Source organism: Micromonospora sp. WMMD967 (assembly GCF_029626165.1).
Classification (GTDB): domain Bacteria; phylum Actinomycetota; class Actinomycetes; order Mycobacteriales; family Micromonosporaceae; genus Micromonospora; species Micromonospora taraxaci.
This window is the reverse complement of the sequence record NZ_JARUBK010000001.1, coordinates 5,395,786-5,453,456: the sequence shown is the minus strand read 5'-3', so window position 1 is coordinate 5,453,456 and position 57,671 is coordinate 5,395,786. Positions and strand designations below refer to the sequence as shown.

The 57,671-nt window shown below is 71.6% G+C and carries 50 protein-coding genes (2 of these 50 only partly in view); 25 read left to right on the top strand and 25 right to left on the bottom strand.

What is annotated here, in order from left to right:
* Together O7631_RS24700 and O7631_RS24695 are read right to left on the bottom strand one after the other, a co-directional pair.
* Positions 1–294 carry the 5' portion of an alpha/beta hydrolase gene (locus O7631_RS24700; protein WP_278146433.1) on the bottom strand. Its footprint begins 591 nt before the window's first position, so the window shows 294 of its 885 coding nt (coding positions 1–294); it begins with the start codon at positions 292–294; its stop codon lies beyond the left edge, outside the window.
* 113 nt (positions 295–407) lie between these two features.
* Entirely contained in the window at positions 408–1,352 is a 945-nt protein-coding gene (locus O7631_RS24695) for a sigma-70 family RNA polymerase sigma factor (RefSeq protein ID WP_278146431.1), read from the bottom strand.
* A 270-nt stretch (positions 1,353–1,622) separates the two neighbouring features.
* Between O7631_RS24695 and O7631_RS24690 the strand changes: the two genes are divergently transcribed.
* Complete coding sequence (locus O7631_RS24690) at positions 1,623–2,780, top strand: winged helix DNA-binding domain-containing protein (RefSeq protein ID WP_278146429.1); 1,158 nt, start codon at positions 1,623–1,625, stop codon at positions 2,778–2,780.
* Between the two features lie 14 nt (positions 2,781–2,794).
* On the top strand, positions 2,795–3,538 hold the full coding sequence (locus O7631_RS24685; RefSeq protein WP_278146428.1) for a DUF2071 domain-containing protein: 744 nt from the start codon (positions 2,795–2,797) through the stop codon (positions 3,536–3,538).
* Positions 3,539–3,593: 55 nt separating this feature from the next.
* On the opposite strand, the gene O7631_RS24680 is transcribed toward O7631_RS24685, so the two are convergent.
* Positions 3,594–4,565 carry an aldo/keto reductase gene (locus tag O7631_RS24680; RefSeq protein WP_278146427.1) on the bottom strand — a complete coding sequence of 324 codons (972 nt, stop codon included), beginning with the start codon at positions 4,563–4,565 and terminating at the stop codon, positions 3,594–3,596.
* 89 nt (positions 4,566–4,654) lie between these two features.
* Here O7631_RS24680 and O7631_RS24675 point away from each other — a divergent pair, with 89 nt between their 5' ends.
* From O7631_RS24675 to O7631_RS24645, 7 genes are all read left to right on the top strand, one after another.
* The gene (locus O7631_RS24675) at positions 4,655–5,101 is read left to right on the top strand and encodes a GNAT family N-acetyltransferase (RefSeq protein ID WP_278146426.1); all 447 of its coding nucleotides are present in this window, start codon (positions 4,655–4,657) and stop codon (positions 5,099–5,101) included.
* 73 nt (positions 5,102–5,174) lie between these two features.
* Positions 5,175–6,527, top strand: coding sequence for a cellulase family glycosylhydrolase (locus O7631_RS24670; RefSeq protein ID WP_278146425.1), 1,353 nt, complete (start codon positions 5,175–5,177; stop codon positions 6,525–6,527).
* Between the two features lie 226 nt (positions 6,528–6,753).
* Positions 6,754–9,423 (top strand): carboxylate--amine ligase/circularly permuted type 2 ATP-grasp protein, encoded by a 2,670-nt coding sequence (locus tag O7631_RS24665; protein ID WP_278146424.1) that lies wholly within the window; start codon positions 6,754–6,756, stop codon positions 9,421–9,423.
* Between the two features lie 89 nt (positions 9,424–9,512).
* Positions 9,513–11,291, top strand: coding sequence for an N-acetylglutaminylglutamine amidotransferase (locus O7631_RS24660; protein ID WP_278146423.1), 1,779 nt, complete (start codon positions 9,513–9,515; stop codon positions 11,289–11,291).
* Entirely contained in the window at positions 11,292–13,133 is a 1,842-nt protein-coding gene (locus tag O7631_RS24655; protein ID WP_278146422.1) for a prolyl oligopeptidase family serine peptidase, read from the top strand.
* Between the two features lie 17 nt (positions 13,134–13,150).
* Positions 13,151–13,705, top strand: coding sequence for a hypothetical protein (locus tag O7631_RS24650; protein WP_278146421.1), 555 nt, complete (start codon positions 13,151–13,153; stop codon positions 13,703–13,705).
* 73 nt (positions 13,706–13,778) lie between these two features.
* Entirely contained in the window at positions 13,779–14,333 is a 555-nt protein-coding gene (locus O7631_RS24645; protein WP_278146420.1) for a dihydrofolate reductase family protein, read from the top strand.
* Positions 14,334–14,348: 15 nt separating this feature from the next.
* On the opposite strand, the gene O7631_RS24640 is transcribed toward O7631_RS24645, so the two are convergent.
* Complete coding sequence (locus O7631_RS24640; RefSeq protein WP_278146419.1) at positions 14,349–17,393, bottom strand: BTAD domain-containing putative transcriptional regulator; 3,045 nt, start codon at positions 17,391–17,393, stop codon at positions 14,349–14,351.
* A 54-nt stretch (positions 17,394–17,447) separates the two neighbouring features.
* Complete coding sequence (locus O7631_RS24635) at positions 17,448–17,906, bottom strand: hypothetical protein (protein WP_278146418.1); 459 nt, start codon at positions 17,904–17,906, stop codon at positions 17,448–17,450.
* A 165-nt stretch (positions 17,907–18,071) separates the two neighbouring features.
* Here O7631_RS24635 and O7631_RS24630 point away from each other — a divergent pair, with 165 nt between their 5' ends.
* Positions 18,072–19,925 (top strand): adenylyl cyclase, encoded by a 1,854-nt coding sequence (locus tag O7631_RS24630; RefSeq protein WP_278146417.1) that lies wholly within the window; start codon positions 18,072–18,074, stop codon positions 19,923–19,925.
* A gap of 55 nt (positions 19,926–19,980) precedes the next feature.
* Here O7631_RS24630 and O7631_RS24625 read toward each other — a convergent pair whose 3' ends face one another.
* The 6 genes from O7631_RS24625 to O7631_RS24600 all read right to left on the bottom strand — a co-directional run bounded on the left by O7631_RS24625 (position 19,981) and on the right by O7631_RS24600 (position 25,834).
* Positions 19,981–21,462, bottom strand: coding sequence for an acyltransferase (locus O7631_RS24625; protein ID WP_278146416.1), 1,482 nt, complete (start codon positions 21,460–21,462; stop codon positions 19,981–19,983).
* A gap of 127 nt (positions 21,463–21,589) precedes the next feature.
* Positions 21,590–22,732, bottom strand: a complete 1,143-nt coding sequence (wecB, locus tag O7631_RS24620) for a UDP-N-acetylglucosamine 2-epimerase (non-hydrolyzing) (protein WP_278146415.1) — start codon at positions 22,730–22,732, stop codon at positions 21,590–21,592.
* Between the two features lie 24 nt (positions 22,733–22,756).
* On the bottom strand, positions 22,757–23,620 hold the full coding sequence (locus O7631_RS24615) for a choice-of-anchor P family protein (protein ID WP_278146413.1): 864 nt from the start codon (positions 23,618–23,620) through the stop codon (positions 22,757–22,759).
* 6 nt (positions 23,621–23,626) lie between these two features.
* Positions 23,627–25,156 (bottom strand): glycosyltransferase family 2 protein, encoded by a 1,530-nt coding sequence (locus O7631_RS24610; RefSeq protein ID WP_278146412.1) that lies wholly within the window; start codon positions 25,154–25,156, stop codon positions 23,627–23,629.
* Positions 25,146–25,688, bottom strand: coding sequence for a hypothetical protein (locus O7631_RS24605; protein ID WP_278146411.1), 543 nt, complete (start codon positions 25,686–25,688; stop codon positions 25,146–25,148). The genes O7631_RS24610 and O7631_RS24605 overlap by 11 nt, the downstream gene beginning before the upstream one ends.
* The gene (locus O7631_RS24600; protein WP_278146409.1) at positions 25,685–25,834 is read right to left on the bottom strand and encodes a hypothetical protein; all 150 of its coding nucleotides are present in this window, start codon (positions 25,832–25,834) and stop codon (positions 25,685–25,687) included. Before O7631_RS24600 ends, O7631_RS24605 begins: the two co-directional genes overlap by 4 nt.
* Positions 25,835–26,002: 168 nt before the next feature.
* Between O7631_RS24600 and O7631_RS24595 the strand changes: the two genes are divergently transcribed.
* Positions 26,003–27,055, top strand: coding sequence for an LCP family protein (locus O7631_RS24595; protein ID WP_278146408.1), 1,053 nt, complete (start codon positions 26,003–26,005; stop codon positions 27,053–27,055).
* A 91-nt stretch (positions 27,056–27,146) separates the two neighbouring features.
* Here the strand turns inward: O7631_RS24595 and O7631_RS24590 are convergent, their stop codons facing one another.
* The 11 genes from O7631_RS24590 to O7631_RS24540 form a co-directional block, all read right to left on the bottom strand.
* Positions 27,147–28,010 (bottom strand): TylF/MycF/NovP-related O-methyltransferase, encoded by an 864-nt coding sequence (locus O7631_RS24590; RefSeq protein ID WP_278146407.1) that lies wholly within the window; start codon positions 28,008–28,010, stop codon positions 27,147–27,149.
* Between the two features lie 95 nt (positions 28,011–28,105).
* Positions 28,106–30,142, bottom strand: a complete 2,037-nt coding sequence (locus tag O7631_RS24585) for a hypothetical protein (protein WP_278146406.1) — start codon at positions 30,140–30,142, stop codon at positions 28,106–28,108.
* Positions 30,139–31,341 carry a glycosyltransferase gene (locus tag O7631_RS24580; RefSeq protein WP_278146405.1) on the bottom strand — a complete coding sequence of 401 codons (1,203 nt, stop codon included), beginning with the start codon at positions 31,339–31,341 and terminating at the stop codon, positions 30,139–30,141. Before O7631_RS24580 ends, O7631_RS24585 begins: the two co-directional genes overlap by 4 nt.
* Complete coding sequence (locus O7631_RS24575; RefSeq protein ID WP_278146404.1) at positions 31,341–32,288, bottom strand: glycosyltransferase family 2 protein; 948 nt, start codon at positions 32,286–32,288, stop codon at positions 31,341–31,343. Before O7631_RS24575 ends, O7631_RS24580 begins: the two co-directional genes overlap by 1 nt.
* Positions 32,285–33,601 (bottom strand): O-antigen ligase family protein, encoded by a 1,317-nt coding sequence (locus tag O7631_RS24570; RefSeq protein ID WP_278146403.1) that lies wholly within the window; start codon positions 33,599–33,601, stop codon positions 32,285–32,287. The genes O7631_RS24575 and O7631_RS24570 overlap by 4 nt, the downstream gene beginning before the upstream one ends.
* Positions 33,598–34,758: a glycosyltransferase gene (locus O7631_RS24565; protein ID WP_278146402.1), complete on the bottom strand. Its 1,161-nt coding sequence runs from the start codon at positions 34,756–34,758 to the stop codon at positions 33,598–33,600. The genes O7631_RS24570 and O7631_RS24565 overlap by 4 nt, the downstream gene beginning before the upstream one ends.
* Positions 34,751–36,058 carry a glycosyltransferase family 2 protein gene (locus O7631_RS24560; protein WP_278146401.1) on the bottom strand — a complete coding sequence of 436 codons (1,308 nt, stop codon included), beginning with the start codon at positions 36,056–36,058 and terminating at the stop codon, positions 34,751–34,753. The genes O7631_RS24565 and O7631_RS24560 overlap by 8 nt, the downstream gene beginning before the upstream one ends.
* Positions 36,058–36,909: a class I SAM-dependent methyltransferase gene (locus O7631_RS24555; RefSeq protein ID WP_278146400.1), complete on the bottom strand. Its 852-nt coding sequence runs from the start codon at positions 36,907–36,909 to the stop codon at positions 36,058–36,060. Before O7631_RS24555 ends, O7631_RS24560 begins: the two co-directional genes overlap by 1 nt.
* Positions 36,909–37,757 carry a class I SAM-dependent methyltransferase gene (locus O7631_RS24550; protein ID WP_278146399.1) on the bottom strand — a complete coding sequence of 283 codons (849 nt, stop codon included), beginning with the start codon at positions 37,755–37,757 and terminating at the stop codon, positions 36,909–36,911. The genes O7631_RS24555 and O7631_RS24550 overlap by 1 nt, the downstream gene beginning before the upstream one ends.
* On the bottom strand, positions 37,754–39,319 hold the full coding sequence (locus tag O7631_RS24545) for an oligosaccharide flippase family protein (RefSeq protein WP_278146398.1): 1,566 nt from the start codon (positions 39,317–39,319) through the stop codon (positions 37,754–37,756). The genes O7631_RS24550 and O7631_RS24545 overlap by 4 nt, the downstream gene beginning before the upstream one ends.
* Positions 39,312–40,193: a sugar transferase gene (locus tag O7631_RS24540; RefSeq protein ID WP_278146397.1), complete on the bottom strand. Its 882-nt coding sequence runs from the start codon at positions 40,191–40,193 to the stop codon at positions 39,312–39,314. The genes O7631_RS24545 and O7631_RS24540 overlap by 8 nt, the downstream gene beginning before the upstream one ends.
* A gap of 387 nt (positions 40,194–40,580) precedes the next feature.
* Between O7631_RS24540 and O7631_RS24535 the strand changes: the two genes are divergently transcribed.
* The 3 genes from O7631_RS24535 (at position 40,581) to O7631_RS24525 (ending at position 45,506) form a co-directional block, all read left to right on the top strand.
* Positions 40,581–41,648, top strand: a complete 1,068-nt coding sequence (locus tag O7631_RS24535; protein ID WP_278146395.1) for a GDP-mannose 4,6-dehydratase — start codon at positions 40,581–40,583, stop codon at positions 41,646–41,648.
* 109 nt (positions 41,649–41,757) lie between these two features.
* On the top strand, positions 41,758–44,145 hold the full coding sequence (locus tag O7631_RS24530) for a discoidin domain-containing protein (protein ID WP_278146394.1): 2,388 nt from the start codon (positions 41,758–41,760) through the stop codon (positions 44,143–44,145).
* A gap of 509 nt (positions 44,146–44,654) precedes the next feature.
* A complete protein-coding gene (locus O7631_RS24525) occupies positions 44,655–45,506 on the top strand; it encodes an alpha/beta hydrolase (RefSeq protein ID WP_278146393.1) in 852 nt (283 codons plus the stop codon).
* Between the two features lie 90 nt (positions 45,507–45,596).
* On the opposite strand, the gene O7631_RS24520 is transcribed toward O7631_RS24525, so the two are convergent.
* Both O7631_RS24520 and O7631_RS24515 read right to left on the bottom strand, forming a co-directional pair.
* Entirely contained in the window at positions 45,597–46,613 is a 1,017-nt protein-coding gene (locus tag O7631_RS24520) for a methyltransferase (RefSeq protein ID WP_278146392.1), read from the bottom strand.
* 80 nt (positions 46,614–46,693) lie between these two features.
* On the bottom strand, positions 46,694–47,098 hold the full coding sequence (locus tag O7631_RS24515) for a hypothetical protein (protein WP_278146391.1): 405 nt from the start codon (positions 47,096–47,098) through the stop codon (positions 46,694–46,696).
* Positions 47,099–47,418: 320 nt separating this feature from the next.
* On the opposite strand from O7631_RS24515, the gene O7631_RS24510 reads away from it, so the two are divergent.
* The 7 genes from O7631_RS24510 to O7631_RS24480 all read left to right on the top strand — a co-directional run bounded on the left by O7631_RS24510 (position 47,419) and on the right by O7631_RS24480 (position 52,448).
* Positions 47,419–47,721 carry an urease subunit gamma gene (locus tag O7631_RS24510; protein WP_278146389.1) on the top strand — a complete coding sequence of 101 codons (303 nt, stop codon included), beginning with the start codon at positions 47,419–47,421 and terminating at the stop codon, positions 47,719–47,721.
* Entirely contained in the window at positions 47,718–48,053 is a 336-nt protein-coding gene (locus tag O7631_RS24505) for an urease subunit beta (RefSeq protein ID WP_347403520.1), read from the top strand. The genes O7631_RS24510 and O7631_RS24505 overlap by 4 nt, the downstream gene beginning before the upstream one ends.
* Positions 48,050–49,753: an urease subunit alpha gene (locus tag O7631_RS24500; RefSeq protein WP_278146388.1), complete on the top strand. Its 1,704-nt coding sequence runs from the start codon at positions 48,050–48,052 to the stop codon at positions 49,751–49,753. Before O7631_RS24505 ends, O7631_RS24500 begins: the two co-directional genes overlap by 4 nt.
* A complete protein-coding gene (locus tag O7631_RS24495) occupies positions 49,753–50,475 on the top strand; it encodes an urease accessory UreF family protein (protein ID WP_278146387.1) in 723 nt (240 codons plus the stop codon). Before O7631_RS24500 ends, O7631_RS24495 begins: the two co-directional genes overlap by 1 nt.
* Before the next feature lie 91 nt (positions 50,476–50,566).
* Entirely contained in the window at positions 50,567–51,238 is a 672-nt protein-coding gene (gene ureG / locus O7631_RS24490) for an urease accessory protein UreG (protein WP_347403544.1), read from the top strand.
* A complete protein-coding gene (locus O7631_RS24485; protein WP_278146386.1) occupies positions 51,238–51,954 on the top strand; it encodes an urease accessory protein UreD in 717 nt (238 codons plus the stop codon). Before ureG ends, O7631_RS24485 begins: the two co-directional genes overlap by 1 nt.
* Positions 51,955–52,073: 119 nt before the next feature.
* Positions 52,074–52,448 (top strand): cupin domain-containing protein, encoded by a 375-nt coding sequence (locus O7631_RS24480; protein ID WP_269679261.1) that lies wholly within the window; start codon positions 52,074–52,076, stop codon positions 52,446–52,448.
* A gap of 21 nt (positions 52,449–52,469) precedes the next feature.
* Here the strand turns inward: O7631_RS24480 and O7631_RS24475 are convergent, their stop codons facing one another.
* Complete coding sequence (locus O7631_RS24475; protein WP_278146385.1) at positions 52,470–52,934, bottom strand: MarR family transcriptional regulator; 465 nt, start codon at positions 52,932–52,934, stop codon at positions 52,470–52,472.
* A 96-nt stretch (positions 52,935–53,030) separates the two neighbouring features.
* On the opposite strand from O7631_RS24475, the gene O7631_RS24470 reads away from it, so the two are divergent.
* From O7631_RS24470 to urtC, 4 genes are all read left to right on the top strand, one after another.
* The gene (locus O7631_RS24470; protein ID WP_278146384.1) at positions 53,031–54,113 is read left to right on the top strand and encodes a substrate-binding domain-containing protein; all 1,083 of its coding nucleotides are present in this window, start codon (positions 53,031–53,033) and stop codon (positions 54,111–54,113) included.
* Positions 54,114–54,546: 433 nt separating this feature from the next.
* On the top strand, positions 54,547–55,791 hold the full coding sequence (gene urtA / locus O7631_RS24465; RefSeq protein WP_278146383.1) for an urea ABC transporter substrate-binding protein: 1,245 nt from the start codon (positions 54,547–54,549) through the stop codon (positions 55,789–55,791).
* A gap of 74 nt (positions 55,792–55,865) precedes the next feature.
* On the top strand, positions 55,866–56,753 hold the full coding sequence (gene urtB / locus O7631_RS24460; RefSeq protein ID WP_278146382.1) for an urea ABC transporter permease subunit UrtB: 888 nt from the start codon (positions 55,866–55,868) through the stop codon (positions 56,751–56,753).
* Positions 56,750–57,671: the 5' portion of an urea ABC transporter permease subunit UrtC gene (urtC, locus tag O7631_RS24455; RefSeq protein ID WP_278146380.1), read on the top strand. 263 nt of this gene lie beyond the right edge of the window; 922 of the gene's 1,185 nt are visible here — the first part of the coding sequence; its start codon is at positions 56,750–56,752; its stop codon lies off the right edge, out of view. The genes urtB and urtC overlap by 4 nt, the downstream gene beginning before the upstream one ends.

Below are 57,671 nucleotides of genomic sequence, written 5' to 3'. Positions count from 1 at the left end.
GCCGAGGTGCTCGACGACCGCGTCAAGGAACCGGACATACGTGGCGAGACGGTAGTCGGCGGGGTTGTCGAGTCGTCCCGACGAGCCGGTGCCCACCGGTTCGACGTACACCATCGTGAAGTGCTCTTCGAGGCTGGGCGTCCGCAGGTAGGCCCAGTCGATGCCGGGGCCGCCGGAGTGCGCCACGCAGACCGGGCCGGTGCCGGCGACGTGGTAGACCTGCCGGACGCCGTCGACGGTGAACGAGTGGGCACCTGGTGCGAGGTTGCCGACGTCGTGGCTGGTGGAACCCATGAGCTATCTCCCGATTCGAGACCCGTGCGGCGTCCGCCGGCACGGCACTGATGTAGGACGCACCACCAGATGCGTGGTGCGACGGGAAAGTTCGCTCGATCGGGAAAGTTTTCTCAGAGCAGCGTCGGCTGACGGATCCCCCGCGCCGGGACGGGGTGGAAGAGGGTGAGCTGGCGCACCCGCCCCTCGCGCAGCACCTGCAGCCACAGCGCCGACGGAGGGCAGTGCTCCGGGTCGTCCGGTGGGCTGATCAGGTCGGTCTCCCAGAGCAGCACGTCGCCGCTGGACACCACGTTGCGCAGCCGTTGGCGTACCCCGGCAGTCAGGTCGCAGTTCATGCCCTCGACGGCCAGGTCACGACCGACGCGCAGGCTGCCCGGAACGACCAGCTCGGCATCCGGCCACCAACTGTCACGGACCACCCGGTCGAAGTCGCCGTCCATCGCGGTGGCGATCACGTCGCGCCCCTCCCGCCACCGTGACTCGCTGGCCGCGGTGACGTCGGCGTGTGCCGCGCTCGCCGCCGTCCGGAGGCCGTTCGACAGTGCCCGGCGGGCGTGGCTGAGGCGGCTGCGGACGGTGCCGACCGGAATACCGCAGACGGCGGCGATCTGGTCGTACGACGACGCGTCGCTGAAGTACCGCAGCAGGGTGACCAACCGGTCCGGCTCGGACAACTGCCCTATGGCGTGCCACACCCAGTCGCGCATCGCGCCCCGGTCCAGAGCCTCCTCCGGGGTGGGTGTGTCGGCGGGGCGAGCGAACCACTCCGGTTCGGCCACCGGCACGGCTCTGGCCCCGCGCACCGTCGTCCGGCTGTTGTTGCGGACGATGGCACGCAGCCACGGGCCGACGGCGGACGGGTCGCGCAGCTCACCGATGCGACGCAACGCCATCAGCATGGCGTCCTGCACCGCGTCCTCCGCGTCCGGGCCGTAACCGAGGATGCTCACCGCGACGGCCCGCATCCCGGCCTCGTGACGGGCCAGCAGCGCGCCGAGCGCCGCCGCGTCTCCCGCCTGCGCCAGCGCCACCAGCTCTACGTCACCGTGAGTCACGCGACTGTCCTCCCGTAACCCCTGGAACGTCCTGTTCAAGGCGTTTCGGGGTGAAACTCGATGCCACCTTCGACACCAAGCCTACGGCGGGTGACCGGCGCAGCCGCCGGGCGGTGGGCGCGCGTGCACCCTGGTCGATCAGCCGGCCGGCCCACCGAACCGGCCAGGGGCGCGGAAAGTGACAGACGTCGGTCGTAGCGTGAGCCGCATGAGGACCTGTGCTGCCGGCGTCAGGCGAACGTGCCCGAGCGACCTCAGCGGAGCCCCGCGATGACCGGGCTGAGTTGGGCGCAGGTGTCCGCCCGGCGTCTCCGCCGGCACCGGCTCGACACGCCGGTGGCGGGCGCGGCACCGGACGCCGGACGCGTGGCCGACGTCGTGTCGGCGATGTGCGGCGCGCACGCCCAGATCGCGTCGGCCGCCGAGCTGTCCATCGGGTTGCGGGTGCCGGGCGCGACCCGCGCCCTGGTGCGCCGGGCACTGTGGAGCGACCGCACGCTGGTCAAGACCCGTGGACCGCGCGGCACCGTGCACCTGCTCGCCGCCGCCGACCTGCCGATGTGGATCGGCGCGCTGAGCGCGTTGCCGGCTCCGTCGCCGGAGCGGAGCGTGGCCCTGCTGACGCCCCGGCAGACCGAGCAGGTTCTCGCGGCCATCGCCGAAGCGGTTGCCGACGCCGACCTGACCACCGCCGAGTTGACCGAGGAGATCGTCGCCCGTACCGGCCCGTGGGCGGGTGACCTGGTCATGGAGGCGTTCCAGGACAGGTGGCCCCGGTGGTTCGCCGCGATGGCCGCCGCCACCCGGGCCGGGGTGGTCTGCTTCGGCGCGAATCGTGGCCGGGCCTCCACGTACACCAGCCCGACCCGGTGGCTGCCCGACTTCGCGCCGATGGCCGGGCGCGCCGCCCTGGCCGCCCTCGTCCGCAGCTACCTGTACGCGTACGGTCCGGCCACTCCGGCGCAGTTCGCCCGGTGGATGGGGGTGCCCCCGGCATGGGCGACGTGGCTGTTCGACTCGCTCGACCTGACCGAGGTGTCGGTGGAGGGGGCCCGGGCATGGGTGGCCGCCGACGACAGCGAGTTCCCCGACGACCGCCCGTCCGGGTTGCGGCTGCTGCCCTACTTCGACGCGTACGCGGTCGGCTGCCACCCCCGCGAGCGGCTCTTCCCCGGCGCGGCCGCCGAGCGGGCGCTCGCCCGTGGGCAGGCCGGTAACTATCCGGTGCTGCTGGTGGACGGGGTGGTCGCCGGGGTGTGGCACCAACGCCGCTCGGGCCGCGCGATCCACGTCACCGTGGAGCCGCTGCGGCCCCTCGACGCCGGGCGGCGGCAGGAGCTGGACGGGGAGGTCGAACGGCTCGGCGACATTTTGGAGGGCAGCCCCACGTTGACCATCGGCACGGTGCGTGTCGGCCCGCACGCCTGAGCCAGGATGGGAGCGTGGACATCGAACCCGTCGACCACGAACCCCGACAGTCGTTTCCCTGGGCCGTCCTGCGCCAGCGCTGGGAGGATCTCACCTTCCTGCACTGGGCCGTCGACCCGGAGGTCGTCGCGCCGCTGCTGCCCGTCGGCACTCGCCCGGACACCTTCGACGGCGCCAGTTACGTGGGCCTGATCGGCTTCCGGATGGTCGGGCTGGGCTTCGGCCGCGGTCCCGGTGTGCCGTACTTCGGCACGTTCTGGGAGACCAACGTCCGGCTCTACTCGGTCGACGACGCCGGCCGGCGAGCGGTGGTGTTCCGGTCGCTCGACGCGTCCCGCCTGGTGCCGGTGCTGGTGGCGCGGGCGACGTTGCGACTGCCGTACCTCTGGTCGTCGATGCGGTTGGCTCGCGACGGCGACCGACTGACCTACCGCTGCCGACGGCGCTGGCCCGGGCCGGCGGGCGCGACGAGCCGGATGGTGGTGCGGGTGGGGGAGCGGATCGTCGACCCGACCCCGCTCGACCACTTCGTCACCGCTCGCTGGGGGTTGCACACCCGGGCGCACGGGCGCACGCTGTACCTCCCGAACTGGCATCCGCGCTGGCCACTGCACCGGGCCGAGGTGCTGCACCTCGACGACGAGTTGGTCGCCGCCGCCGGGCTGCCGGCGCCGGTAGGGCCGCCGGTCAGCGTGCTCTACTCGCCCGGTGTCGAGGTCGTGTTCGGCCCGCCGGTGGCGTTACGGCGGCCCGGCTGAGTGCGGCCGGCCCGCCGGTGGCGGCCCGGCCGCGTGGTGGCGGGCCGCCGGAGCCTCAGTAGCGGCCACCCTCGGGTGCGGGTAGCGCGTCCAGGTCGGCCAGGTCCTCGCTGCCGAGCCGTACGTCGCCGGCGGCGCAGTTGTCCGCCAGGTACGCCGGGGTCTTGGTGCCGGGGATCGGGATCACCTGGTCACCCTGGGCGACGACCCACGCGAGCGCGACCTGCGCGGGGGTGACGCCGACCCGGTCGGCGATCTCCCGGACCCGGGCGACGATGGCGAGGTTCGCGCGTAGCGCGTCCTGCTGGAAACGCGGCAGGCCACGGCGGAAGTCGTCGGCGGGCAGGTCGTCGAAGGACGTGAACCGCCCGGCGAGGAAGCCGCGACCGAGTGGGGAGAACGGCAGGAAGGCGATGCCCTGCTCGGCGCAGTACGGCAGCACCTCGGCCAGCGGGTCGCGGGTCCACAGCGACAGCTCGGACTGCACCGACGCCACCGGGTGCACCGCCTGGGCCCGCGCGATCTGGTCGACGGTCACCTCGGACAGCCCGATCTGCCGGGCCTTGCCCGCCGCCACCACCTCCGCCATCGCACCCCAGGACTCCTCGACGGGCACGTCCGGGTCGACTCGGTGCAGTTGGTAGAGGTCGACGTGGTCGGTGCCGAGCCGGCGCAGGCTCGCGTCGATGGCCGCGCGGATGTGCTCCGGGCGGCCGTTCCTGCCGATCGTCGGCAGGTTGCCGTCGGTGGGGGAGGTCGCGACCAGACCGACCTTCGTCGCCAGGACGGCCCGATCCCGGTGGCCGCCGGCCAGCGCCCGCCCGACCAGCTCCTCGTTGGTGTACGGCCCGTACACGTCCGACGTGTCGATCAGCGTCGCGCCCAGGTCGAGGGCCTGGCGGATGACCGAGATCGAGGTGTCGTCGTCGCGGGGCCCGGTGACGTCGTAGGCGTGGCTCATGCCCATGCACCCGAGGCCGATGACGCCGACCTCGGGACCTGCGCTGCCCAGCGTGGTGGTTCGCATGCGCCCCACGCTACGCCGGGCGGCACGCGTGATGGGACGGCACGTAGCGTCACGACCCGCAGACCGTTGACCGACGTGGGAGAGCCGCCATGACTCACATTCGCGAGTTCGCCTGGCCGGACTACGACAGTGTCGTGGCACTGTGGACCGCTACCGGACGGGACGTGCTGTCCCGCGCCGAGTTGACCGCCAAGCTGACGCGGGATCCGCAGTTGTTCCTGGTCGCCGAGGTCGACCAGACGCTCGCCGGGGTCGTGCTCGGCACGTACGACGGCCGGCGCGGGACGATCCTGCGGCTGGCCGTGGCCCCGGAGCACCGGCGACGTGGTCTCGCCAGCCTGCTGGTCGCCGAGTTGGAGAAGCGGTTCGCGGCGCTGGACTGCCCACGGGTGAACCTGCTGGTCCTGCCGGAGGACACGAGCGCGCTGCGGTTCTGGCAGGCGCTGGGCTACCTGCCCCAGCCGGACGTGCTCTGCACTAAGCCGATGGGCGTCACCCGACCGTCGGGCGCAGCGCTCGGCATCTTGCCTGCATAGGCACTGGTCGATATTGTGCGCGAAGGCGCCGCCCCGCCTCAGACCACCACCGTCGATCCGAAGCGGGTTCCGCATGCGCACACTGAGACTTGTCACGACCCTGGCCGTCGCCGGCCTGCTGGCCGGCGGGGCGGCCCTGGTCGCCGCCACTCCGGCCAGCGCGGCGACCGCCGTGTTCTCCGTGACGAACAGCTGGGGCAATGGTTACCAGGGTCAGGTCACCGTCACGAACGACACGTCCACGCAGATCACCGGTTGGCGGGTCGAGTTCGACCTGCCGTCGTCATCGAGCGTCAGCCAGTCGTGGAACGCGCAGCAGACGACCTCCGGCAGCCGCTACACCTTCACCAACGTGTCCTGGAACGGCACCCTCGCCGCCGGCGCGTCGACGTCGTTCGGGTTCCTCGTCAACGGCACCGGCACGCCGCTGAACTGCACGGTCAACGGTGCCTCCTGCGCCGGCGGCACACCCCCGACCACCCCGCCTCCCACCACGCCGCCGCCGACCACGCCGCCGCCGGCCACTGGCACACCTGTGGAGCGGCACGGGCAACTGCGGGTCTGCGGCACCACCATGTGCGACAGGTCCGGCACGCGGGTGCAACTGCGCGGCGTCAGCAGCATGTGGCTCAACTGGGAGACCGCCCCGTACGCCGAGAACCTCTCCGCGCTGCGCTGGATGCGGGACAACTGGAACCTCCAGGTGATCCGCGCGGCCATGGGTGTCGAGCCGGCGGGCGCGTACCTCAGTGACCCGAACAAGGCCCGTACGCAGGTGGAGACCATCATCAACAACGCGGTGACCGCCGGGGTGTACGTGATCGTCGACTGGCACGCCCACGAGGCGCAGAACAACCAGTCCCAGGCGGTGGCGTTCTTCGGCGACCTGGCCCGCCGCTACGGTCACCTGGCCAACGTGATCTGGGAGCCCTACAACGAACCGTTGCAGGTGAGCTGGACCAACGTCATCAAGCCGTACCACCAGGCGGTGGTCTCCGCGATCCGCGCCGCCGACCCGGACAACATCGTGGTGCTCGGCACCCCCACGTGGTCGCAGGACGTGGACGTGGCGGCGGCCAGCCCGGTCTCCGGCACCAACCTCATGTACACGCTGCACTTCTACTCGTGCACGCACGGCTCGGCGCTGCGCGCCAAGGGTGACGCGGCGATCCGCGCCGGGCTGGCTCTCTTCGTCACCGAGTGGGGCGCCAGCAACGCCGACGGCGGCCTCGACGGTCGGTCCTGCCTACCCGAGGCGCAGTCCTGGATCGACTGGATGAAGGCGAACGGCATCTCCTGGACCGCCTGGAAGCTCGACGTCGGCACCGACACCACCAACCTGCTCAGCCCGGGCGCGCCGGTGACCGGCGGGTGGAACAACTACCTGCACGGCCACGCGCCGTTCGTGGTGGCCAACATGAAGTAACGCTGGCCGTTCCTCGGTTTGCCGATGTCGGGGTATCCGCGCTAACGGGATACCCCGACATCGGCGACGCCGTGTCGATCAGCGGTGCCTCGGCCGTTCGGTGCCCGTCCGATGCCCGGCTGGGCAGAACGGCGCGTCACCTTAACGCGCCGGAAACGCACCCGGTACCAACCCTGGGAACGCTCGTCGGACAGCCACGACCACCGACATGTGAACCGGGGTGACCATGGCCGACAACACCACGAACGCGCCCACGTTCGACGAGCCGCTGGGCCGATCCGGCAACGGCCGGGCCCTGCCCACGCCCCGCCCCAGACCGGTCCCACCGCTGGACGACAGTGACCCGGCGGACCTGGCCACCATCGGGGTGGAGGAGGAGTTCCACGTCGTCGACCTGCACACCCGGGAGCTGGTGCCCCGGGCCGGCGAGCTGCTCGATCGGCTTCCGGCCACGTCGTTCACCGCCGAGCTGCACCAGAGCGTGGTGGAGACCAACACCGCGGTCTGCCGCACCCTGGACGAGATCCGCGCCGAGCTGACCCGGCTGCGCCAGGCGGCGGTGCAGGTCGCCGACCGGCTCGACCTGGGCATCGTGGCTGCCGGCACGGTGCCGCTGCGCGCCGACGGCGACCCGAGCGTCACCCCCACCTCCCGTTACCGGCGGATGCTCGACGAATACCAGATGCTCGCCCGGGAGCAGCTGATCTGCGGTGCGCAGGTGCACGTCGGGGTGTCCGACCGGGACCTGGCCGTCGCGGTCACCCGCCGCGTCCAACCGTGGCTGCCGGTGCTCCTCGCCCTCTCCACCAGCTCGCCGTACTGGATGGGTCAGGACAGCGGGTACGCCAGCGTCCGGTCGCTGGTCTGGCAGCGCTGGCCCACCGCCGGTGACCCGGGCGAGGTGAGCAGCGCCGCGGACCACGAGGCTCTGGTCGCCGAGCTGATCTCCTCCGAGACCATCACCGATCCCGCCATGATCTACTTCGATGTCCGGCCCTCCGCGCACGTGCCCACAGTGGAGCTGCGGATCACCGACGCCAACGCCGACGTGGAGACCATCGTCCTGCTCACCGGCCTGTTCCGGGCGCTGGTACGGCGGGAGGTCGCCGCGCTCCGCGCCGGGGTGGACCGCACCGCGGTGCGGCCACCGGTGCTGCGCGCCGCCGTGTGGCGGGCCGCCCGGTCCGGCCTCGAAGGCGACCTGCTCGACCTGCCCCGGTCGGCCCGACCGGTGCCGGCGGCCGAGGCGGTCCGCCGACTGGTGACCGACCTGCGCCCGCAGTTGACGGCGACCGGGGACTGGGACCAGGTCAGTGAGTTGACCCGGTACGCGCTGGAACGCGGCAGCTCGGCGGCGCGGCAGCGGCGGGCGTACGAGCGCCGCGGCCGGTTGGCGGACGTTGTCGACCTGCTGCTCGACGAGACCCGGGGGCGGGTACGGGGGCCACTGCCCGGAGCGCCGACCGCACCGGCCCTGCCCACGTACGCCCACACCGACGACGAGGTCTTCGGCCCGGCGGGACCGGAGCCCGCGTACCGGCCGTTGCTGGCCGCCCTCCGGGGCCTCGGCGCCGACGGGCTGCGTCACCGCGAGCACGACCGGGACGAGGAGCAGCGCGCCCGTGGCGTGACCTTCAGCGTGGCCGGCGAGGCGAGCACCCGACTCTTCCCGGTCGACCTGGTGCCCCGGGTGGTTCCCGCCGCCGACTGGCGGACCCTGCGCACCGGCCTGGTGCAGCGCGCCCGCGCGCTCGACGCCTTCCTGTGCGACGTCTACGGAGACCGGGCCGTGGTGGCCGACGGCGTGGTCCCGGCGTGGGTGGTGGAATCCTCACCCGGACTGCGCCCGACCGGAGCACTCATGGGTCGGCGGGGCACCCGCGCCCAGGTGTCCGGCACCGATCTCGTCCGTGACCCCGACGGCGGCTGGTACGTGCTGGAGGACAACCTGCGGGTGCCCTCGGGCATCGGCTACGCCGTGCAGAACCGTCGACTGACCCGGGCGGTGCTGCCCGAACTGCCGGTCCCCGACGATCTGCTGCCCGCCGACGAGACGCCGGCGATGCTGCACCGGGCGCTGGTGGCCGCCGGGCCTGCCGCCGCCGACGACCCCGCCGTGGTGGTGCTCAGCAGCGGTCCGGGTGACCCCGCCTGGTTCGAGCACCGGCTGCTCGCCGACGAGATGGGCGTGCCGCTGGCCGGGAGCGGCGACCTACTCGTGGAGGAGGGCCGTGTCCAGCTCATCCGGGAGGGTCGCCGCAGCCAGGTGGACGTGATCTACCTGCGGATGGACGAGGAGGCGTTGCTGCACGCGCCGGGGGCCGACGGCGTGCCGCTGGGCTGGCCGCTGCTCGCGGCGGTGCACGCCGGCCGGCTGACGTTGGCCAACGCGCTGGGCAACGGCGTCGGTGACGACAAGGCGTTGTACGCGTACGTGCCCCGGCTGATCGAGTACTACCTCGGGGAGAAGGCGCTGCTCGCGGACGTGCCGACGTACCTGTGCGGCCTCCCCGAGCAGCGCGCCGACGTACTGGGCCGGCTCGATCAGCTGGTGCTCAAACCGGTCGACGGGTACGGCGGCGACCGGGTGGTGATCGGTCCACGGGCGGAGGCGGAGGAGTTGGACGCCGTCCGCGAGCAGATCCTCGCCGCCCCGCACCGGTGGATCGCCCAGGAGATGATCGCGCTCACCACCCATCCGGTCTTCGACGGGACGGCACTCGCACCCCGCCACGTCGACCTGCGGGCCTTCGTGTTCATGGGGGAGACCGCCGAGGTGGCGCCGGTGGCCCTGACCCGCGTCGCGCCGGCCGGCAGCATGATCGTCAACTCGTCCCGGGGCGGCGGGTCGAAGGACACGTGGCTGCTCGGTGGAGCCGACGAGCCGTCGGCGTAACCCACGCTTGACCCCCGCGTCATCGGGGCGCAACCCGGTCCGCCAAGCCTGGACCGGTCAGCGGCCCGCGCCGATGAGAGGTGGATGCCATGTGTGGTATCGGAGGTGAGTTTCGCCTCGACGGGGCGCCACCCGACATGGCGGCCGTCGAGCGGATGCTGCCCGCCCTGGCCTCCCGAGGCCCGGACGGTGAGGGCCGGTGGCAGCACGGCCCGGCGGCGCTGGTGCACCGGCGACTGCGCATCATCGACCTGTCCGACGCGGGTGCCCAACCCATGGTCGACAGTGAACTCGGGCTGGCCCTGGTCTTCAACGGATGCATCTACAACTACCGGGAGCTGCGCGACGAGCTGACCGCGGCCGGTTACTCCTTCCGGTCCACCTCGGACACCGAGGTGATCCTCAAGGCGTACCACCGATGGGGGACGGCCTGCGTCGAGCGGTTCTACGGCATGTTCGCGTTCGCGCTCGTCGAACTGGCCACGCGCACCCTGGTGCTGGGTCGCGACCGGCTCGGCATCAAACCGCTCTACCTCGCCGAGGGGCCCGACCGGATCCGCTTCGCGTCGACGCTGCCGGCGCTGCTCGCCGCCGGTGACGTCGACACCGACCTCGATCCGGTGGCGCTGCACCACTACATGACGTTCCACTCGGTGGTGCCACCGCCGCGCACCATCCTCGCCGGCATCCGCAAACTGCCACCCGCGACCATCCGGGTGATCAGCGCGGACGGGCGGAGCACCGACACGGTGTACTGGCGGCCGGAGTTCACCCGCGCCGCCGCCGCGCCGATGTCCGCCGGGGAGTGGCAGGAACGGATCATGACGGCGTTACGCACCGCCGTACGCCGCCGCATGGTCTCCGACGTGCCGGTCGGTGTGCTGCTCTCCGGCGGCCTCGACTCCAGCCTGATCGTCGCCCTGCTCGCCGAGCAGGGCCAGACCGGACTGGCGACGTTCAGCATCGGCTTCGAGGCGGCAGCCGGGGAAACCGGAGACGAGTTCCACTACTCCGACCTGGTGGCCCGGGAGTTCGACACCGACCACCAGCAGATCCGCGTCGGCGCGGCCCGGTTCGTGCCCGCCGTGCACGAGGCCGTCGCGGCGATGAGCGAGCCCATGGTCAGCCACGACTGCGTCGCCTTCCACCTGCTCTCCGAGGAGGTCTCCCAGCGGATCACCGTGGTCCAGTCCGGGCAGGGCGCCGACGAGATCTTCGCCGGCTACGACTGGTACCCGCCGATGGCCAACGTCGCCCGCGCGGACGCCGTCGAGGCGTACGCCCGGGTGTTCTTCGACCGTCGGCACGACGCGCTCGCCGGGCACCTGGCACCGGAGTGGATGCTCGACCACGACGCCAGCCTGGAGTTCGTGGCCGCGCACTTCGGCGCACCCGGCGCGGACACCGCCCTGGACGCGGCGCTGCGTCAGGACAGCCTGGTGATGCTCGTCGACGACCCGGTCAAACGTGTCGACAACATGACCATGGCGTGGGGGTTGGAGGCCCGGGTGCCGTTCCTCGACCACGAGGTCGTCGAGCTGGCCGCCGCCTGCCCACCCGCGTTGAAGTTGGCGCACGGTGGCAAGGGCGTGCTGAAGGCGGCGAGTCGGGGCATCGTGCCCGACGAGGTGATCGACAGGCCGAAGGGCTACTTCCCGGTGCCCGCCATCCGGCACCTCTCCGGGCCGCTGCTCGACGACGTCCGCGACGCGTTGACCGCCCAGTCGGCCCGCGAACGGGGTCTGTTCCGCAAGGATTACCTGGAGGAGTTGCTGGACGCGCCGAACGCCCGGCGGACCACGCTGGGCTCCAACGCGCTCTGGCAGCTCGGGCTGCTGGAGCTCTGGTTGCAGCGGATCGGGGTTTAGATGAGCGTACGGATCGAGGCGCCGCGGACCACCCGTCGGACTCGCCTCGCCGGTCGTCCGCCGGCGCCGCTGCCCGTCGTCGAGGATTTCGCGCCCGCGCCGTCCCCGGACGGCACCCGGGTGGCGTACCTCTCGGACCGGGCCGGGACGCCCGGCATCTGGATTCGCCAGGTCGGCGCGGACGACGCCGTCGCGCTGCCCACCGGTGACGATCCGGTGCTGGCGGTGAGCTGGTCCCCGGACGGGCGGTGGCTGGCCTGCGTCGTCGCTCCCGGCGGCGCCCCCCGCACCGAGGTGTGGTTGCTCCGACCGGACGGCAGCGCACGTCACCAGGTCGCCGGCTTCGAACGCCACAGCGCGACGCCGGCCGGTTGGCTGGCGGCCGGCGCGGTCCTGATGGTCACCGAGACCGCCGAGCGTGGTGCCGCCCTCCTGGTCGACGCGGACACCGGCCACCGACGGCTGCTCGCCGACGGTGACCTGCTCACATTGCTGGACGTCAGCCCGGACGCCCGCAGCGCCCTGCTGCGCCGTGGCCCCCGCAACGCCCGCTGGCTGGAACTGCTCGACGTGGCGACCGGGGAGCGGCGGCGGTTGTCGCCGGACACCGGGCGGGGCAGCACCGACCAGGGCTGGTTCGGCCCCGGCGGGACGAGCGTGCTGGCCCGCACCGACGCGTACTCGGAGCTCGCCGCGCTGGTGCGGATCGACCCGGCTCGCCCGGACGTGACGCCGACCCGGCTCGCCTGGCGGCCCGACGCCGAGCTGGAGCAGGCCGCGCCGAGCGCCGACGGACGTCGGGTCGCCCTGCTCTGGAACACCTACGGGGGCCGCAGCGAGGTCAGCCTGCTCGACCTCGCCAGCGGAGTGCAGCGGGCCGTCGCCGCCCCCGGTGAGGTGCTCGACGATGCCGTCTTCGCCGCCGGTGGTGACCTGCTCTGCCTCACCGCGCAGGGGCCGGTGCAACCCCGGGAGGTCTGGCTGGTCGATCCGGCGACCGGGGCGCCGCGTCCGCTGCGGCCGGACAGCGGCGTCGCGCGTACGAGCGGCGGCGGGGTCGCCCCGCAACTGGTCGACCTGCGTGCCCGCGACGGTCTGCCGCTCTCCGGTTGGCTCTACCGCCCGGCCGGGCCGGGGCCCTGGCCCACCGCCATCAGCCTGCACGGTGGCCCGGAGGCGCAGGAGCGTCCCCGCTACAACCCGCTGTTCCAGGCTCTCGTGGCGCAGGGCGTCGCGGTGTTCGCGCCGAACGTGCGGGGCTCCTCGGGCTTCGGTCGGTCCTTCGTGACCGCCGACAACCTGGCCGGCCGGTACGGGGCCATCGCCGACGTCGCGGCGTGCGCCGACCACCTGATCGACAGCGGCGTGGCACGCCCCGGGCAGGTCGGCTGCCTCGGCCGCTCCTACGGCGGTTACCTGGTGCTCGCGGTGCTGGTGAACTTCCCCGGACTGTTCGCCGCCGGGGTGGCCGAGTGCGGGATCTCCGACTTCCACACCTTCTTCGCCGGCACCGAGCCGTGGATCGCCGCCGCCGCCGTCAGCAAGTACGGCCACCCGGTACGCGACGCCGACCTGCTGCGGGACCTGTCGCCGATGACCCACCTCGACCGGCTCGACGTGCCGGTTCTGCTCATCCACGGCGCCAACGACACGAACGTGCCGGCGGGCGAGTCGGCGCAGGTCGCGCAGGCCCTGGCGGCCCGCGACGCCCCGTACGCCCACCTCGTCCTGACCGGTGAGGGGCACGACTTCCTGGCCCGCGACAACGCCGAGGCGGCGCGTACGGCCACCACCGCCTGGCTCACCCGGCACCTCGCCGCGACCACGGCCACCGTCGGCTGAGGCGCTATCCTGCGCCGGTGGACGTGACGGCGCAGGGCGAGCGGTTGGCCGCCGACCTGGGCCGCTGGCTGACCGACCTGACCTTCGTCGACCTGAGCACCGACGAGGTCACCGCACAGGTGATCGACGCCGTGGTGCGGTGGGCCGAGGCACAGGGTTGGCGGGTCTACCGGCGCGCGCCCAGCGTGCTGCCGTTGCCGCCGCCACTTCAGCAACGACACTCGGTCCTCGACGTGGCGTGCGCCCGCCCGGACGGCCCACCGGTCGTCGTCGAGGTCGACCACACCGACCGGGCCCGTACGGTGCAGAAGCTGGGCGCGGAGGCGGACGCCGGCCGCATTCCGATCTGGGTGCGCTGGGGTGTCGGGCGCTTCACCGCGCCGCCACCACCGGTGCGGATGGTGACCGTCGAGGTGACCAGGCGTGCCGGGCCGGCCGGGCAGGGCCGGTTGCACAGCCGCACCGGCGACCGCCCCGCCCCGGCGCACTCGGCCGGAGGGGGTGCGGTGGCCGCGCAGGCACTGCCCATCCCGCTGACCGACCCGCTTTCGGCGCCGGGCAGGAGCACCTGAAGCGAATCGTAAGCGGCAGCCGGCAGAGTTCTGGGTGTCACCGAAGCACCTGACACACACCCAGGAGAAACCGATGCGCAAGCTCATCAACTCGACCTACGTCACCCTCGACGGCGTCATCGAGAACCCGATGTGGACCGCCCCGTACTTCGACGAGGAGGCCGCGGCCTTCGCCGGCTCGCAGACCGAGGGCGCCGACGCGCTGCTGATGGGCCGGGCCACCTACGACGGCTTTTCCCAGGCCTGGCCGGCGATGGACGAGAGCGACCCGAGCACCGGTGCCGCGTTCTTCAACAACGTCAAGAAGTACGTCGCCTCGACCACCCTCACCAACCCCACCTGGAACAACACGGAGGTGCTCCAGGGGGACCTGATCGAGGCGGTCGCGAAGCTCAAGGCCCAGGACGGCAAGGACATCGTCCAGTACGGCTACGGCTCGGTCACCGCTCAGCTGGTCAAGGCGGGTCTGTTGGACGAGGTCCGGTTCTGGATCCACCCGGTGCTGGAGGGCGGCGCCAACCTGAGCAACCCGCTCACCGACGTGAAGGCGACGTTCGAGCTGATCGACACCCGGGTGCACAAGAGCGGTGTGATCATCGCCTCGTACCGGCCGAAGTCGGCGAGCTGAGCGGTTGAGCGGCGATCAGAGCTGGGCTCGGGCCTCGCCCGGGCTCAGCTTCGCGCCCTCGGCGAGCAGCGCGTCGAACCGCTCCGGCCCGAGTTCGGTCCGCAGCCGATCGGTCACCCGGTCGACGTCGTCGCGTTCGGCCGGCGCGGCGGGGGACTGCGTGGCGAGCCGGGCGGCGGCAGCGGCGCCCAGCAGCCGGGCGGCGACCTCGGGGGAGCGCACCGCCGCCGCCATCCCCTCCAGGGGGCCGACCGCGTCGCGCATCGTGGCCATCGCGTCGGCGGCCTCGTACGCCTCGATGTGCAGGGCCAGCGCGCCGTCCGGGTCTCCGCCCTGCTCGAGTGCGTAGCCCAGCTCGACCAGAACCATCGGCAGGTACAGCGCCGGCTGGCTCTCGCCCCGGCCCAGCTCGACGAGGTGGCTGAGGTGGGTGACGGCCAGGTCGAGCTTCCCGTCGCGGCGGGCGGCCAGCCCGAGACACATCTCGGCGAAGATCAGCGCACCGGGCGAGCCCTGCTCCACCGCCAGCCCGTACGCTCGTTCGGCCAGCTCCCGGCCCTGGGTGTAGTCGCGGGTCTGCACGGCGAGCCAGGCCAGCCAGGACAGCTCGGCGCAGACCTGCGGCCAGAGCGCCAACTCCTCGGCCCAGCGCAGCGCCTCCCGGTGCAGCGCGGCGGCGCGCTCGTGCTCGCCGCGCATGTCGGCCAACCCACCTACCCACTCGGTCGCCCGGAGCCGGCCCCACCGGTCGCCGATCTCGGCGAACAGTGCGCCAGCGCGCGTCGCGGTGCGTTCCAGGGTGGCCTGGTCACCGCCTGCGTGCGCGATGTGGGCCAGGGAGGTGAGCACCGCGGCCTCGGTCCACCTGTCGACGGTGGCGGTGGGCAGCAGCTCCGATGCCAGGGCCAGGTCACCGTGCTCGATCACCGCGTTGGCCGCGAACCAGGCGGCGTGGCCGTCCGGGTCGACGGCCACCGCCGCGCGTACGTCGTCCGGCGCGACCGCCTCGCCCAGCGACAGGGCGAAACCGACCCGCCAGGGAGCCGCTGTCGATTCCTGCTCCGGGTCGCCGGTCACGGCCAGGGCCCGCCGTGCCTCGGTGAGCCGGCCGCGTAGGTGCCAGTACCAGCTCAGCGCGACCGCCAGGCGCAGCCCACCACCGTGATCGAGCGCTGATCGCAGGTTCGCCATCTCGGCGTCCAGCAGCGCCAGCCACCGCTGCTGGTCGGCCCCGCGCAGCCCGGGGTCGGCACGCTCGGCCAGGTCGGTGTAGTAGGCCGCGTGCCGTGCGCGGACCTCGTCGGCGTCGGTCAGGCGGTCCAGGCAGAAGGCGGCCACCGATTCGAGTAGCCGGTAGCGGGGCTCGTGGCCGGAGTCGTCGAGCACCACCAGCGATCGGTCCACCAGCCGGGCGAGGGTGTCCAGGTCGGTGCCGCAGACGTGTTCGGCGGCTTCCGGGCTGCAGCCGTCCCGGAACACCGCCAGCCGGGCCAGCACCGCCCGGTCGGTCTCGTCGAGGAGGTCCCAGCTCCAGCCGATGACCGCGGTGAGGGTCCGCTGGCGGGGCGGCACGTCGCGCTGCTGGGTGGTGAGCAGCCGGAAACGGTCGTCGAGCCGGTCGACCACCCCGCGTACGCCCAGCGCCCGGACCCGGGTCGCGGCCAGCTCCAGTGCCAGCGGCAGGCCGTCGAGGCGACGGCAGAGCTGGGCGATCGCCGCGGCGGTGTGCCCGTCGAGGCGGAAACCGCGCTGCTGGGCGGCGGCGCGGACGGCGAACAACCGGGCCGCCGCCGAGCGCCGGACCGCGTCCAGGTCGCCGTCGTCCGGCACCGACAGCGGGGGTACCTCCCAGAGCAGCTCACCGGTCAGCCCGAGTGGCTCCCTACTGGTGGCCAGCACCCGCAGCCCGGGTACGTCGCGCAGCAGCCGGGCGACCAGCGTGGCCACCGGCTCGATGACGTGTTCGCAGTTGTCCAGCACCAGCAGGAGCTGACGGTGTCGCAGGGCCGCCACCAGCCGGTCGGTGGGGGACAGGCTCGTGCCGGCGGTCTCGTAGGTGCCCAGAGCGGCGAGCACCGACTCGGCGACGAGCGTGTCTCCGGCCGGTAGCGGGGCCAGTTCGACCAGCTGGACGCCGCCCGGAACGGACTGTGCGCGGGCGGTCTCGACGGCCAGCCGGGTCTTTCCGACGCCACCCGGCCCGACCAGCGTGACCAGCCGCTGCCGCGGCAGCAGCGCGCCCAACTCGGCCACCGCCTCGCCCCGCCCGACCAACTCGTCGAGCGGTGCCGGCAGGCCGTTGTCGCGCATGCTCGCGCTCCTCGGCGGCGGGGTCAGGCTGGCGTCCTGTTCGAGGATCCGGCGGTGCAGCGCGACCAACTCCGGCCCGGGGTCGAGGCCCAATTCGTCGGCGAGCCGGTCGCGCAGATCCGCGTAGCTGTCCAGCGCCTCGGACTGGCGACCCGCCGCGTACAGCGCGCGCAACTGCACGGCCCGCAGCCCTTCTCGCAGCGGGTGCCGGGCGACCAGTTCGGCCAGGTCGGCGGCGGCCAGGTCGTGCTCTCCCCGGGCGACCCGCGCCTCGGCCAACCGCTCGTGCACGGCGAGGCGCTGCTCGGTCAGGCGGGTCGCCTCGGCGCGGACGAACTCGGCGTCGGCCACGTCGGCGTACGCCTCGCCGCGCCACAACGCCAGGGCCTCGCGCAGCCGGTCGACGTCGGTGCTGAGCGCCAGCTCGCCGAACCGGTCCGCATCGACGGCGTCGGCCCGCAGCAGGTAACCGGGCGGGCGGGACTCCACCAGGTCCCGGGCGCCCGGCTCGGCGTCGTTGAGCGCCTTGCGTAGCTGCGACACCCGCACCTGGAGGGCCCCGGCGGGATTGGCGGGGGAGTCCTCGCCCCACAGGTCGTCGATGAGGCGGTCCGCGGAGACCACCTGGTTGCGGTTGGTCAGCAGGTCGGCCAGCAACACGCGGACCTTCGTGCCGGGCACGACCACCGGCTCGCCGGCGTCCGTGGTCACGGCGAGCGGCCCGAGCACCCCGAACTGCACGGCGGTCATCCTATCGCCGCTACGGCGGCCGGCAGCGGACGGCGAGCGCGGCGGCGGGGACCGTCAGGGCTGTCGTTCGGCGCCACGGCGGACCGCCGTGAGCATCCGCCGTACGCCGAGCACGTGACCGCCCGACCTGAGGAGCAGCTGTCGGTAGAGGCCGCCGGCCAGGCCGGGGAAGACGGCCCGGGTCTCCGCCCGGAGCTGCGTTCGGCCCGGCCCGGCCCGTTCGAGCCGGAAGATCAGCGCGTACGTCGAGAACCGGTGGCTGCCCCGCAGCGTCAGTTCCCGTCCGGGGATCGCGGTGGCCACCCGGAACCCGGGGATCGTCGAGCCTTCGACGAGCGGCCGGGGCCCGGACGCGACGGGGTCCGCGGTGCCGACCAGGCGGGCGTACGCGCCCGTGCCGGGGCCGCCGAACGTGGTCTCGACGACGCGCACGAGGTGCGGCCAGGCTTTCTCGGGTTCGGCTTCGATGAGGGTGACGTGTTCGTCCACGTGCGGCAGTGCGTCGATTCGCATGGGTGCCTCCCCGTTCTGCGCTCCATTCTCACCCCCGGACCGAAGTTCGCCGATCCCGGCAATGGCGTGGGGCCGGTTCGCCAGGTAGAAACAGGGGCGAGAGAGCGCTCTCACCGCCCTAGACTGCGTCGGAGTCCTCTCCGGCCAGCGGAGAGGACGAACCGCATGTCAACCCCGTCCCGTCGTACCCTCATCCTCGCTCTGGTGGTGGCCGCGACCGTCACCGTGAGCGGCACGGCGGCAAGCGCCGGCCGCTCCACGTACGGCGCACCCGACTTCGGCCCCAACGTGACGATCTTCGACCCGTCCATGCCGGTCGGTGCGATCCAGCAGACCCTCGACGCGGCACACGCCCGACAGGTCGACAACGAGATGGGCACCGAGCGGCACGCCTACCTGTTCAAGCCGGGCACGTACGGCACCGCCGAGCAGCCGTTGCAGGCCAAGGTCGGCTACTACACCGAGGTGTCCGGCCTGGGCGCCTCGCCCACCGACGTCACCGTCAACGGCAAGCTGGAGGTCTACAACCGCTGCCTCGCCGACGGCGGCACCGGCAACTGCCTGGCCCTGGTGAACTTCTGGCGCACCCTGTCCAACCTGTCGCTCACCATCAACGCCGCCGGCCAGGACGACTGCCGCTCGTCGGCGAACTTCTGGGCGGTGTCGCAGGCGGTGTCGATGCGCCGCCTGAACATCGGCGGCGGCGGTCTGTCGCTGATGGACTACTGCACCGCCGGCCCGCAGTACGCCAGCGGTGGGTTCATCGCCGACTCCCGGCTGCCCGCCACCACCAACGGCTCCCAGCAGCAGTGGCTGACCCGCAACAGCGAGGTCGGCGGCTGGTCCAACGCGGTGTGGAACCAGGTCTTCGCGGGTGTCGAGGGCGCACCGGACGACGCCACGTTCCCCGACCCGCCGTACACCACACTGGAGACCACTTCGCTCAGCCGGGAGAAGCCGTACCTCTTCGTCGACGGCAAGGGCCGCTACCAGGTGCGGGTGCCCGCCGCGCAGCGGGACAGCCGCGGCGTCTCCTGGGCGGACGGCATCACGCCGGGCCGGACCATCCCGATCGGCGACTTCTTCGTCGCCAAGCCCTCCGACCCGGTACGCGTCATCAACGCCCAACTCGCCCGTGGCAAGCACCTGCTGCTCACCCCCGGGGTGTACGACGTCGCGCGCAGCATCGAGATCAAGCGTGCCAACACCGTCGTGCTCGGCATCGGGCACGCCACCCTCACCGCGGTCAACGGCGCCGTCCCGCTGGACGTCGCCGGCGTTCCCGGCGTGATCGTCGCCGGTGTCACCATCGACGCCGGCACCGTCGAGTCGCCCGTCCTGCTGCGCGTCGGTCGAGAGCACGGCCACAACGACAGCAGCCGGCACAACCCGACCACCCTGTCCGACGTGTACTTCCGCGTCGGTGGCCCGCACATCGGCCTGACGGACACGGCGCTGGAGGTCAACAGCGACAACGTGCTCATCGACCACACCTGGGTCTGGCGTGGTGACCACGGCGTCGAGGGCTTCACCGAGGGCGTCAACGGTGACACCGACCGCTGGCGGACCAACACCGGTCGCTACGGCGCCGTCATCAACGGCGACCACGTGACCGCGACCGGCCTCTTCGTCGAGCACTTCCAGCGCTACAACACGGTCTGGAACGGCGAGCACGGCACCACGATCCTCTACCAGAACGAGCTGCCGTACGACCCGCCGACGCAGGCCGACTGGATGAACGGCCCGGTCGAGGGCTGGGCCGGGTACAAGGTGGGTGACCGGGTGCGTCACCACACCCTGCACGGCGGCGGGGTGTACGTCTTCAACCAGAACAACCCGTCGATCCACACCGAGAACGGCTTCGAGGTGCCGAACCGACCGGGTGTGAAGCTGCACCACATCATGACTGTGAACCTCAGCGCCGGGACGATCGATCACGTGGTCAACGGCGTCGGCGACGCGGCCGACATGACCAAGGTCGGCGCACCGGTCTACCTGAAGCAGTACCCGACCCCGTAGGGATCCCGGGCGTACCGACGGGGCCGGAGCCGGCGCGGCTCCGGCCTCGTCGGTCTCACCGAGGCGTGGTGGAGGTGCGTCGCGCGTGCCGGGAGCGTCCCGACCGGGCGTGCGATGTCGGCTTTCTCGTCGGGACCGGCGGCGTCTGCGCCGTGGCTCGCTCCGGCGTGGCCAGGAACGGCATGGCCTCCTCCAGGGTCCGGGGGGCACCCTGTGACAGGGCTGCAGTGGTCGGGCCGATCTTCGTCGAGCGGCTGTGCCGAGCACCCGCCCTGCGCCGTCCGGTGCCTCCCCGGTCCGTCCGCGAGCCGGTGTGCGGAACCGTCACCGGGCCGGGGATCGGCAGGGCGCGCGCGGTGGTGGCACGCTTGGCGAGCCGGTGCCGGGCACGCACGCTGCCGGCCTTGAAGCCGAGGGCCGGGCGCTCCACCAGGTGCCAGGAGAGCATGGCGAAGACCAGGGCGCCGAGCAGGCTCAACAGGATGTAGCCGACCATCCCGAACCGGGCGCCCCCGAACAGGGCGATCATCTGCTGCACCGGGAAGCCGTAGATGTAGAGGCCGTACGTGTAGTCGTTCGTGCGGCTGATCGCGGACCAGCGCTTCGGCAGCGCGACCGCCGCGAACAGCACGAGGTAGGCGAATGCCGGCAGGCCGACAGCGAAGAAGCCGCCCAGCCACAGCGAGCCGACCAGCACGACCGAGGCCAGCACGGCCAGTTCCCTGTTCATGGGGACGCGGTGCGCGTAGAGCCGTGCGGCGGCACCGAGCAGGAACAGGAAACCGAGCATCAACGTCCAGTCGGCGGCGAACGCGCCGATCAGCGGGAACGGTCCGATCGCGCCGTGCTGCGGCGGCCGCGAGCTCCAGGTCGGCGCCGCGAGGAAGTCCGCCAGGATCAGCGCGTACGAGATGCCGGTCAGGACCAGCACCGCACGCGGTGCCCTGTGCAGCACCGAGGTCACCACGAGGATGCCGACGATCCCGTAGAACGCCAGGTCGTACCGGAGCGTCCACAGTGATCCGTCGAAGGCGCTCGGTCCGCCGACGACCTGCCCGTACGGAGTGTCGGCCAGCAGACCGGAGATCGGGAACTGTTCCATCGAGGCCGCGATGTTCGTCAGGACGTAGTCGAACGGGCCTTCCGGGTGCCCCCAGAAGCCGTCCAGGTTGCCGTTTTCGTACAGCGCCGCCAGCGGGGCGAAGACGAACGCGGTGACCAGCAGGCACGCCCACAGGCCGGGGAAGACCCGCAGGACGCGGGCGCGGACGTACTGGCGCAGTGTGGAGCGCAGGGCGCTGTCGGTGATGAGGTAGCCGGAGATCAGGAAGAATCCGTAGAGGCACATGGTGCCGAGGTCGCTCTGCTGGCCGAACGACGTCGCCCCGACGTTGCCCTCGGCGAAGCCCAGTGGCCCTGCGTGCGCGACGATCACGCCGCAGGCCATCGCCAGGCGAAGCATGCCGAAGGCGTTGTGCTGGGCTGAGTATCTGCCCTGCAGCGTCGGGGAACGCTGTCCGTTGAACCACGCCTGCACCTGACGACTCCTCTGGTCACTGGGTTGATGGCATCGACAGGGGAAACGCCGCCGATCGATGTGCCAATTATCAGTGGGTCAGAGAACTTTGTCCCGGTAATTGGGTGATTGTCCTGATTGTCCGAACTCAGCTCGTCGTGGAGACGACCCGCCGGCGTTGGACGGGACGGTGGGTCGGCAGGTTCAGCAGCCCCGCCATGGCGACCACGGACCGCTCACTGGCCCGCCCGTCGCCGAACGGCGAGGCGGCCACAGTGACGCGCGCCGCGTCGAGGTGCCGAATCCCGGCCGACACGATCCGCTCGGGATCGGTGCCGACGAGTTCACCCCCACCTGCCGTCAATGCCTCCGGCCGTTCGGTCGTGTCCCTGGTGACCAGCAACGGGACCCCGAGGGTGGCGGCCTCCTCCTGAAGCCCACCCGAGTCGGTGACGACCAGGTCGGCGGCCCGCAGCAGCCCGACCATCTGCGGATAGGGCAACGGTGGGACGACCCGGGCGTTGGCGACGCCCGCCAGGCCGGTGGTGACCGCCTCGCGTACCTGCGGGTTGGGATGGGCGACCAGCACGATCTCGACATCCGGGCGGCGGCGGGCCAGGTGGCGCAGCCCCTCCACCGTGGCGACGACTCCGTGACCCCAGTTCTCCCGCCGATGCACTGTGGACACCACCAGCCTGCGACCCGTGTCGACCCACGTCGGTGGCGTCGCGGCACCCCGCGCGATGAGGTCGTGGAGAGCGTCCACGACGGTATTGCCCGTCACCACGATGGCATCGGGGGAGATGCCCTCGCCGACGAGGTTCGCCCGGGCCGCCCGGGTCGGCGCCAGGTGCAGCGCCGCGATCCGCGCGAGCATGGCCCGGTTGGCCTCCTCCGGGAACGGCCGGTCCAGGTCGTTGGTCCGCAGCCCGGCCTCCAGGTGTACGACGGGAACGCGCCGCCAGAACGCGGCAGTCCCGCCGGCCAGGGCGGTCGTGGTGTCCCCCTGCACCACGACCGCCGCTGGACGGTGGTGTGTGAGCAGATCGTCGATCCCCGTGATCAGTGCCGCGGCCAACTCCGCGAGCGAGCCGGTACGCCGTTGCAGGCGCAGACTCAGCTCCGGGTGGAGACCGAACGGGGCGAGTGCCTCAGCGACGCGTCCCGGCTGTTGACCGGTATCCGCCACCCGCACCGTGAACCTCGGATCATCGAGGAGACGGCGGATCAGAGGCGCGGTCTTGACCCCTTCCGGCCTGGTGCCGGCCAGGATCAGGACCTCTCGTGACATCGACCTGCTCGCACACATGTCGGGTCAGCTCCGGGCAGCCGCGCGGCGACGCCGGTAGAGCGAGAACCCGCCGGTGGTGCCGGCCACGAGCGCGCCGATGCCCAGGGCGATCGGTGCCCCGGCGAGCGGGATCACCGGGATGGGCGGCGCGACCGCGTTGGCGCCACAGCTCGACGTGCCGATGGTCACGCCGGCCAGCGCCCCGCCGAGCGCCGTCAGGTTCAGCGCGGTGACGGTGAGCTGACCCACGCCCGAGCTGGTCTGGTTGTTGAGCGTCAGGTCGAGCAGGCCCGGCACGCTCAGCCCTGTGTTCGGGGGCGGGTTGGCCGGCAGGTTGAGCAGCGTGGTCTCGATGCCGAGCAACGTCGAGGTGATCCGGGCGTTGACCAGGCTGGTCGTGCCGGTCGCCGACGGGCTGCTGGTCGCGGTGCACGACGAGGTGATGGCGTCGGCGACCAGGGCGATCGTGGCGAGGCCGTTGGTGCCCAGCACCAGCGACACCCCGGCACCGGGCGTGACGAGGCAGGAGCCGCCGGGGCCGATGGTCACCGCGCCGCCCACGCCGAGCACGCCGGCGCAGGCCGCCGAGGTGCCGTCGTTGAAGGCCCGGACGTTCTGGACCAGCACCCCTGCGGTGATGACGGTCTGCGCGCCCAGGACGGCCAGTGGGGGATTCTGGTTTCCGGAGATCGACTCGGTGGTGCCGTCGTTCGTGGCCGACGCGGTACCGGAGCTGGCGAGGCCACCGCCGAGCAGGCTGATCTGTAGCGCGGAGGCCGAGGACTGGGAGGTGTCGGCCATGGCCGGAGAGGCCGCCAGGACGGCCATGGCGAGGCCGCCGGCCAGCACCGCAGCGGTACGGGCGAGGCCGGATCTAACTCGTGGCATAGATGTCTACTTTCTGACGTGGGCGATTGTGGGGCGGTCTGTGGTGGTGGGGGTGGCGAGGTGCGCCAGGTGGGCGAGGTGCCGGGGTGGCCGGATCGAGCGGGGCCCGTCGGAGCGGCCCGACCTGCGCGGTGGTTGCGCTCTGCGCGGCTGGGCCGGCACGGCCACCCGTCCCACGGCCCGGGTCGGGGCCGGTTGGGGCGGCGGATCGGCGGCGCGGGCAGTCTTCTGCCAGTCGGTGCGGGCGGTCACCATGCGGGCGAAGGCCAGCCAGACCGCCAGCGACTGGGCGTAGCTGTACAGCCAGTGGCAGACGCCCAGCAGCAACGCCCTGGTCACCGACAACTGCGGCTCACACCGGGCCCGGTAGACGATGCCCCACAGGGCGAAGGGCCCGATGCCGAAGACGAGCACCAGCGGGGGTACGCCCCAGCCGCCACTGCTCCACCAGCCCGACAGGCCACCAGTGGTGTTGTCGATGTACCAGGTCATCACGATCAGGCAGGCGAGATAGACCGGTGTGCCGAGTAGTTGGGTCCACGGGGCGGCCAGGAAGTGCGCGATCTCCAGGGTTGCCGAGTTGCGGATGCGCGGCGAGCGCAGCACCCGACCCAGGTAGCGGCCACACTGCATCGACCCCTGCGCCCAGCGGGTGCGCTGCCGCACCAGCGGACCGATCCGGGTCAGTGCCTCCTGGGCCACCCAACTCTCCGAGCAGTACTCCGTACGCCCGCCGGCCAGCAGGATGTGCAGACCCAGCTCGAAGTCCTCCAGCAGGGCGCCGTGCCACGGTGTGCCGTGCTGGTCGGCGATCTCGTTGAGCAGGGACAGTCGGGTGAACTGCCCGTTGCCGCCCATCGCGACGCTGCCGGTCCGCCGACGCAGTGACTGCATAGCGGCGATCGGTGCGCGGAACTCCATGTCCTGCAGCCGGATCAGCAGTCGTCCCCAACCGCTGACCTCGGTCGTCGGGGCGTACCGTCGCGGTGCGCACTGGAGCATCCGCACCTCGACCTGCACCGCGCCAACATTCTCCGAGCCGAAGTACTGCCGGCCGGAGAGGGCGACGGGGCCCTGCGGGTCGAGTCGGCTGTCCGCGTCCAGGACGCCGACGATGACCCGGCTGCGGTCCGCGTTCGCCGGCAGCCACTGCTCGATACGCCGCCAAGCGGCGTTGAGCGCGGCGCCCTTGCCCTGCCGCGCGTCCGGCAGGTGACGCTGAACCACGTGCACACGAGGTTGATCGGCGAAGGCGGCCAGTTCGGCGAGCGTGCCGTCTTCGGAGGCGTCGTCGACGCACCAGACGGTCGCATTGGGAAAGTCGCTGAGCAGCCGTCGGACCGTGTCGCCGATGACGGAGGCCTCGTTGCGGCAGGGCACGATAATGTGCCAGTCGAAGCCGTTCGGACTTCCGCCCCGACTACGTCGGGTCTTCAGGTGGAACACCAGGATGCTCAGCACGTACGCGCAGAAGCTGACGCACAGCAGGAATGCCGCGGTGTTGAGCAGCGCGAGGGACTGCGTCTCAGTGGACACCGGCGACTGCCCCCCGAATCCGCTTGGTGCGGCTGACCAGGACCACGAACAGGATCGTGACGGCGATCAGGCCGGCGGTGGTGATCACCGAGCCGATCAGCACGTGACTGCGTTCGTAGCCGAGCCGGAAGCCCCAGGTCTGCATGGAGACGACCACCGCGGCGAGTCGCAGTTGGTTCACAGTGACCAGCAGCACCACGGCCATCGCCAGGGCGTTCAGTCCACGTGACACGGTGATGCGGCGGAAGCCGATCAACGTCGAGGCCAGCACGATCGGCGGGATCAGCAACATGGCGACCGAACAGCCACTGGACACCATGAAGCCGACCCAGCGCTGGTCGAGCGGGAAGATGACGGCCGCGCCGATGGACTTGGCGTCCGCCAACCCGACGGCGTTGACCAGGTGGGCGTTCAGCCATGCCTCCGCGCTGGCGATCTCGTGCCACCGCCAGAGCGTGGCGGCGGCGATGGCGACGCCGACCAGGGCGCCCACTGTGGCGCTCAGCCACGGCCCCCGTCGGGAACCGGTCATCGCTCGCGGCCCAACATGGCCACCAGCCACAGAGCCAGACCGAGCACGACCAGTCCGACGCCGACCAGCAACCAGGACTGGATGGCGACTCCGGTGGCGGCGAGACCGCCGCCGATGTGCGGCCCCTTGGTGGGTACTCCGTACATGCCTAAACCCCCTCGTTAACCCGGAGGCCAGAATGGCACCGCGAAATCGGGCAAAGGGGATAAAAGGTCATAGAGACCCTAAAGAGTGATTAACTACGCATGAGTGAGTGCATCCCTTGCCCCGCAACGGGTGCAGGTGTCCCGACAGGTCGTGCAGAGGTGGTCTAGATGGTGACCGAAAACCCCCGCCGGGCGGTCGCGCCGGCGACGTCGAGGTGGCGGGCCATGGCCGGCTGGAAGAAGGCCATGATCGCCCTGGTGCTGATGGTCGGCGTGCTCTGCGCGGGCCTCGGCACTGTCGGCTTCGGCCTGAAGCAGCGGTACGAGGGCAGGGTGCAGCGGGAGGACATCCTCGGCAAGGGCACCGCCCCCCACGACGAGCGTCGGTGGGAGTCGGGACCGCTCAACCTCCTGCTGCTCGGATCAGACTCCCGCGACGGCGAGCCGGACCAGGCCCTCTACCCGGGGCAGCGTTCGGACACCATCATGCTGGTGCACGTGAACGCCAGCCGGGACGCGGCCACCGTCGTCTCCATCCCCCGGGACAGCTACGTCGACGTACCCGCCGCGGGGGAGATCTGGTCCGGTGGACCCAACAAGATCAACGCGGCGTTCGCGTTCGGCGGGGCCGCGCTTGCCGCCGAGACGGTCGCCAAGCTCACCGGCCTGCCACTGGACGGCGTGCTGGTGGCCAACTTCGCCGCCGTCCGCAAACTCGTGGACGCGGTGGAGGGCGTCAACGTCTGCCTGCCGTACGCGGTCACGTCCTCGGACACGGGCGTCACCTGGCCCGCCGGCTGCCACGACCTGGACGGCAAGGCGGCCGACGACCTGATGCGGCAGCGCCACGGCGTGCCCGGTGGCGACTTCGGTCGCATCCACGACCAGCAGCTGGTGGTGCGGGCCCTGGCCGAGCGGGTCACCGCGACCAGCCTGCTCACCAGTCCGACCCGACTCGACCGGGTGCTCACCACGGCCGCGGAGTCGCTGGTCGTCGACCGGGACCTCGACCTGACCGACCTCGCCCTCGCGCTGCGCCGGGTGAAGCCCGAATCCGTCCAGTTCGTCACCGTCCCCTTCAGCGACCCCAACCTCCAGACTCCGGCCGGCTCCGCGGTGCGGTTGGACGAGGTCCGCGCTCCGGCGCTCTTCACCGCCCTGCGCGAGGACCGCGTCGCACAGTGGCTCGCGGCCAACCCGCAGACCCCACCGGCCAACTGAACCGACGTCGATCACGCGGCGGCGACCACGGGCACGACGATCGGCGGGTGGGAGGTCGGCAGACCCCACCCGCCGATCGTGTCGAGCAGGCCTACCGCGACCGCCGCCAGTATCGGCACGTCCAGTCGACCTGGTGCAGCTCGTCCACGATGCCGTGCTCGGCGCGGAAGTCGTCGACGGCCTGCTTGCAGCCGCGTACGGCGTGGTAGTCGTCGATGATCACGTAGCCGCCGACCGACAACTTCGGGTAGAGCGAGCGCAGTGCCACCATCGTCGAGTCGTAGAGGTCGCCGTCGAGGCGCATCACCGAGATCTGCTCCACCGGCGCGTCCGGCAGGGTGTCGGAGAACCAGCCCTTGAGGAAGCGGACCTGGTCGTCGAGCAGCCCGTACCGCTGGAAGTTCGCCTTGACCTGCTCCAGGGACACGGCGAGGAAGGGCACCTGCCACAGCGCGTCCTCGACGTCCTCGACGCGACGCGGGTCCGGCTTCGGCAGGCCACGGAACGAGTCGGCGACCCACACGGTCCGCTCCCGGTCACCGTAGGCGCGCAGCATCCCCCGCATGAAGATGACCGCACCGCCCCGCCACACGCCGGTCTCGATCAGGTCACCGGGCACTCCCCGCGCCAGCACGTCCTTGACGCACCGCTCCAGGTTGTCCAACCGGCGCAGCCCGATCATGGTTTCGGCCTCCGGTGGCCAGTCCCGACCGGTGGCCCGTGCCTCCTCGTCGAACGGGAACCGCAGCACCAACTCCAGGCCCTTGCGTTGCAACAGGTGTCGGCCCCGCTGGTAGAGCCGACCGTGCAGGGACCCCTGGCGGGGCTGGTAGGGCATCCACGTCTCGCGGAAGACGTACCGCGTCAGCGCCTTCTTGAGCAGGTCACAGTAGAGATCGCGGGGGTCGTCCAGCACCGGCGCGGACGCCTGGGTCGGCACCAACATCTCACTCATCGGCAAATCTCCTTTTTCGGTGTCTCGGATAGTTATGGGGCGGTCGGGCCGCCGTTCGCGGTCGACGTCAGCTCCACCGGTCGGCTCGACCGACGTCAGCTCCACCGCTCGGCGTCGCCCACCGCCACCGCTCGGCGCAGCACGATGGATCCGGAGGAGGGGCGCTCCGCGCTCGCCGGCCCGGGGGTCAGGCGCTCCAGCCCGGGGGTCAGGCGCTCCGGCCCGAAGACCGGCCAGCGGTCCGTGAGATCGGGCGCGGGAACGTCCGGGGACGGGTTCGGCATGGCTTCGGCCACCGGCGGCTGGCGGGGCGCTTCGGGCTGGGCCAGCGGTCGTCCGAGGACGCCGACAGTGGTGGGCACACCCCAGGCGGACGCCGCCCCGGCGGAGTCAGGTTGGACGGTCGGCATCGGCGCGGGATCGGGTTGCTCCGGCACGTCCGTCACCACCGGGTTGGGCTGGGTGACGGCATCCTCGATACGCGTCGACACCGCCGGGGCCTCGACGGGCACGGGTACCTGCTCGACCGGCCCAGCAGGTTCGACCGGCGCGGCACGTTCGACCGGCGCGGCACGTTCGACCCGCGCAGCACGTTCGACCGGCGCTGGACGTTCGACCGCGGTGCTGTCGACGGTCCTGCCGCTACCCGACCCGCGTCGCGTCGACTCACCGGGTTCCCGGCTCTGGCGGCGGTGCCGACCGGGGGTACCGGAGGAGTCCTCGGCGAGAGCGCTGACCAGCTCACGGATGACGGCGCCCTGCGCGCTCGCTCTCGCCGACGTTAGCGCCAGGACGCTCTGGACCGGGTCGGGCGTCAGAGTTGGTTGCCTACCGCCCGGACGCTGGTCGGTACGGGCCACCGCGCCGATCACAACGACCCCCGCCAGCGGTAGCCCGAGCTGTTGCACGAGCCGGGCCGCCCGCGTGCTGTCGTCGAGGTCCGTCCGACCAGCCCGTACGACCAGCAGCACACCGTCCGCGTGCTGGGCGAACGCCGAGATCTCCCGTCCGGCCAGGATGGGTGGCGCGTGCACGATCACGCAGTCCTCGTCCTCGCCCAGCGCGTTCAGCAACCCGCCCAACTCGTGCAACGCCTGGGTGTCGGCGCCCTCGCGGGGTTCGGCAGGCAGCACGCTCAGGGTGGGGAAGTCGGCCAGGCGCACCGGTGCGCACTTCTGCGTCAGCACCTGCTGCCAGGTGTGTGGCGCCTCCGGGAAGTGCCCCGACAGCACCGGATCGCGTACCGCCCCGTCCACCAGCGTGGCCCGGCAGTGCTCGTCGGCCATGCCGAGACCGAGCAGCGCGGTCACCAACGCCTTGCCGTCGTCGTCGTGGGCGCTGGTCACCAGCAGCCTCCGACGCGGCAGCGGAGCGGTGAGCACACTGAGAGTCGAGATCACGCTGCGGACGGCGTCGGCGACGTCGGTGCGCGCGTACAGCGCGGCGGCGTGGTGGCGGGCGAATCGGCGGGGCAGCTTCGGCAGCACCCCGAGGACCGGCAGACCCAGGCGGGCCTCGATCTGACCGACGTCGCGGAGCCGGCTGTCGAACCTGTCGCGCAGGAGGGTCGCACCCCAACCGGCCAACAGTCCGGCCAGTGCCCCGAGTACGCCGTTCAACATCGGCTTCGGGAAGGCGGGCGTGGTCGGCGGGCTGGCGGTGTCGAGCACCCGGGCGTTGATGCTCGTCGAGCCGCCCATGTCCAATCGGCTCAGTTGTTGGCTGACCGCGCGGGACGCCGCGTTCGCGATCGCTGCGGCCTGCGTGCCGGTGCCGGCGCTGGCGTGCACGGTGATGATCTGAAGGCCGAGTTCGTACTCACCGCTGACATGGCCGAGCACCGCCTTCTCGGGCAGCTGCAGTGCGCGCGCCGCCTCGAGCGCGACCTCCCGCGACCCGACCAAGCGGGCGATCGTGGGTGTGAGGTTCTGTGCGAGAGCCAGGTCCGCAGGCCGGTCGTCCTCGGTCCGCTCGGCGCTGACCAGCACCGACGCCTCGGCCTCGTAGCGTGCCGGCAGGAGTTGGGTGACCCCCTGGGCGGCGGCGAGGCCCGCACACAGGCCGATCAGGGGTACGCCAACCCGGCGCCAGGAGACACCGAGCAGACCTTTGACATCTATCGACGCGCTCATCTCGCGTTCGCCTCTCTTGTCGGTTGCCCGGTCTCGGCGGGCGTTGTGCGGAGGGACCCGGTCGGGGACCGCAGCCCGCGCCAGGTCGTGCAGAGGGTGTCGGCGATGCGGTCCCAACCGAAGTCCAGCCCGGCTCGGCGCAGCCCTCGGTTCGCCAACTGGCCGGCGAGGGCGGGATCGTCGCGCAGCCGCGCGAGGCGGTCCGCCAGCGCGGGGACGTCGCCGGCGGGAAAGACGAGGCCGGCGTCGCCTACCACGTGCGGGATCTCGCCGACGTCGCTGCCCACCACCGGTACGCCGCAGGCCATGGCCTCGACCAGGACCCGGCCGAACTGTTCGCGAAGCGGGATGCCGATCCACGGCAGGGTGTTGCGCTGCACCACCTCGACCGACGGCATCGCCAACGCGTCCATCTGGTTCAGCAGCGCGGGCAGGTCGGCGTGCCCGGCCCAGCCGTGCCGGTGCACCCGGCCGGGGCGGCGTGCGGCCGCACGGTCGATCTCGCCGCTGAGGCTGCCGTCCCCGACCAGCGACACGTCGCAGTCGATCAGCTCGGCGGCGCGCAGCAGGTCGGCCACGCCCTTGTGCGGCTCGAACCGTCCGACGTACCCGACGGTGAACGGGTGCGTGGCCGGATCGGCGGGCAGAGGGCGGAAGATCCGGGTGTCCACACCGAGCGGCACGATGGTGGCCGGACCCCGGTAACCCTTGACCCTCAGCACCCGCAGCGCCGCGGGGGTGATCGGGAAGGCGTGGTTCACCGACAGGTAGGACTGTCGCTCGATCCGGGGGAACGGGACCGGGAACCGGGTGACCACGTTCTGCGCCGCGTACAACGTGGTGGGCACCCCGGCCCAGCAACGCTGACGTAGCCGCAGCGCCTGCCAGGTGGTGAGGTACGCCGCCTCGCCGATCACGTGCAGGATGTCGGGGCGGGTGGTGGTCACGTCGTGCTGGCCGGGGAGCCGGAACAACACCGAGGCCATGTGTCCGGTCAGCGACTCACCGAGCAGGTGCGGGACGACGTGGTATCGCAGCCGGTGGTGTCGGCGGGCCAGCCGGGCCAGCTCGCGTCGCGTCGTCGGTGACACGTCCGCGGCGAGCACGGTCAGGGTGATGTCCGGCTGCTCGCAGAGGATGTCGAACAGGTCTGTCCAGTGTTCGGTGCGTTTGCCGACGACGGTTGTCAGGACGTGCATTACGCGCCTCCTCTCGTCTCGAAGCGGGTGGCCGCGATCCGGCCGACGCGGGTCCACGCCCGCAGACGGGCCGTCCCGGCCCGGGGTTGAAGCGGCATCCGTACTCCGGCCAGACCGATTCCGATCAGCGCGCGCAGCAGCACGACGCCGCGCACGGCGTGCAGGGTGCCGGCGCGGTGGCGGGCGAAGAACCGCAGCATGCTGCGGTACAGGTGGGGCCAGATCCAGGCCGGGTCGGAACTGCTCGCACCGCCGGTGTGCACGGCGCTCACCGAGGGCACGTACAGCACCTCGCTGCCGCGCCGGGCAGCCTGCAGGCACAACTCCTCGTCCTCGTAGTACAGGAAGTAGCCCTCGTCGAGTCCGCCGATCGCCGTGAACAGGTCGGTACGCACCGCCAGGCAGGCGCCGGACAACCAGTCCACCGCCTCCGGCTGTGCCCCCCGCGTGCAGGCGTCGTAGGCGGCCCTGCGCTGCCGACCGCTGAGCAGTCGTCGCAGCGCGACCGGCGCCAGCGCCCCACCGAACCGGCTGGCCAGCACCGTGACCAGGGACTCGAACCGGTGGGCGCTGATCGCGACCCGGCCGTGCGCGTCGGTGATCCGGGGTCCCGCGATGCCGACCGACGGTCGACTGCGAATCACCGTGACCAGCTCGGCCACTGTGCCCGGTGCGACCACGCAGTCCGGATTGACCAGGAGGACGACGTCGGTGTCGACTCCGGCCGCGGCCCGGTTCACGGCGCTGGCGAATCCCGTGTTCGTCGGGCTGACCAGGACCGTCACCTCCGGAAAGCGGCGCCGGACGAGGTCGACGGTGCCGTCGGAGGAGGCGTTGTCCACCAGCCGTACCGGCAGGTCCTCCTGCCGCAACGCGGTGAGGGCGGCGACGATCTGTCGCTCCGAGTTGTGGGTGACCACGATGGCGGTGGCGGCGGCGTGGCTCATGCCGTGACTCCCGTCCGGCTCAGCGACCGGCTCAGCAGCGCAGGCTCGGCGAGCCGCCGGAGCCGTTCACCGTTCTGCCGCGCGCTGAGGAGGGTCAGCGCGGGCAGCAGACCCAGCTCCCAGTGCCCGTCGGTGGGTGCCGCGAAGACGGCGGCAGCCAGGAAACCGCAGGACAGCGCGGCGAACGGCAGCGCGATCCCGTCCCTGTCGCGCAGGCCGAAGCGGACGCCACGCAGGATCGGCCACAGCACCAGCAGCAGGCCGACCAGACCGAGGTTGGCCAACACTGTCACGTAGAAGGCGTGGTAGACCGGGCCGACGTCGGTGAAGGTGAAGCCGGACAGGTAGATGTCCGGCGTCGTCTGTCCGAGGCCGGCCCCCACCAGCGGCTGGTCGGCGAACACGTTCAGGCCGACTGACGACTCCACCCCTCGGTACCCGGCGGACTGCGTCAACCCCTTGCTGATCTCGCCGGCCCGCTCCCGTACCCCTGGTTGCAGGGCGAGGACCGCTGCCACCGCGACGGCGGCGACGGCGGTGGCGGCCAGCCCGGCGCGGACGGTCCGGCCACCGCGAGCCAGCATGATCAGCACGGTCAGCGCGGCGGCGAGCCAGATTCCCCGGTACGACGCGAGGAGCACGTCGACGGCGAAGAACCCGCCGAGCAGGAGGACGCCGGTCCGTCGCCAACCCCGGAGTCGCCCGGCGATCCAGATCAGCGCGGGGATCGCCATGAGCGTGATGAGCCCGCCGTGCCGCCCCGGCGCCGATACGGAGATGGCGGTGAAGACCGCCGCCAGGGCCACGTACAGGATGCCGGCGGCCAGGATCCGACGACCCGAGGTGAGGGTGTACGTGGCGACGAAGAAGTACACCGGGATGGTGGCCACCTGGTACGCGGCGACCAGCACCTCCTCCGGTTGGTTGCCGACGGCCAGACCGTAGGTGGCCGCGACGACCGTCAAGCCGATCAGGCTCAGCATGCCCACGTCGGCGACAGTGCGTCGGGGCCGCTTCTCCACCCGCAGCCAGTGGCGTACGGCGAGCGCGGCACCGCCGGCGGCCAGCAGCAGCACCTTCACCGCGATGTACCCGCGTACGTCGCCACCGCTGAGCACGGCGCCGACCACGGCACCGCCGATGATGCCGACGGGCAGCACGGTCCAGGGCCAGAGCAGGAACACGCCCCAACTCAGCACCCCGATGGCGGCGGCCAGGCCGATCGGCCCGGGCAGCACTGTGACCACTGTGACCACGGCGCCCAGCCCGGCGCCGCCGAACAGCACCGTGGGCGTGACGATGGGTATCCTCATCGGGGCAACCCCGCGAGTAGTGAGCGCAACTGCACACCTCGGGTCGACCAGCTGTTGCGGGCGGCGACCGCGCGGCGTCGGGTGGCCTGCTGCGCGCATTCCGCGCTGTCCAGCGCCACGCTGAGCGCCGCGGCGAAGCTTCGCGGGTCGCCGGCGAGCGTGATGGTGTCGGCCAGTGAGCGCAGCGCCGGCAACGGCGTCGCGACGACGGGCTTGCCAAGAGCGAGATACTCGTAGCACTTCTTCGGATGCACGTAGTCCACCAACCCGCCCACCCGGTACGGGATGATGGTGGCGTCGCAGGCCCGCAGGATGGCCGGCACGTCCGCGAAGCCGACAGCGTCAACCAGTTCCACATTGGACAGGCGCGCCAGCGGGGCGCGACCGGCCCGGGTGGACGGACCGATCAGCAGGAAGGTCCACTCCGGGTGGGCCCGGGCGACCTCGGCGACCAGATCGGCGTCGAAGGCACGGGTGTCGACAGCTCCGCTGTAACCGATCAGTGGTCGGCGCAGCCCGGCCAACCACGGTGCGACCGGGCCGTCGGGCGAGAAGTGCTCCGGGTCGCATCCGTTGGCCAGCACCACCGGGGCGGGCTTGAAGGCGGGCATCCGTTCCGGCAGCGCGCTGGACGAGGCGAGCACGAGGTCGGCGGCGCCGACGGCGGACCGCAGCGCGTGGCGGAGGTGCCGGCGGTTCCAGCGTCGGGTGAACGTCCAGTCCAGGTCGGTGGCGTCGTACACCACGGCGGCCGCATCCAGCCGGCCGGCGACCGGTGCGGCCAGGTCCTCGTCCAGCCACAGCAGTCGTGGCGACTCGGCCCGCCGCCGGAACCAGCGGCGAAGCAGGAGCGCGGCGAACCAGCGGTTGGCCCGGTTGACCGGCGGCAGGTGGCGACCGAGCGGGAGCAGCGCCGGTCCGGCGCACTGCCACAGACCGTCGGCCACCTGTCGGACGTGGGTACGCCATCGGGGCAGGTGCCCGGCCGGGTCGACGAAGAGCACCCGGTGGTCGACGGTCAGTTCCCGAGCGAGCGCGTGCTGACGGTGGGCGCCGTTCGCCCACGGGGTGCCGCTGAAGACGACCACCCAGTCCCTGGTGTCGGTTGCCGCCGCACCGACCGACGCCTCCGCCCGGCGGACCGAGCGCTCAGCCACGACCCGACCGTTCCAACGGCCGTGGCGCTCCGGCCGGCAGCACCTCGTCCTCACCGAGCCGGCCGAGCACCGGGCGGGCGCGCTCGTCGTCGAGCCGCAGCAGGCGCGCGCCGGCCTGGCGGTCCAGCCAGGCACGCAGCACACCGGCCGCGACCCGACGATTGATCCAGTTGACCGGCGGCAACCAGTCACCCAGCGGCAGCGCGGTCGGCGCGACAGCACGCCAGGCGGTCGACCCGATCGGGGTCATCTCGCACCCCCAGCGGGGGCGGCGTCCCGGCGGGTCGACGAAGAGCAACCGCTCCCCGGCCTCCAGCTGCCCCAGCACCGCCTGGTGGTGCTCCACCGACCAGCGGGTGCGGCTGAAGAGCACCACCCAGTCGCGGGTGTCGCCGTCGGGCAGCGGGCCGACGTCGCCGCGCAACGCGGCGAGCAGGTCGGGCAGATCGAGCTGTACGGGTCGCCCGAGGAGTCGCTTGACCAGGTGGTCGGCGAGCACTGTGGCCCGGAACGCCACCATCCGGTGCCGGGGCTGGGTCAACCGCAGGTACTCGACCATGCTGCCCAGCAGGTGTCGGAAGCGGATGGCCGGCCCGAGCAGCCGGCACGATGCGCCACGGCTGTGCGTGACGACCGCGTCCGGGATCATCCACAGTTCGTGCCCGGCCAGGGCGAGCTGCCTTGCGAGGACCGCGTCGTTCCAGTAGACGGGGAACGCTTCGTCGAAGATGGTCTGCTGCCCGAGCACCGTACGGCGCAGCAGCATGCAACTGCCGGAGGCCAGTTGCCGGGGACGGCTGAAATCCTCGCCACGCATCTGGAACCGGTGCAGCGCCTGACGGAAGCCGGGCAGTCGGCGCAGCGCGGTGACCAGCGCGATGGTGGCGGCGAAGCTGGGCTGTTGGACGTAGTGCTGCTGGAAGGTGCCGTCCGGGTTGAGATACAGCGGGCTGACCCCGGCGACGTCCGGCCGCTCCCGTAGGTAGTCGATCATCCGCGACAGCGCGCCCGGGTGGAACCTGACGTCGCTGTTGAGCAGCAGGACCAACTGCCCGGTCGACCGGCGGTACGCCTGGTTCACCGCCGCGGCGAAACCGGTGTTGTGGTTGTTGCGGATCAGCCGGACGCGGGCCCGGTCGGCGAGCAGGTCGGCGGAACCGTCGGTCGAGCCGTTGTCGACGGCCACCACCTCGTAGTCCAGGTCCGGGTCGACGGTCGCGGCCAGCGACTCCAGACACTGCCTGGTCTGTTCGCGGGTGTTCCAGCTGACCAGCAGCACCGACAACTGCGGCGTACCCATCAGGACACCGCCCGGTCGTCACGTCGGGCGAAGATGCGTAGCAGGTCGCCGAGCTGCGGGTGTGTCACCCGGGGTGAGCGGCTCGCGGCCAGGTCGGCGACCAGGAGGTCCCGGGCGTTGCGCAGCCGCCCCGCCGGACGCCAGTAGAACCGCGAGAAGACGGTGTCGTGCGAGATCACCCGGAAGCCGGACTCGACGAGCATCCGGCTCAGCGTGTCCGGGGTGAAGTGCCAGCGGTGGTACGCGGGGGCGATCGCCGGCCAGGCGGTGCCGAGGCGTTGGGCGGCGGCGCAGGCGATGTTGGGTACTTCGAGGGCGAGCCAGCCGCCGGGGGTGAGGGTGGTGTGGGCGGCGTGGAGGAAGGCGCGGGGGTCTTCGACGTGTTCGAGGACGTGGAAGGCGCAGACGGCGTCGGCGGTGAGGGTGGGTGCGATGGTTTCGAAGTAGCCCTGTTGTACGGGCATGTGGAGGTGGTCGCGGGCGAAGCGGGCGGCGGCGTGGCTGACTTCGATGCCGCTGGCGGTGATGCCGGCGTGGTGGGCGGCTTCGAGGAAGTAGCCGCCGGCGCATCCGGCTTCGAGCAGGACTGTGGGTCGGACGGTGGACAGCAGCCACCGCAGTCGCCGCTTCGCCTCGAACCGGCGTTGACCCGCGGAGGCGAAGTAGTCCTGGTAGCCGTCGGTCGTGTAGTACGCCTCGTCGTACAACTCCTCCGGCGCCGGGGCGCTGCCGGCGGTCCAGACGAAGCCGCAGTCGGGGCAGCTCCACAGCAGTTCGCCGAGCGTCGGCGTGTGCCCGCCGGCGCGGCCGCAGAGCTGGCAACGGACCAGCTGCATCCCATCCAGTTTCATCAGGTACTCCGTCTGGTGTGTGGCGTCCGGGCGAGCACCCGGAGCAGGTCGCCGAGGCGTGGATGGGTCAACCGCGGTGAGCGGAGCCCGATCAGGTCGGCGGGCAGGAGGTGTCGTGCGTGCCGCAGCCGGTAGCGCTGCGGCATGTAGTAACGGAAGACAGTGGTGTCCTGCCGGACGACCTCGAAGCCGGCGTCGGTCACCAGCCGGACCAGGCTGTCCGGGGTGAAGTGCCAGCGGTGGTAGCGCGGTTGCAGGCCGGACCAGGCGGTGCCGAGGCGTTGGGCGGCGGCGGAGGCGATGTTGGGTACTTCGAGGGCGAGCCAGCCGCCGGGGGTGAGGGTGGTGTGGGCGGCGTGGAGGAAGGCGCGGGGGTCTTCGACGTGTTCGAGGACGTGGAAGGCGCAGACGGCGTCGGCGGTGAGGGTGGGTGCGATGGTTTCGAAGTAGCCCTGTTGTACGGGCATGTGGAGGTGGTCGCGGGCGAAGCGGGCGGCGGCGTGGCTGACTTCGATGCCGCTGGCGGTGATGCCGGCGTGGTGGGCGGCTTCGAGGAAGTAGCCGCCGGCGCATCCGGCTTCGAGCAGGACTGTGGGTCGGACGGTGGACAGCAGCCACCGCAGTCGCCGCTTCGCCTCGAACCGGCGCGGCTCGGCCCGGAAGTAGTCGTCGTAGCCGCCCGACGCGAAGTAGTCCTCGTCGTAGCTGTGGTCCACAGCGGTCTGGTCCGGCGCGGTCCAGCTGAACCCGCACCCCTCGCAGCGGCGCAGCAGCCCGCCGAGTCGGGGCCGGTGAGCCCGCGTGGGCCCGCACACCAGGCATTGTGTGGTGCGGTGGTCGACACTCATCGCGGGCCTCCGACGGTCGGCGTCGGCAGGGAGGCCGGGGCGCGCAGCAGCCGGTGCAGCCGCGTCCGGTCGTTCGCGCCAAGGTGTCCGCCGGCGGCCAGCAGCGCGCCGGCGACGAGCAGAGCCAGACCGGTCCGGGTGGACACGGCCAGCGCGGCGTCGAGCCGTCCCGGCCCGTCGGGCAGGAACCGGCCGGCCGCGGCGGTGACCATCCCGGCCGCGACCGCGGCGGCGACCGGTGGCCAGACCGCCCGCACCAACGGGGCCAGCGGCCGGGCGGTGGCCGAATGGAAGTACGCCAGGAAGTAGCCGGTGCTGAGCACGACCGCCAGCGCTGTCGACAGGGGTACGCCGAGCGGTCCGCACAGCAGCAGCGTCGGCACCGTCAGGGCGAGGTTGAGCACGACGGAGAGCAGCACGTACCGCGTTTCCAGACCGGGTCGGCCCTCGGCGCGGGCGACGATCGTCGCGGCACCGGTGATCAGGTTGAGGGCGTAGGCGGGCGCGAGGATCACGATGTTCGCCGCCGCCCAGGGGACCTGGTGCCCCAGCCATAGTCGGACCAGCGGATCGGCGCTCACCATCAGGGCGGCGGTGGCCGGGGCGAGGAACAGCGCGAGGTGCCGGGTGGTGGTCAGGTAGAACTGGTCCAACCAACCGGCGCCCCGGGCGGCGGTGCGGGCGACGGCGGCCGGGAACAGCACGATCAGGGCGAAACCTGGAGGCAGGCGGAGCAGGTTGAGCAGGCGGCTGCCCAGGTCGAAGCCGCCGGCGACGGCGGGACCGAAGGCGCCGCCGAGGACGAGGCGGTCGAGTTCGACGTTGACCATGCCGGCGCCGCTGGAAACCTGCACCCGAAGGCCGTAGCCGCCGACCCGGCGGACGTCGCCCAGACCGAGCCGCCCCCATCGAGGGCTGAGGTCGGGGCACTGGCGTCGGGTGGCCGAGGCCAGCAGCAGGGTGCGGATCGTCGCGGTCGTGGCGGCGGAGGCGGCCAACGCCACCAGGCCGCCGCCGAGGCGTACCACCAGGATGGACAGCGCGGCCGTGAGGATCGCGGTGCCGGCGGTGATCGCAGCCAGTGATCCGTACCGCTGGGTGCCTTCGAGTACGGCCCGCCACGGCAGTTCGACGGCGCCCGCCACCAGGCCGACGATCAGCCACAGGGCGGCCTGCCAGGCTTCGTCGGCCAGCTCACCGAGGCGCAGCAGCCCGGCGAGCCAGGGCCAGCAGACACCGATCGCGCCCACTGTGAGCAGGCCCAGCAGCACGGCCCACCCCAGCCCCAGCCCGAGCACTCGTCGGACCAGGTCCCGGTCCGCGGCGCTCTCGGCCCGTGCCACCTCGCGGACGAGGGCGGAGCCGAGCCCGAGGTCGATCAGGGCGGCCATCGCCAGCAGGCCGGCCAGCACGACCCAGATCCCGAACTCCTGCGGCCCGAGGTGCTGGTAGATGACCGGCACCGAGACCAGCCCGGACACTGCCATGATCACCCGCGCGGCCAGCATGCTGGCCGTGTTGCGGGTGACGCGGGTCCCGACCGCGTTGACAGCACTAGCCACGGGGGAACCCACGGAACAGTTCGACGACGGTGAGCAGGAGCAGGGTCAGGTCGACCCGCATCGAGCGGCAGTTGAGGTAGAGCAGGTCACAGCGGAGCTTGTCCTCGACGGTGGCCGCGTATCCGCCGGTGAGCTGCGCGATGCCGGTCAGTCCTGGTCGGATCAGGTGCCGCAGGTCGTAGTGCGGCAGCTGGTGGAAGCCGACGATGAACTCCGGCCGTTCCGGGCGCGGCCCGACCAGGCTCATGTCGCCGCGTACCACGTTCCACAGCTGGGGGAGCTCGTCCAGGCGTGAGCGTCGGAGCCAGCGGCCGACGCGGGTGATCCGGACGTCGTTCGGCTGGGCCAGGACCGGACCGGTCGCCTGCTCGGCGCCGACCCGCATGGTCCGGAACTTGACGACCCGGAACAGTCGGCCACCCGCTCCGACGCGCTGCTGGAGGTAGAACGGCGGGCCGGTGAACGACACCACGGCGGCGATCATCGCGATCAGCGGGATCACCAGGACGGCGCTGAGCAGGACCATGCTGAGGTCGAAGAAGCGCTTCAGCCGTTCGCCGCGGGGGCGCCCGACGCCGGATCGCAGCCGGATCCACGGCAGCCCACCGAAGCGGGCCATGGCCGGCGCACGCAGCAGGCCGTAGACCGGTCGGGCCAGCACCATGATCTCGACGTCGGCGCTCATGCATCTGGTGATGATGCGGTCGTCGACGCTCTCCAGTGAGTGCTTGAGCAACAGCAGCCGAGGCCGTACGCGGTTCAGCAGCCGGGCGAGCTCGTCGGGGCAGGCCGGCACCGGGAGTCGGGCGGCCACGTCGAACTCCTCGTCGATGCGGTCGGGTGTGGTGGCCGTGTCGTTCGGTTCGAGCACCACGACGCGTTCCCGGCGTCTGTTCTGGTCTGCCCGGCTCGTCCGCACCGGGCGGCCGACGGGTTCGTGGAATCGCACCGGGATGGTCGGGCTGTCGGTGCTCAGCGCCGCAGATGTGCCTGCTGTCACGGGGCGCGAGGGCTCTCGCACGCGTCGACCCTCCCTTCTCCGTCAGGTGACTTGAGGGCATGCCGACGAGCACCCCGGAGTTAAATTAAGGCCCAAAGCTGCCTTACAGGCACGAATCGGACTTTTAAGACCTAACACCCCATATCCCACCAAACGTTGAGCCAAACGTCCCTTTCGTGGTGTTTGCCTGAGTTAGGGTCGGCCCGGCCGTCTTGGTTGCCGAAACGGGCCGACAGACCCGTCGTTCCAAGGAGTTCCGACATGGACCAGCCAGTTACCGCCGTCGGCATCGCGCCGTCGGCCGACCTGACGCCCCGGCGCGTCCTGGTCACGGGAGGCGCCGGCTTCATCGGCGGTCACGTGGTCGCCCGCCTGATGTTGATGGGCAGTCAGGTGCGGGTGCTCGACAACTTCTCCACGGGCCGGTTGGAGAACCTGGCCGACGCTGCGTACGGCGGACTGACCGAGGCGGACGTCATCTCGGGCGACATCCGTACGCCCGAGGGGGTCGAGGTCATCCACCAGTGGCAGCCGGACGTCGTGGTCCACCTCGCCGCCCAGCCGAGCCTGCCCGCCGCCCGTCGCTCACCGCTGTACGACGCCGACGTGAACGTCTTCGGCACCGTCAACGTGCTGGACGCCTGCGTCCGCAGCGGCGTACGGCTGGTGGTCAACGCCGCCAGCAGCGCCATCTTCGGCAGCGTTCCCGCCCACGACCTGCCGGTCCGCGAGGATCACCCGATCGCGCCGGCGAGCCCGTACGGCGTCAGCAAGGCCGCCGGCGTGCACTACCTCGAGTGGTACGGACGCCAGCATGGTCTGGCGTACACCTCAATGGTCTTCGGCAACGTCTACGGCCCGCGGCAGGAGGGTGGCGACTGCGGCGTCGTGTCCCTGATGGCCGATGCCCTGCTCGGGGGTCGGCAGGTGGTGATCTACGACGACGGCACCCAGACCCGGGACTTCATCCACGTCAGCGACGTCGCCGAGGCGGTGGCCGTGGCCTGCCACCACCCCGGGGTGGGGTTGGTCAACATCGCCTCCGGGCGGCAGACGAGCATCAACGAGGTGTACGACACCGTCCGGGAGGCGTCCGGCGTCGGCAACGCGGCCCGGTACGAGCCGTTGCCCTGGCCGGGCGAGGTCCGCAACATGGCGCTGGACACCAGGAAGGCGCGGGAGCTGCTCGGGTGGCACCCGAAGCTGGGCTTCACCGAGGGCGTGCGGATGACAGTGCGCGACGCCCGGCGTCGCCAGGCGGGCGGCCAGATCCTGTCTCCGGTGCGAGCCCTGGGCCGGGCTACCGAGGCGCTGGCGGTTAACGCATAATTCCCGTCACCTGACCCGGAATTTCATCGATCAGTCTAACTCTTGCGGGTTGGTATCCATTGCTGCCACGATGGCCGTCAATGCCTTCCGTCCCGAAGGAGTGGTCGTCATGGCGGTCTCCCGCCGCAGGTTCGTCACGTCCGTGATGGCGGGGTCCGCCCTCGCCGCCGCCTCCAGCACCGAACTGCTCGCCAGCATGTCCAGCCCCGCACACGCCGCCAGTCCCCCCGGGGACGTGGTCGGCAAGGTGACGGTCGGCTACCAGGGCTGGTTCAGCGCCCCCGGCGACTCCGCGCCGATCGGCGGCTGGTGGCACTGGAGCCGCGACAGGTTCCAGCCGCCGTCGCCCGCCAACACCACCATCGTGTCCTGGCCGGACATGCGGGAGTACACCCGCACCTATCCCACCGCGTACCCCAACCTCGGCAACGGCCAACCGGCCACCCTGTTCTCCTCCTACGACCAGCAGACGGTCGACACCCACTTCCGGTGGATGCAGGAGTACGGCTGCGACACCGCGGCGCTGCAACGGTTCAACCCGACCGGCGACGAGGGGCCGACCCGTGACGCCATGACGCTCAAGGTCCGTTCGGCGGCCGAGCGCTACAACCGCAAGTTCTACATCATGTACGACGTCACCGACTGGTTGACGTTCCAGTCGGACATCAAGACCGACTGGACGACGAAGATGGCCGCACACACCGCGTCCAGCGCATACGCCCGACAGAACGGCAAGCCGGTCGTCTGCATCTGGGGCTTCGGCTTCAGCGAGCCCAGCCGCCCCTTCACCCCGGGCCCCTGTCTGGAGGTCATCAACTGGTTCAAGGCGCAGGGCTGCTACGTCATCGGTGGTGTCCCCACCTGGTGGCGGCAGGGCATCGAGGACTCCCGCCCCGGCTTCCTCGACGTCTACCACGCGTTCAACGCGATCTCACCGTGGATGGTCTACCGGACCAGCACCCTCGAAGGGCTCGACTCGTACTACAACAACGTCAACATCGGCGACATGGCCGACTGCGTGGCCCACGGCATCGACTACCTGCCCTGCGTCATGCCCGGCGACCTGGCCGGGGGGCACCGTCGGCACGGCGACTTCTACTGGCGGCACATCTACAACATGGTCCGGCTCGGCTCCCAGGGCCTGTACGTGTCCATGTACGACGAGTACAACGAGGGCAACCAGATCGCCAAGACGTCCGAGACCCAGGCCACCACCCCGGCCGGCGCGAACATCCGGGCACTGGACGAGGACGGCGTCGCCTGTTCCTCCGACTACTACCTGCGGATCACCGCCGACGGCGGTCGGATGCTCAAGGGCCAGCTCGCGCTCACATCGGTTCGTCCCACCCCGCCGATGGTCGGCACCCCACCCCCGACCGGCGGCGACCTCGCGGCCGGCCGGTCCACCTCGGCCAGCAGCCAGAACGGCCCCTTCGTCGCGTCCAACGCGGTGGACTCCGACGCCGGCAGCTACTGGGAGAGCGGCGGCGGCGCGTTCCCGCACTGGTGGCAGGTCGACCTCGGCGCCAGCCAGCAGGTCAGCCGGATCGTGGTGCGGCTACCCGCCGGCTGGGGCGCGCGTACCCAGACCATCACCGTGCAGGGCAGCGCCGACGGCAGTTCCTTCTCGACCATCGCCGCGGCCTCCGCGTTCACCTTCGACCCGGCCACCGGCAACACCGTCAGCCGCACGCTCACGACCACCACCGCCCGCCACATCCGGCTCAGCATCGCCGGCAACACCGCCTGGCCTGCCGGCCAGCTCGCCAAGGTCGAGGTGTACGGCGCCAGCGGCACCACTGACACCCCGCCGACCGCCCCGGGCGCTCTCACTGTCACCGGCAAGACGTCGAGCAGCGTGTCCCTGGCCTGGACCGCGTCGACCGACGACAGGGGGGTCACCGGCTACCAGGTACGCCAGGGCGGCACAGTGGTCTCCACCGTCACAGGCACCACCGCCACCGTCAGCGGGCTCACCGCGTCCACGTCGTACACCTTCACTGTCGTCGCCCGCGATGCCGCCGGCAACACCTCCGGCGCGTCCAACGCGGTCACCGCCACCACGGACGCCCCGGCCAACGCGGACCTCGCCCGGGGTCGGTCCACCAGCGAGAGCGGTCACGTCCAGAGCTATGGCTCGGGCAACGTGGTCGACGGTGACGCGAACACCTACTGGGAGAGCGCCAACAACGCGTTCCCGCAGTGGGTGCAGGTCGACCTGGGTTCCTCGCGCACGGTCGGGCGGGTGGTGTTGAAGCTGCCGCCGTCGTCGGCCTGGGGTGCTCGGACGCAGACCCTCTCCGTGCAGGGCAGCACCGACGGGTCGAGCTTCGGCACGTTGGTCGGGTCGGCGGGGCGGGTCTTCGACCCGGCCAGCGGCAACCAGGTGAGTCTCACCTTCACCGCTGCGCAGGCCCGTTACGTGCGGATCACCGTTACCGGCAACACCGGCTGGCCGGCCGGGCAACTGTCGACCCTGGAGGTCTACGCCAGCTGACCGGTGAGTGGGCGGCCGCCGGGGGAGCGGCGGCCGCCCCGCTCGGCGTGCCCGCTCGCGGGCTGCCCGCTTGTCGGGCACCGGGATGGCTGTCCCAGAATACGAGGAATCACTCCTATCCAATGGGATGGCAGTGATGATCAACTCAGTATCGGCGAAGGTGGGGTATCAATGTCGATGGGATACCGCGACTTCGCCGAACTCGTGTTGATCAGGGGCCGGCGGGTCGAACGGGTCGCCCTCGGTGCCGCCATGACGGCGGATCGGCAAGCGGAGTGCTACGTCGCGCCGGTCGAGGTTCGTGCCGGTCGTTGGCGCGTACCGTCTCGCCGATGTCGCCCGCCGCAGCCGGCGCCGGCCGGTGCTGCGCGACTGGCGGCGATGGTCGGCCGCGCTCGTTGACCAGCGCTTCTGTCTCTGTTTGAGGGGCCTTCGGCGGCCGGCATATCCCGCGACCGGGCGGGAAAGCGCGGGGCGTCCGACAGCCCAGACCGGAGCAGGAGTCAAACATGCCTTTTATCACCGTGGGGACGGAAAACTCCGCGCCCATCGACCTGTACTACGAGGACCACGGTTCCGGTAAGCCGGTGGTGCTGATCCACGGCTTCCCGTTCAACGGCGCGACCTGGGAGAAGGTGACCACCCAGCTGCTCAACGCCGGATACCGGACGATCACCTACGACCGACGCGGTAACGGCAACTCCGCCCAGCCGACGTTCGGGTACGACTACAACACGTTCGCCGCGGACCTGGACGTGCTGATGACCGAGCTGAACCTCAACGACGTGACCCTGATCGGTCACTCGATGGGCACCGGCGAGGTCGTCCGGTACCTGGGCAACTACGGCTCGCAGCGGGTGAGCCGAGCGGTGCTGCTCAGCCCGCTGCAACCGATGCTGGCCAAGGCGAAGGACAACCCGGAGGGTGTCGACACGAGCCTCTTCAAGGGTTTCCAGCAGGCCATCATCAAGGACCGGTTCGCCTACCTGACCCAGTTCTGCGACGCGTTTTTCAACTACAGCGAGAACAAGGGCAAGCTGGTCAGCGAGGAGGCCTACCGGGCGCACTGGCAGATCGGCGCCATGGCCTCCGGTAAGGCCACCCACGACAGCGTGGACGCCTGGCAGGAGGACTTCCGCCCCGACCTGCCGAAGATCGACATTCCGGTGCTGATCGTGCAGGGTGACAAGGACAACGTGCTGCCCTACCCGGTGACCGGCCAGCGACTCGGGCCGATGATGCCGACCGGTCAGCTCATCACGCTCAAGGGCGCGCCGCACGGTCTCCCGTGGACCAACGCCGACGAGGTCAACAAGGCGATCATGGACTTCATGAAGCAGCCCGCGAAGGCTCGCGCCTGACCCGTACCGGTAGCCGATCGGACACCGGCGCCGTGACGGCGCCACGACACCCGGCCCACGGTTCGCACCGGGGCCGGGTGTCGTCGTCGGTCAGGCCCGGCGGGCCACCACCGCGCCGTTGGCGCCGGGCGCGTCGAACGGCACCGTCCGTACGTCGACGAAGCCGGCGTCGGTGAGCCAGGCGGCGTACTCGGCGCCCGAGTAGTTCCGGCCACCCTCGGTCTCGACCAGCATGTTCATGCCCATCAGGGCCGCCTCCGGTGGCCCGGTGCGCTCGTCGTTGAGCAGCAACTCGCAGACGACGATCGCCCCGCCCGGTGGCAACGCCGCATGGCAGCGGGCCAACAACGCCCGGTTCGTCGGCTCATCCCAGTCGTGCAGGATCATGCTGAGCAGGATGACGTCGTGCCCGTCCGGTAGCGCCGGGTCGGCCAGGAAGTCCCCACCCACCGCGTCGACCCGCCCGGTCAGGCCGGCCTCCGCGATCCGCTCCCGCGCCCGTACGCACACGTGGGGCAGGTCCAGGACGGTGGCCCGCAGGTCGGGCAGCCGGCGGCAGAACTCGATCGGGAACGCGCCGGCCCCGCCGCCGACGTCGAGCAGCCGGCGGTACGCCGAGAAGTCGTACGCGTCGGCCAACGCGCTGGCGGTGAAGCTGGACGTGGAGAACATCGCGTCCCAGAACTGCGCCAGCATCTCCGGGTCGGCGGTGTCGAACATCGACTGCTGGGCCTCCGGGTCCCAGGTCAACGGGCGATCCGTGCGCAGCGCCTCGCCGATGCGGTGCCAGGGCAGGTAGGTGCGCAGATCCGAGTAGCGGACCTGCGCCCCGAAGTAGTACGGGCGACCCTCGACCAGGAACTGCTCGGCCAGCTCGGAGTTGCGGTAACCGTCGCCGGCCTTCTCCAGCAGGCCGAGCGACGCGCTGGCCGCCAGCAGCAGGTCCGCGGGCCGCTCGGGCAGCCCGAACTCGGCGGAGGCTTCCTCGACGGTCATCGTCCGCCCGCCGGCCAGCCGGGTGAACAGGCCCAGCTCGACGCCGACCGCGAGGGTCTTGAACCCCCACACACCGGCCACCAGGCGCATCAGGGGAGTCGGAGAGATCATGCGGTCATCAGATCACGATTCGTGTCCGTCCACGATGGTCGATCACGCCCGCAGCAGGGAGACCGGCCCGACGGTCGGGGCTAACCGGCTCGGCCGGTGGTCCGTCGGCCGACCCGCCGTGCGGCGAGGCTCACCGCGGTGCTGCCGGCTGCCGTCCCGACCAGCACCAGCAATGCCCCGACGGCCCACAGGCCGCTGTCGTCGGTGGACGCCGCCCGCCACGTCCAGGCCGCCGTGAAGGCGACGGTCATCACCGGCACCACCAGCCACGGGCTCAGTCGTCTACCGGCGAGCGCGGCCAACAGCACCAGCGTCAGCACACAACCGATCACCTGCCACGCCTCGTACGGGCCGCTCGTCGCACCGGTCTCCGCGTCGACCGTGTGCCCGTTGTCCCAGCCCAGCCAGAGCAGCCAGGCCCCGACCGTGGCCGCCGTCAGGAACAGGACACCGAGCAGTGCGCGCGTACCCCTCGTCGCCGTCATCGGACGATCATGCACGGCGCGACGCGGCAGCGGAATGAGTACCGGTACCCGGCCCGGCTCGGATTCCGGACGACTGTTGCCCCGGCCGGTGGTGATCCTCTACGGTCGGCTCAGCGGTGGGCGGTGCGGTCCGCATCCGACCGGACACCGCCGGTTGCCCGTCGCGCGGGCCGGGATGGTGGAGTCCCGGGTCGCCCCGTCGGCGGGAGACTCGGCGGTCGTGTGACTCCAGCTCGTACCCCGGGTGTTGCCGCCCGGTGCGGCTCCCCGCGGGGGGCCGCCGACGAGCCGGGCACGCCGATCCCACCGGGAGAAGCCCCGTGTTCCTCAGCCCGCACGAGCAGGACCGTCTGCTCGTCCACGTGGCGGCCGATGTCGCCCGCGCCCGCCGCGAGCGCGGCCTGCGCCTCAACTACCCCGAAGCCGTCGCGATCATCACAGCGTTCCTGCTCGAAGGGGCCCGCGACGGCCGGTCCGTTGTCGACCTGATGGCGTCCGGCCGGACCGTGCTCGGCCGCGACGACGTCCAGGACGGCATCCCCGAGCTGCTGAGGGAGGTGCAGGTGGAGGCGACGTTCCCGGACGGCACCAAGCTGGTGACGGTGCACCACCCGATCCCGTGATCCCGGGGGAGATCCTGCCGGCGTCCGAACCGGTCGAGATCAACGTGGGCCGGCCGGTGACCACGGTGCTGGTGGTCAACACCGCGGACCGGCCGGTGCAGGTGGGCTCGCACTACCACTTCGCCGAGGCCAACCCTGCGTTGTCGTTCGACCGGGGCGTCGCCTGGGGGCAGCGGCTCGCCGTGCCGGCGGGCACCTCGGTCCGGTTCGAGCCGGGCATCAGCCGCAGCGTCGACCTCGTCCCGTTCGGCGGAGCGCGCGTCGTGCCGGGGCTGCGCGGCGAGTGCGCCGGCCCGCTGGACCGTTCACCGGCTGAGGGGTCGTCGCGGTGAGCGCCGTGCGGCGCGACCGCTACATCGACCTGTACGGGCCCACTACCGGTGACCGGATCCGGCTGGCCGACACCAACCTGCTGATCGAGGTGGAGACCGACCACTGTGTGGGCGGCGACGAGGCGGTCTTCGGCGGCGGGAAGGTGATCCGCGAGTCGATGGGGCAGTCCCGGGCCACCCGCGCCGAGGGGGCACTGGACACCGTCATCACCGGTGCCGTGGTGCTCGACCACTGGGGTGTGGTCAAGGCCGACGTGGGGTTGCGCGACGGGCGGATCGTGGCGCTCGGCCGGGCCGGCAACCCGGACACCATGCCCGGTGTCCACCCCGACCTCGTCATCGGCCCGGCGACCGAGGTGATCGCCGGCAACGGGCGGATCCTCACCGCCGGCGCGGTGGACACCCACGTGCACTTCATCTGCCCGCAGATCGTCACCGAGGCGCTGGCCAGTGGCATCACCACACTCGTCGGCGGCGGCACCGGGCCGGCCGAGGGGACGCGGGCGACCACCGTCACCCCGAACGGCTGGCACCTGGCCCGGATGCACGAGGCGTTGGACACGATGCCGGTCAACGTGCTGCTGCTCGGCAAGGGCAACACCGTCTCGGAAGAGGCGCTGTGGGAGCAGTTGCGGGCCGGCGCGGGCGGTTTCAAGCTGCACGAGGACTGGGGCACCACGCCGGCGGCCATCGACGCCTGTCTGCGGGTGGCGGACGCGTCCGGGGTGCAGGTGTCCATCCACACCGACACGCTCAACGAGGCCGGTTTCGTCGCCGACACCCTGCGGGCGATCGGTGGTCGGGCGATCCACTCGTACCACACCGAAGGCGCCGGAGGCGGGCACGCACCGGACATCATCACCGTCGCCGGTGAGCCGAACGTGTTGCCGTCGTCGACGAACCCGACCCGGCCGTACACCGCCAACACCCTCGCCGAGCACCTGGACATGCTGATGGTCTGCCACCACCTCAACCCGTCCGTGCCGGAGGACCTGGCCTTCGCGGAGAGCCGGATCCGCCCGTCCACGATGGCCGCCGAGGACCTGCTGCACGACCTCGGCGCGATCTCCATCATTGGCTCGGACGCGCAGGCGATGGGCCGGGTCGGCGAGGTGATTCTGCGGACCTGGCAGAGCGCGCACGTGATGAAGGACCGGGTGGGCGCGCTGTCCGGCGACGGCGCCGCCGACAACCACCGGGCCCGGAGGTACGTGGCGAAGTACACCATCTGCGCGGCCATGGCGAACGGGCTGGAACGGGAGATCGGCTCGGTCGAGCCGGGCAAACTCGCCGATCTGGTGCTGTGGGATCCGGCGTTCTTCGGCGTACGACCGCACCTGGTGCTCAAGGGCGGCATGATCGCGTACGCCCAGATGGGTGACGCCAACGCCTCGATCCCGACGCCGCAGCCGATGCTGCCCCGCCCGATGTTCGGGGCGTACGGTGCCGCGGCGGCGGCCACCAGCCTGGCGTTCGTGGCGCCGGCGGCACTGGACGCGGGGCTGCGCCTGGATGTACGACGTCGGGTCGTGCCGGTCAACGACGTGCGCTCGCGGGGCAAGGCCGACCTGCCGGAGAACAACGCCATGCCGCGCATCGAGGTGGAACCGGACACCTTCACCGTGCGGATCGACGGTGTGGTGGTGCAGCCGGACCCGGTGACCCGCCTGCCGATGGCCCAGCGGTACTTCCTGTTCTGATGGCGACCCCGAGCCTGCTGTTGCTGGTGGCCGACGGGCGCTTCCCGGCCGGGGCGCACGCGCACTCCGGAGGTCTGGAGGCGGCCGTCGCCGCCGGCCGCGTCACCGACCTGCCGACGCTGGAGGAGTTCCTCGCCGGACGGTTGGCCACCGCAGGTCTGGTCGGTGCGGCGTTCGCGGCCGCCGCGCACCGCGCCGCCGTGTCCGGGAACGCCGATGCGGACAGGGCGGCCGGAGGCGCCGGTGCGGGCCGGTCGAGCGCGTTGGCCCAGCTCGACGCGGAGCTGGACGCGCGTACCGCCGCACCCACCCTGCGGGAGGTCTCCCGCCGGCAGGGCCGGGCGCTGCTGCGCGCCGGCCGCACCATCTGGCCGGACGCCGGGTTCGGGGACCTGCCCACGACACCGTGCGGGGTGCACCAACCGTTGGTGCTCGGGCTGCTCTGCGCCGCGGCCGGGCTGTCCCGCCTCGACACCGCCACGGTCGCCGCCTACGGGACGGTGACCGGGGCGGCCAGCGCCGGCGTACGTCTGCTCGGCCTCGACCCGTACCGCGTCCAAGCCCTGCTGGTCGGCCTCGCCGACGCCTGCGACGGCACCGCCGCCGACGCGGCGCGGGCCGCCGACGGTCCACCGGAGCGGCTGCCGGCCGCCGCCGCCCCACTCGCCGACATCCATGCCGAAATCCATGCCACCTGGGAGGTGCGTCTCTTTGCGTCCTGACACCGCTGTGCCCACCGCCGAGTCGACCACACTGCTGTCGACCGCCGCGCCGCACGACGAGTCCGTCCCACACACCCATCCCGAGCCGGGGGTGGATCCGCACCCGCCGCTGCCCCGTCCGGGCCGTGCCCTGCGCGTCGGCATCGGCGGCCCGGTCGGGTCCGGCAAGACGGCCCTGGTGGCCGCGCTCTGCCGTGCCTTCGCCGACGAGCTGCGGCTCGGGGTGGTGACCAACGACATCTACACCACCGAGGACGCCGACTTCCTCCGCCGGGCCGGAGTGCTGGACCCGGCGCGCATCCGCGCGGTGGAGACCGGCTGCTGCCCGCACACGGCGATCCGTGACGACATCGGCGCTAACCTGGACGCCGTCGACGAGCTGGCCGAGGCGGTCGGCCCGTTGGACCTGGTCCTGGTGGAGAGCGGCGGAGACAACCTGACCGCGACCTTCAGCCGAGGGCTCGTGGACCGGCAGATCTTCGTGGTGGACGTGGCCGGAGGGGACAAGGTGCCCCGCAAGGGCGGCCCGGGCGTCACCGCCGCCGACCTCCTCGTCATCAACAAGACCGATCTGGCGCCGCTGGTGGGCGCCGACCTCGCCGTGATGGACCGGGACGCGCGGGCGCGGCGCGGCGACCTGCCGACCGTCTTCCTGTCCATCGTGGGAGATCCGACGGCGAGTCGGGTCGCCGACTGGATCCGGCACGAGTTGGCCCACCACGCCGCCCTGCACCCGCTCGCCGTGCCGGTGGAGCCGCTCTGATGCGTGCGCTCGCCCGGCTGGTCGCCAGGGCCGACGGCCGGGGCGGGACGACGCTGGTCGAGCTGCGCGGCGAGACGCCGCTCCTGCTGCGCCAGACCCCCGCCGACGGTGGTGTCGCCACCGTGCACCTCGTCGGTGGGGCGGCCGGCCCGCTCGCCGGCGACGATCTGCGGCTGGAGATCGAGGTGGGAGCGGGCGCGGCGGTGCGGGTGCACACCGTCGCCGCGGCGATCGCCCTGCCGGGCCGGCCGGGTGCGGTGTCCCGGATGACGGTACGGGCGGTGGTGCACGCCGGTGCCACCCTGCACTGGCTTCCCGAGCAGCTGGTCGCTGCGGCCGGCTGCGCGCACCTCGCCGATTCCCGGGTCGAACTGGCCGCCGGGTCGCGCCTGCGGTGGCGCGACGAGCTGGTCTGCGGCCGGTACGGCGAGTCGCCCGGCGGCGCGGTCGTGCACACGCGGGTCGACTACGCGGATCGGCCACTGCTGCGTCAGTCCCTGGCGGTGGGGCCGCACGCGCCCGGCTGGGCCGGCCCCGCGGTGCTCGGCGGGGCGCCGGCCACCGGTTCGTTGCTGGTGGTCGACGAATCGCGACCCGTCGAGCCGGCGGCGGTGGACGGGACCGTCGCCCGACTGCCGCTGGCCGGCGGACCGGCGACCCTCTGGACCGCCACCGCCCCGGACGCGCACACCCTGCGGGCCCATCTCACCCCGTAGGGAGGCGCGGTTCCGGGCCCTCGTGTTCGGCATCCTCGCCCGGGACGGGTCCGCCGCCCCATATGGTCGAAAACACCCCGCGACTGCCGGTCGCGCGCGACGCCGCACAGGAGGCCGTGATGAGTGGAGACGATCGACCCGCGGGCATCAGTCCGACAGCGGTGGAGGGAGCGCCGGGCCTGTGGCGCGTCGACCTGCAGAGGCACGATCTCAGCATTCCGGGGCGTGAGGTCGTGCAGAGTCGGGTGGAGTTCACGCCGGACTCCCCGCCGTTCAAGCACTTCCACCCCGGCGAGGAGATCATCTGCGTGCTCCAGGGATCGCTGGAGTACACGCTCGAGGGCCAGCCACCGGTGGTGTGCAACGTGGGTGACGCCCTCACCGTGCCGTACGGGGTTCACCACCAGGCGAAGAACGTCGGCGACGGTGTCGCCGTCGAACTGGCCACGTACGTCGTGGAGAAGGGCAAGCCGCTGCTCACCAAGGTCGAGTGAGCCGACGAGACGGTGCGCGGGTCAGCGGCGTGATCCGGTCGCGTCGGCGCGGTCGCCACGACGCGCCGGGTCGAGGCGGTCGACCAGGTCGTCGAGCCGCTCGACCAGGCCGGTGCCCGTCGGGATGCCCAGCTCCGCCAGGCTGGCCCGGACCCGCTGGTCGAGGCGTTCGTGCTCGCGTCGGCCGCGTGTCGTGAGGTACGCCCGGATCCGTCGACGGTCCAGCGGGTCGATCCGGCGGAAGACGAGGTTGCGGTCGACGAGGTGGTCGACCAGTTTGGTGAGGGTGCCCGGAGGCAGCGACGCCTCGGCGGACACCTCGCTCATCGGGTGACCCTGGCCGTCGGCGAGGAGGCAGAGCACCCGCCACGCCTCGATGGTCAGCGCGTCGTCGGCCAGCACGGCGCCCAGGCGGCGGGAGAGCAGCCGTTCGGCGCGGGTGAGCGAGCGCAGCAGGTCGGCTGGCGCCCCGGGCACGTCTGACATGCGACTCCTTGGTCCGGTGGCCCCGCCATGGTACCGAGTCGTCCCGGTCCGTGGTGAGCTCTGGCCTTCGGTCGTGGGTCGGGCAATCATGTGCTCATGTCTGCTCCGGCACCGCCGTGGCTGACCGTCGACAGTGCCGTGGTCAGCATCGCGCTGGTCTATCCCATGCGCGGGCCGGGCGGGATGTTCGGCCCCACCTGCGAACTGTGCGCGCAGCTCGCGGTGGAGGAGATCAACAGCTGTGGCGGGGTGCTGGGTCGTGAGCTGCGGCTGGTGCCGGTCGACGGCGGTGCGCCTCCGGCCGAGGTGGCCGCCGAGGTCGAGGCGTTGGTGTCGGTGGGGGCCGTGCAGGGGGTGACGGGGTGGCACATCTCATCGGTGCGCCAGGCGCTGGCGCCCCGCGTCGCGCACCGGGTGCCGTACGTCTACACCGCACTCTACGAGGGCGGTGAGCGTACCGAAGGGGTCTTCCTGACCAGCGAGACGCCGGACGCCCAACTGTGGCCCGCGATGCGGCTGCTCGCGGGGGAGCAGCGGGTGCGTCGCTGGTTCGTGGTCGGCAACGACTACGTCTGGCCCCGCCGGACGGCACGGGCGGCGGCGCGGTACGCGGTGCGTGGCGGCGGGCAGGTGGTGGGCCAGCACTTCCTGCCGTTGGACGCGCACGACTTCGGCGAGGTGCTGCGGCGCATCGAGCACAGCGACGCGGACGCGGTGCTGATGCTGCTGGTCGGGGCGGACGCGGTGCGGTTCAACCGGGCGTTCGCCCGCTCCGGGCTGGACCAGCGCTGCCTGCGCCTGAGCACCCTGATGGACGAGAACATGTTGCTGGCCAGCGGGGGCGGCGCGACACGTCGGTTGTACAGCACGGCGGGCTTCTTCGCCGGTCTGGTGACCCAGGAGAACCTGGACTTCCACGGCGACTTCGCCCGCCGCTTCGGGGTGGAGGCGCCACCGCTGGGCAGCCTGGGGGAGTCCTGCTACGAGGGCGTGATGCTGCTCGCCGCGCTGATCGGCCGGGCCCGCACCCTCGACGTACGGGCCATCGAGACGGCAGCGGACACCGTGGCGTACCACGGGCCGCGCGGACGGTTGCGGCTGCGCGGTCGGCACGTACGTCAGCGCATCTATCTGGCCGAGGCCGATGGGCTCGACTTCACTGTGCTCGCCCAGCTCTGACGCGCCTCGCCCGGGAGCGGCCCGGTCCGGGTCGGCCGGACCCTTGACAGCCGCACCCGACCCGGACCTAAGATACTTCCTGTGTGAAGGATCTGCCCTCGGGGTCGGATTCCGCCAATGCGCGCCCCGGTCGGTGAAATCGTCTCCCGGCCATTGTGGTGATTCTTTTTTCCAGCCTCTCTGAACGGCCGTAACCGTTTCTCCGACGGTGCCGGCCGTCTTTTCGTGTGCGCCCGACAGTCGGCGCGGAAACAGTCAATTAAGGACCGGGAAACACTCGCGCAATGATGCCGGTCGACGCTTTCGGTGCCCATATCCGAGTCGATGCCTCGGGCCGACGTCCACCCGCCTGCCCGGCATCGCCCACGTGAGCTCCACCGGACCGCACCGACCGTCCTTTCGCCACTTCCTCAGTGCACCGCAGGGAGAGTAGATGTCACTGTTCCCCGGCCGCCGCATCCTGGCGGGTGCCATGACCCTTTTCGCCGCGGCCGCGTTGACCGCGTGCGGCAGCAAGACCAGCGACGCGGGCACCGCGTCCGGCGTCACCGCCGACGTCTCCGGCGACACCGTCAAGGTGGGCCTGCTCAACTCGCTCTCCGGCACCATGGCGATCAGCGAGGTCACCGTCCGCGACTCCATCATGCTCGCCGTCGAGGAGATCAACGCGGCCGGCGGCGTCCTCGGCAAGAAGATCCAGCCGGTCGGTGAGGACGGTGCCTCCGACTGGCCCACCTTCGCCGAGAAGGCCGAGAAGCTCATCTCCGAGGACCGGGTCGCCGCTGTCTTCGGCTGCTGGACGTCGGCCAGCCGCAAGGCCGTCAAGCCGGTGTTCGAGAAGAACAAGGCGCTGCTGTTCTACCCCGTGCAGTACGAGGGTCTCGAACAGTCTCCCTACATCTTCTACACCGGCGCGACGACCAACCAGCAGATCGTTCCCGGGCTCGACTACCTCAAGGCGCAGGGCGTCAAGTCGGTCTATCTGGTGGGCAGCGACTATGTCTTCCCCCGTACCGCCAACAAAATCATCAAGGCGTACGCGACCGCGAACGGGATGACAGTTCTCGGTGAGGACTACGCGCCGCTCGGGTCCACCGAGTTCGGCACCATCGTCAACAAGGTCAAGTCGTCCGGCGCCGCCGCCGTGTTCAACACGCTCAACGGCGACAGCAACGTCGCGTTCTTCAAGGAGTACAAGTCCGCCGGCCTGACCGCCACCGCCATGCCCGTGGTGTCGGTGTCGATCGCCGAGGAAGAGGTCAAGGGCATCGGCACCCAGTACCTGGAGGGTCAGCTGACCGCCTGGAACTACTACCAGACCACCCCGGGGGCGGCGAACACGAAGTTCGTGGCCGCGTACAAGGCGAAGTACGGCGCGGACAAGCCGACCAGCGACCCGATGGAGGCCGCGTACGTCGCCGTGTACCTGTGGAAGGCGATGGTCGAGAAGGCCGGCGCGTTCGACGTGGAGAAGGTTCGCGCCGCGTCCGACGGGATCACCTTCGACGCGCCGGAGGGCCTGGTCACTGTGGACGGGAAGACCCAGCACATCGCCAAGACCGCCCGGATCGGCAAGATCGGCGCGGACGGTCTGATCACCGAGGTGTGGAACTCCGGCAAGCCTGTCGTACCGGACCCGTACCTCAAGACCTACCCGTGGGCTAGCGGCCTGAGCTGACGACGCCGGCCCGGGCGGGGCGTGTTGCCGCTCGCCCCACCCGGGCCACCCGACCAGCAGTTCGGAGACCCACAGTGACGATCCTCTTCGGTCAACTCTTCACCGGCATCAGCATCGGCGCGGTGCTGCTGCTCATCGCGCTCGGCCTCGCACTGACCTTCGGCCAGATGAACGTGATCAACATGGCGCACGGTGAGTTCATCATGGCCGGCGCGTACACCACCTACGTCCTCCAGCAGAGCATCACCGGGGCCGGCTGGTCGCTGGTGGTCGCGCTGCCGGTGGCGTTCGTGGTCGCCGGCACCATGGGTGCGCTCCTGGAGCTGCTGCTCATCCGCCGGCTGTACGCCCGACCGCTGGACACCCTGCTGGTCACCTGGGGTGTGTCGCTGATGCTGCAACAGCTGGCCCGGGACATCTTCGGCAGCCCCAACGTACAGACCCGCGCGCCGGAGCTGCTGACCGGCAACGTGGCGCTCCCCGGTGGGCTGACCATCGCCAACAACCGGCTGTTCATCCTGGCCCTCGCGCTGGCCGCCGTCGCGGCCCTCACGCTGGCGCTGCGGCTCACCCCACTCGGGCGTCGCATCCGCGCGGTGGTGCAGAACCGGGACCTCGCCGCGGTGTCCGGCATCGCCACCTCCCGGGTCGACCGGACGACCTTCTTCGTCGGGTCCGGGCTGGCCGGGCTCGCCGGGGTGGCGCTGACCCTGCTCGGCCCGATCGGCCCGACGATGGGCACCAACCTGATCATCGATGCCTTCCTGGTGGTCGTGGTCGGCGGGATCGGCCAGCTCAAGGGCAGCGTGATCGTCGCCTTCGCCCTCGGCGTCCTCCAGGCCACCGGGGAGTACCTCACCACCCTCAGCGTCGCCAAGGTGATCGTGTTCGTGGCGATCGTCGCGTTCCTCCAGTGGCGGCCACAGGGCCTGTTCACCCTGCGGACCAGGAGCCTCGCATGACCGCCGTCACCCCCGCGCCGCCCAGCACCGCCGTCCGCCCCGCGCCCGCCGGCGCCGCACCACCAAACCCGCCGCGGAAGCGCTCGCGGCTGCGCGCAGCGGCCGGCTTCGCGTTCGGCGCGGCGCTGCTGTTCGCCGTCGCGCCCCTGGTGCTGTCGGACTTCCGGCTGTCCCTGCTCGCCAAGTACCTCTGCGTCGCCATGGTCGCCGTCGGCATCGGGATCGCCTGGGGCCGGGGCGGCATGCTCACCCTCGGCCAGGGAGTCTTCTTCGGCCTCGGCGGCTACGCGATGGCCATGCACCTCAAGCTCGCCGACGCGGGCCCGGGCGGGATGCCCGACTTCATGCAGCTGTACGGGCAACTCGACGAACTGCCGCTGTGGTGGAGACCGTTCGCCACCCCGTGGTTCGCGCTGCCCGCGACGGTGCTGCTACCCATGGCGGTCGCCTTCGGGCTGGGCTCGCTGGTCTTCCGCCGCCGCGTTCGGGGCGCGTACTTCGCCATCCTCAGCCAGGCGCTCGCCGCCGCCATGGTGATCCTGCTGATCGGCCAGCAGGGCACCACCGGTGGCACCAACGGCCTCACCGACATCAAGGGCTTCTTCGGGTACGACCTGGACGACCCGGTCAACCAGCGGATGGTCTACTTCGTCATCGCGGGCACTCTGTTGGCGTTGCTCGCGCTGGCCCGTCAGCTCATCCACAGTCGCTACGGCGAACTGCTGGTGGCGGTCCGCGACGGCGAGGAACGGGTCCGCTTCCTCGGGTACGACCCGGCGTCGGTCAAACTCGTGGCGTACGTGGTCGCGGCCGGGATGGCCGGGCTGGCCGGAGCGTTGTTCGTGCCGGCCGTGGGCATCATCTCGCCCGCGCTGATCGGCATCGTCCCGTCGATCGAGTTCGTCATCGGCGTCGCGG

Excerpts from the sequence above, each read along its gene's own strand:
- O7631_RS24690 (WP_278146429.1), top strand. The coding sequence starts at position 1,623 with ATGACCGGGCTGAGTTGGGCGCAGGTGTCCGCCCGGCGTCTCCGCCGG.
- O7631_RS24680 (WP_278146427.1), bottom strand. The coding sequence starts at position 4,565 with ATGCGAACCACCACGCTGGGCAGCGCAGGTCCCGAGGTCGGCGTCATC.
- O7631_RS24675 (WP_278146426.1), top strand. The coding sequence starts at position 4,655 with ATGACTCACATTCGCGAGTTCGCCTGGCCGGACTACGACAGTGTCGTG.
- O7631_RS24670 (WP_278146425.1), top strand. The coding sequence starts at position 5,175 with ATGCGCACACTGAGACTTGTCACGACCCTGGCCGTCGCCGGCCTGCTG.
- O7631_RS24665 (WP_278146424.1), top strand. The coding sequence starts at position 6,754 with ATGGCCGACAACACCACGAACGCGCCCACGTTCGACGAGCCGCTGGGC.
- O7631_RS24660 (WP_278146423.1), top strand. The coding sequence starts at position 9,513 with ATGTGTGGTATCGGAGGTGAGTTTCGCCTCGACGGGGCGCCACCCGAC.
- O7631_RS24655 (WP_278146422.1), top strand. The coding sequence starts at position 11,292 with ATGAGCGTACGGATCGAGGCGCCGCGGACCACCCGTCGGACTCGCCTC.
- O7631_RS24645 (WP_278146420.1), top strand. The coding sequence starts at position 13,779 with ATGCGCAAGCTCATCAACTCGACCTACGTCACCCTCGACGGCGTCATC.
- O7631_RS24640 (WP_278146419.1), bottom strand. The coding sequence starts at position 17,393 with ATGACCGCCGTGCAGTTCGGGGTGCTCGGGCCGCTCGCCGTGACCACG.
- O7631_RS24635 (WP_278146418.1), bottom strand. The coding sequence starts at position 17,906 with ATGCGAATCGACGCACTGCCGCACGTGGACGAACACGTCACCCTCATC.
- O7631_RS24630 (WP_278146417.1), top strand. The coding sequence starts at position 18,072 with ATGTCAACCCCGTCCCGTCGTACCCTCATCCTCGCTCTGGTGGTGGCC.
- wecB (WP_278146415.1), bottom strand. The coding sequence starts at position 22,732 with ATGTCACGAGAGGTCCTGATCCTGGCCGGCACCAGGCCGGAAGGGGTC.
- O7631_RS24615 (WP_278146413.1), bottom strand. The coding sequence starts at position 23,620 with ATGCCACGAGTTAGATCCGGCCTCGCCCGTACCGCTGCGGTGCTGGCC.
- O7631_RS24605 (WP_278146411.1), bottom strand. The coding sequence starts at position 25,688 with ATGACCGGTTCCCGACGGGGGCCGTGGCTGAGCGCCACAGTGGGCGCC.
- O7631_RS24600 (WP_278146409.1), bottom strand. The coding sequence starts at position 25,834 with ATGTACGGAGTACCCACCAAGGGGCCGCACATCGGCGGCGGTCTCGCC.
- O7631_RS24595 (WP_278146408.1), top strand. The coding sequence starts at position 26,003 with ATGGTGACCGAAAACCCCCGCCGGGCGGTCGCGCCGGCGACGTCGAGG.
- O7631_RS24590 (WP_278146407.1), bottom strand. The coding sequence starts at position 28,010 with ATGAGTGAGATGTTGGTGCCGACCCAGGCGTCCGCGCCGGTGCTGGAC.
- O7631_RS24585 (WP_278146406.1), bottom strand. The coding sequence starts at position 30,142 with ATGAGCGCGTCGATAGATGTCAAAGGTCTGCTCGGTGTCTCCTGGCGC.
- O7631_RS24580 (WP_278146405.1), bottom strand. The coding sequence starts at position 31,341 with ATGCACGTCCTGACAACCGTCGTCGGCAAACGCACCGAACACTGGACA.
- O7631_RS24575 (WP_278146404.1), bottom strand. The coding sequence starts at position 32,288 with ATGAGCCACGCCGCCGCCACCGCCATCGTGGTCACCCACAACTCGGAG.
- O7631_RS24570 (WP_278146403.1), bottom strand. The coding sequence starts at position 33,601 with ATGAGGATACCCATCGTCACGCCCACGGTGCTGTTCGGCGGCGCCGGG.
- O7631_RS24560 (WP_278146401.1), bottom strand. The coding sequence starts at position 36,058 with ATGGGTACGCCGCAGTTGTCGGTGCTGCTGGTCAGCTGGAACACCCGC.
- O7631_RS24555 (WP_278146400.1), bottom strand. The coding sequence starts at position 36,909 with ATGAAACTGGATGGGATGCAGCTGGTCCGTTGCCAGCTCTGCGGCCGC.
- O7631_RS24550 (WP_278146399.1), bottom strand. The coding sequence starts at position 37,757 with ATGAGTGTCGACCACCGCACCACACAATGCCTGGTGTGCGGGCCCACG.
- O7631_RS24535 (WP_278146395.1), top strand. The coding sequence starts at position 40,581 with ATGGACCAGCCAGTTACCGCCGTCGGCATCGCGCCGTCGGCCGACCTG.
- O7631_RS24530 (WP_278146394.1), top strand. The coding sequence starts at position 41,758 with ATGGCGGTCTCCCGCCGCAGGTTCGTCACGTCCGTGATGGCGGGGTCC.
- O7631_RS24525 (WP_278146393.1), top strand. The coding sequence starts at position 44,655 with ATGCCTTTTATCACCGTGGGGACGGAAAACTCCGCGCCCATCGACCTG.
- O7631_RS24520 (WP_278146392.1), bottom strand. The coding sequence starts at position 46,613 with ATGATCTCTCCGACTCCCCTGATGCGCCTGGTGGCCGGTGTGTGGGGG.
- O7631_RS24515 (WP_278146391.1), bottom strand. The coding sequence starts at position 47,098 with ATGACGGCGACGAGGGGTACGCGCGCACTGCTCGGTGTCCTGTTCCTG.
- O7631_RS24495 (WP_278146387.1), top strand. The coding sequence starts at position 49,753 with ATGGCGACCCCGAGCCTGCTGTTGCTGGTGGCCGACGGGCGCTTCCCG.
- O7631_RS24485 (WP_278146386.1), top strand. The coding sequence starts at position 51,238 with ATGCGTGCGCTCGCCCGGCTGGTCGCCAGGGCCGACGGCCGGGGCGGG.
- O7631_RS24480 (WP_269679261.1), top strand. The coding sequence starts at position 52,074 with ATGAGTGGAGACGATCGACCCGCGGGCATCAGTCCGACAGCGGTGGAG.
- O7631_RS24475 (WP_278146385.1), bottom strand. The coding sequence starts at position 52,934 with ATGTCAGACGTGCCCGGGGCGCCAGCCGACCTGCTGCGCTCGCTCACC.
- O7631_RS24470 (WP_278146384.1), top strand. The coding sequence starts at position 53,031 with ATGTCTGCTCCGGCACCGCCGTGGCTGACCGTCGACAGTGCCGTGGTC.
- urtA (WP_278146383.1), top strand. The coding sequence starts at position 54,547 with ATGTCACTGTTCCCCGGCCGCCGCATCCTGGCGGGTGCCATGACCCTT.